The organism is Streptomyces sp. NPDC000594 (assembly GCF_040299965.1).
Lineage (GTDB): Bacteria > Actinomycetota > Actinomycetes > Streptomycetales > Streptomycetaceae > Streptomyces.
In genome coordinates, this window is sequence record NZ_JBEPCY010000001.1 from 353,288 (window position 1) to 410,958 (window position 57,671).

The 57,671-nt window shown below is 70.0% G+C and carries 40 protein-coding genes and 1 pseudogene (2 of these 41 running past the window's edge); 20 read left to right on the forward strand and 21 right to left on the reverse strand.

What is annotated here, in order from left to right:
* Both ABT354_RS01185 and ABT354_RS01190 read left to right on the forward strand, forming a co-directional pair.
* Nucleotides 1–185, forward strand: partial view of a fumarate reductase/succinate dehydrogenase flavoprotein subunit gene (locus tag ABT354_RS01185; RefSeq protein ID WP_351487238.1) — the end only. It extends 1,768 nt beyond the left edge of the window; the window shows 185 of its 1,953 coding nt (coding positions 1,769–1,953); its start codon lies off the left edge, out of view; the stop codon is at nucleotides 183–185.
* A complete protein-coding gene (locus ABT354_RS01190; protein ID WP_351487241.1) occupies nucleotides 182–928 on the forward strand; it encodes a succinate dehydrogenase/fumarate reductase iron-sulfur subunit in 747 nt (248 codons plus the stop codon). The genes ABT354_RS01185 and ABT354_RS01190 overlap by 4 nt, the downstream gene beginning before the upstream one ends.
* Here the strand turns inward: ABT354_RS01190 and ABT354_RS01195 are convergent.
* Nucleotides 925–3,456, reverse strand: coding sequence for an ATP-binding cassette domain-containing protein (locus ABT354_RS01195; protein ID WP_351487244.1), 2,532 nt, complete (start codon nucleotides 3,454–3,456; stop codon nucleotides 925–927). The two genes, ABT354_RS01190 and ABT354_RS01195, sit on opposite strands and share 4 nt — an antisense overlap.
* A gap of 509 nt (nucleotides 3,457–3,965) precedes the next feature.
* Nucleotides 3,966–4,181, reverse strand: a complete 216-nt coding sequence (locus tag ABT354_RS01200) for a dodecin (protein WP_351487247.1) — start codon at nucleotides 4,179–4,181, stop codon at nucleotides 3,966–3,968.
* Nucleotides 4,182–4,373: 192 nt separating this feature from the next.
* Here ABT354_RS01200 and ABT354_RS01205 point away from each other — a divergent pair, with 192 nt between their 5' ends.
* Nucleotides 4,374–5,636 carry an extracellular solute-binding protein gene (locus ABT354_RS01205; protein ID WP_351487249.1) on the forward strand — a complete coding sequence of 421 codons (1,263 nt, stop codon included), beginning with the start codon at nucleotides 4,374–4,376 and terminating at the stop codon, nucleotides 5,634–5,636.
* 158 nt (nucleotides 5,637–5,794) lie between these two features.
* Here ABT354_RS01205 and egtD read toward each other — a convergent pair whose 3' ends face one another.
* The 4 genes from egtD to egtA are packed head-to-tail and all read right to left on the reverse strand — an operon-like array spanning nucleotide 5,795 to nucleotide 10,120.
* Complete coding sequence (gene egtD / locus ABT354_RS01210; RefSeq protein WP_351487252.1) at nucleotides 5,795–6,757, reverse strand: L-histidine N(alpha)-methyltransferase; 963 nt, start codon at nucleotides 6,755–6,757, stop codon at nucleotides 5,795–5,797.
* The gene (egtC, locus tag ABT354_RS01215; protein ID WP_351487255.1) at nucleotides 6,754–7,509 is read right to left on the reverse strand and encodes an ergothioneine biosynthesis protein EgtC; all 756 of its coding nucleotides are present in this window, start codon (nucleotides 7,507–7,509) and stop codon (nucleotides 6,754–6,756) included. Before egtC ends, egtD begins: the two co-directional genes overlap by 4 nt.
* Nucleotides 7,509–8,819 (reverse strand): ergothioneine biosynthesis protein EgtB, encoded by a 1,311-nt coding sequence (gene egtB / locus ABT354_RS01220; protein ID WP_351487258.1) that lies wholly within the window; start codon nucleotides 8,817–8,819, stop codon nucleotides 7,509–7,511. The genes egtC and egtB overlap by 1 nt, the downstream gene beginning before the upstream one ends.
* The gene (egtA, locus tag ABT354_RS01225; protein WP_351487260.1) at nucleotides 8,816–10,120 is read right to left on the reverse strand and encodes an ergothioneine biosynthesis glutamate--cysteine ligase EgtA; all 1,305 of its coding nucleotides are present in this window, start codon (nucleotides 10,118–10,120) and stop codon (nucleotides 8,816–8,818) included. Before egtA ends, egtB begins: the two co-directional genes overlap by 4 nt.
* A gap of 182 nt (nucleotides 10,121–10,302) precedes the next feature.
* Here egtA and ABT354_RS01230 point away from each other — a divergent pair, with 182 nt between their 5' ends.
* Nucleotides 10,303–11,214 (forward strand): TIGR02452 family protein, encoded by a 912-nt coding sequence (locus ABT354_RS01230; protein ID WP_351487262.1) that lies wholly within the window; start codon nucleotides 10,303–10,305, stop codon nucleotides 11,212–11,214.
* Here the strand turns inward: ABT354_RS01230 and ABT354_RS01235 are convergent.
* Nucleotides 11,199–11,675 carry a type II toxin-antitoxin system PemK/MazF family toxin gene (locus ABT354_RS01235; protein WP_351487265.1) on the reverse strand — a complete coding sequence of 159 codons (477 nt, stop codon included), beginning with the start codon at nucleotides 11,673–11,675 and terminating at the stop codon, nucleotides 11,199–11,201. The two genes, ABT354_RS01230 and ABT354_RS01235, sit on opposite strands and share 16 nt — an antisense overlap.
* A 570-nt stretch (nucleotides 11,676–12,245) precedes the next feature.
* Here ABT354_RS01235 and ABT354_RS01240 point away from each other — a divergent pair.
* Nucleotides 12,246–13,268, forward strand: coding sequence for a LacI family DNA-binding transcriptional regulator (locus ABT354_RS01240; RefSeq protein ID WP_351487268.1), 1,023 nt, complete (start codon nucleotides 12,246–12,248; stop codon nucleotides 13,266–13,268).
* A 168-nt stretch (nucleotides 13,269–13,436) separates the two neighbouring features.
* Nucleotides 13,437–13,715, forward strand: coding sequence for a hypothetical protein (locus ABT354_RS01245; protein WP_351487270.1), 279 nt, complete (start codon nucleotides 13,437–13,439; stop codon nucleotides 13,713–13,715).
* A gap of 84 nt (nucleotides 13,716–13,799) precedes the next feature.
* On the opposite strand, the gene trxA is transcribed toward ABT354_RS01245, so the two are convergent.
* Complete coding sequence (gene trxA, locus ABT354_RS01250) at nucleotides 13,800–14,216, reverse strand: thioredoxin (RefSeq protein WP_351487273.1); 417 nt, start codon at nucleotides 14,214–14,216, stop codon at nucleotides 13,800–13,802.
* A gap of 121 nt (nucleotides 14,217–14,337) precedes the next feature.
* Between trxA and ABT354_RS01255 the strand changes: the two genes are divergently transcribed.
* Nucleotides 14,338–15,768 (forward strand): dihydrolipoyl dehydrogenase family protein, encoded by a 1,431-nt coding sequence (locus tag ABT354_RS01255; protein ID WP_351487275.1) that lies wholly within the window; start codon nucleotides 14,338–14,340, stop codon nucleotides 15,766–15,768.
* Nucleotides 15,769–15,837: 69 nt separating this feature from the next.
* Here ABT354_RS01255 and ABT354_RS01260 read toward each other — a convergent pair whose 3' ends face one another.
* The gene (locus ABT354_RS01260) at nucleotides 15,838–18,972 is read right to left on the reverse strand and encodes a coiled-coil domain-containing protein (protein WP_351487277.1); all 3,135 of its coding nucleotides are present in this window, start codon (nucleotides 18,970–18,972) and stop codon (nucleotides 15,838–15,840) included.
* The gene (locus ABT354_RS01265) at nucleotides 18,969–19,238 is read right to left on the reverse strand and encodes a hypothetical protein (RefSeq protein WP_351487279.1); all 270 of its coding nucleotides are present in this window, start codon (nucleotides 19,236–19,238) and stop codon (nucleotides 18,969–18,971) included. Before ABT354_RS01265 ends, ABT354_RS01260 begins: the two co-directional genes overlap by 4 nt.
* Nucleotides 19,239–19,247: 9 nt before the next feature.
* Here ABT354_RS01265 and ABT354_RS01270 point away from each other — a divergent pair, with 9 nt between their 5' ends.
* Nucleotides 19,248–19,382, forward strand: a complete 135-nt coding sequence (locus tag ABT354_RS01270) for a hypothetical protein (protein ID WP_351487281.1) — start codon at nucleotides 19,248–19,250, stop codon at nucleotides 19,380–19,382.
* 808 nt (nucleotides 19,383–20,190) lie between these two features.
* Here the strand turns inward: ABT354_RS01270 and ABT354_RS01275 are convergent.
* The 3 genes from ABT354_RS01275 to ABT354_RS01285 all read right to left on the reverse strand — a co-directional run bounded on the left by ABT354_RS01275 (nucleotide 20,191) and on the right by ABT354_RS01285 (nucleotide 24,585).
* Nucleotides 20,191–21,471 (reverse strand): hypothetical protein, encoded by a 1,281-nt coding sequence (locus ABT354_RS01275; protein ID WP_351487284.1) that lies wholly within the window; start codon nucleotides 21,469–21,471, stop codon nucleotides 20,191–20,193.
* Complete coding sequence (locus ABT354_RS01280; RefSeq protein ID WP_351487287.1) at nucleotides 21,468–22,907, reverse strand: Wadjet anti-phage system protein JetD domain-containing protein; 1,440 nt, start codon at nucleotides 22,905–22,907, stop codon at nucleotides 21,468–21,470. The genes ABT354_RS01275 and ABT354_RS01280 overlap by 4 nt, the downstream gene beginning before the upstream one ends.
* Before the next feature lie 1,051 nt (nucleotides 22,908–23,958).
* A complete protein-coding gene (locus tag ABT354_RS01285) occupies nucleotides 23,959–24,585 on the reverse strand; it encodes an alpha/beta fold hydrolase (RefSeq protein WP_351487289.1) in 627 nt (208 codons plus the stop codon).
* Between the two features lie 490 nt (nucleotides 24,586–25,075).
* Between ABT354_RS01285 and ABT354_RS01290 the strand changes: the two genes are divergently transcribed.
* From ABT354_RS01290 to ABT354_RS01300, 3 genes are all read left to right on the forward strand, one after another.
* A complete protein-coding gene (locus ABT354_RS01290) occupies nucleotides 25,076–25,507 on the forward strand; it encodes a hypothetical protein (RefSeq protein ID WP_351487291.1) in 432 nt (143 codons plus the stop codon).
* Nucleotides 25,508–25,960: 453 nt separating this feature from the next.
* Nucleotides 25,961–28,576 (forward strand): class III lanthionine synthetase LanKC, encoded by a 2,616-nt coding sequence (gene lanKC / locus ABT354_RS01295; RefSeq protein ID WP_351487294.1) that lies wholly within the window; start codon nucleotides 25,961–25,963, stop codon nucleotides 28,574–28,576.
* Between the two features lie 46 nt (nucleotides 28,577–28,622).
* On the forward strand, nucleotides 28,623–28,790 hold the full coding sequence (locus tag ABT354_RS01300) for a SapB/AmfS family lanthipeptide (RefSeq protein WP_351487297.1): 168 nt from the start codon (nucleotides 28,623–28,625) through the stop codon (nucleotides 28,788–28,790).
* Between the two features lie 601 nt (nucleotides 28,791–29,391).
* On the opposite strand, the gene ABT354_RS01305 is transcribed toward ABT354_RS01300, so the two are convergent.
* Entirely contained in the window at nucleotides 29,392–29,754 is a 363-nt protein-coding gene (locus ABT354_RS01305) for a winged helix-turn-helix transcriptional regulator (RefSeq protein ID WP_351487300.1), read from the reverse strand.
* A gap of 102 nt (nucleotides 29,755–29,856) precedes the next feature.
* Here ABT354_RS01305 and ABT354_RS38005 point away from each other — a divergent pair.
* Nucleotides 29,857–30,773, forward strand: a pseudogene (locus ABT354_RS38005) (NAD(P)-dependent oxidoreductase).
* Between the two features lie 132 nt (nucleotides 30,774–30,905).
* On the opposite strand, the gene ABT354_RS01320 reads toward ABT354_RS38005, so the two are convergent.
* Together ABT354_RS01320 and ABT354_RS01325 are read right to left on the reverse strand one after the other, a co-directional pair.
* Complete coding sequence (locus tag ABT354_RS01320) at nucleotides 30,906–31,913, reverse strand: glycoside hydrolase family 18 protein (protein WP_351487306.1); 1,008 nt, start codon at nucleotides 31,911–31,913, stop codon at nucleotides 30,906–30,908.
* A 453-nt stretch (nucleotides 31,914–32,366) separates the two neighbouring features.
* Nucleotides 32,367–32,585, reverse strand: coding sequence for a hypothetical protein (locus tag ABT354_RS01325; protein ID WP_351487309.1), 219 nt, complete (start codon nucleotides 32,583–32,585; stop codon nucleotides 32,367–32,369).
* A gap of 460 nt (nucleotides 32,586–33,045) precedes the next feature.
* On the opposite strand from ABT354_RS01325, the gene ABT354_RS01330 reads away from it, so the two are divergent.
* Nucleotides 33,046–37,752 carry a putative T7SS-secreted protein gene (locus ABT354_RS01330; protein ID WP_351487311.1) on the forward strand — a complete coding sequence of 1,569 codons (4,707 nt, stop codon included), beginning with the start codon at nucleotides 33,046–33,048 and terminating at the stop codon, nucleotides 37,750–37,752.
* The gene (locus ABT354_RS01335) at nucleotides 37,752–38,015 is read left to right on the forward strand and encodes a hypothetical protein (protein WP_351487314.1); all 264 of its coding nucleotides are present in this window, start codon (nucleotides 37,752–37,754) and stop codon (nucleotides 38,013–38,015) included. The genes ABT354_RS01330 and ABT354_RS01335 overlap by 1 nt, the downstream gene beginning before the upstream one ends.
* A gap of 479 nt (nucleotides 38,016–38,494) precedes the next feature.
* Here ABT354_RS01335 and ABT354_RS01340 read toward each other — a convergent pair whose 3' ends face one another.
* A complete protein-coding gene (locus tag ABT354_RS01340; RefSeq protein ID WP_351488021.1) occupies nucleotides 38,495–40,927 on the reverse strand; it encodes an MMPL family transporter in 2,433 nt (810 codons plus the stop codon).
* A 297-nt stretch (nucleotides 40,928–41,224) separates the two neighbouring features.
* On the opposite strand from ABT354_RS01340, the gene ABT354_RS01345 reads away from it, so the two are divergent.
* The 3 genes from ABT354_RS01345 (at nucleotide 41,225) to rutA (ending at nucleotide 44,698) form a co-directional block, all read left to right on the forward strand.
* The gene (locus tag ABT354_RS01345; RefSeq protein WP_351487317.1) at nucleotides 41,225–41,938 is read left to right on the forward strand and encodes a response regulator transcription factor; all 714 of its coding nucleotides are present in this window, start codon (nucleotides 41,225–41,227) and stop codon (nucleotides 41,936–41,938) included.
* A gap of 10 nt (nucleotides 41,939–41,948) precedes the next feature.
* Nucleotides 41,949–43,535, forward strand: coding sequence for a sensor histidine kinase (locus ABT354_RS01350; protein ID WP_502983296.1), 1,587 nt, complete (start codon nucleotides 41,949–41,951; stop codon nucleotides 43,533–43,535).
* An 80-nt stretch (nucleotides 43,536–43,615) separates the two neighbouring features.
* Complete coding sequence (gene rutA, locus ABT354_RS01355; protein WP_351487320.1) at nucleotides 43,616–44,698, forward strand: pyrimidine utilization protein A; 1,083 nt, start codon at nucleotides 43,616–43,618, stop codon at nucleotides 44,696–44,698.
* Nucleotides 44,699–44,748: 50 nt separating this feature from the next.
* Here rutA and ABT354_RS01360 read toward each other — a convergent pair whose 3' ends face one another.
* On the reverse strand, nucleotides 44,749–45,720 hold the full coding sequence (locus ABT354_RS01360) for an alpha/beta fold hydrolase (RefSeq protein ID WP_351487323.1): 972 nt from the start codon (nucleotides 45,718–45,720) through the stop codon (nucleotides 44,749–44,751).
* An 83-nt stretch (nucleotides 45,721–45,803) separates the two neighbouring features.
* Here ABT354_RS01360 and ABT354_RS01365 point away from each other — a divergent pair, with 83 nt between their 5' ends.
* The 3 genes from ABT354_RS01365 (at nucleotide 45,804) to ABT354_RS01375 (ending at nucleotide 55,224) form a co-directional block, all read left to right on the forward strand.
* Nucleotides 45,804–46,415: a TetR/AcrR family transcriptional regulator gene (locus tag ABT354_RS01365; RefSeq protein ID WP_351487326.1), complete on the forward strand. Its 612-nt coding sequence runs from the start codon at nucleotides 45,804–45,806 to the stop codon at nucleotides 46,413–46,415.
* Between the two features lie 534 nt (nucleotides 46,416–46,949).
* The gene (locus ABT354_RS01370; RefSeq protein WP_351487329.1) at nucleotides 46,950–54,401 is read left to right on the forward strand and encodes a LamG-like jellyroll fold domain-containing protein; all 7,452 of its coding nucleotides are present in this window, start codon (nucleotides 46,950–46,952) and stop codon (nucleotides 54,399–54,401) included.
* Between the two features lie 523 nt (nucleotides 54,402–54,924).
* Nucleotides 54,925–55,224 (forward strand): hypothetical protein, encoded by a 300-nt coding sequence (locus tag ABT354_RS01375; protein ID WP_351487332.1) that lies wholly within the window; start codon nucleotides 54,925–54,927, stop codon nucleotides 55,222–55,224.
* Between the two features lie 119 nt (nucleotides 55,225–55,343).
* On the opposite strand, the gene ABT354_RS01380 is transcribed toward ABT354_RS01375, so the two are convergent.
* The 3 genes from ABT354_RS01380 to ABT354_RS01390 all read right to left on the reverse strand — a co-directional run.
* Entirely contained in the window at nucleotides 55,344–55,736 is a 393-nt protein-coding gene (locus tag ABT354_RS01380) for a hypothetical protein (protein ID WP_351487335.1), read from the reverse strand.
* Nucleotides 55,737–55,975: 239 nt separating this feature from the next.
* Complete coding sequence (locus tag ABT354_RS01385) at nucleotides 55,976–56,542, reverse strand: hypothetical protein (protein WP_351487337.1); 567 nt, start codon at nucleotides 56,540–56,542, stop codon at nucleotides 55,976–55,978.
* Between the two features lie 172 nt (nucleotides 56,543–56,714).
* Nucleotides 56,715–57,671, reverse strand: the 3' portion of a protein-coding gene (locus ABT354_RS01390) for a beta-propeller fold lactonase family protein (protein ID WP_351487340.1). It continues 462 nt past the right edge of the window; only the last 957 of its 1,419 coding nucleotides appear in the window; the start codon falls outside the window, past its right edge; the stop codon is at nucleotides 56,715–56,717.

Below are 57,671 nucleotides of genomic sequence, written 5' to 3' on the forward strand. Positions count from 1 at the left end.
CCGAGTCCTGCGGCGGCCACTTCCGCGAGGAGTCCCAGACACCCGACGGCGAGGCGGCCCGCCGGGACGAGGAGTTCGGCTACGCCGCCGCCTGGGAGTTCACCGCGACCGGTGAACCTCCCGTCCTGCACCGGGAAGACCTGGTCTTCGAGTACGTCCACCCCACCCAGCGGAGCTACGCATGAGGCTCACCCTGCGCGTCTGGCGTCAGCGCGACGCGGGCGCCCCCGGCGCGATGGCCACCTACGAGGTCGACGGGATCTCCCCGGACATGTCCTTCCTGGAGATGCTGGACACCCTCAACGAGGAGCTGATCCTGCGGGGCGACGACCCCGTGGCCTTCGACCACGACTGCCGTGAGGGCATCTGCGGCGCGTGCAGCCTGGTCATCAACGGAGACGCGCACGGCCCCGAGCGCACCACCACCTGCCAGCTCCATATGCGCTCCTTCCGGGACGGGGACACCATCGACGTGGAGCCCTGGCGGGCCGCCGCCTTCCCGGTGATCAGGGATCTGGTGGTCGACCGCACCGCCTTCGACCGGATCATCCAGGCGGGCGGCTACATCACCGCACCGACCGGCGCCGCGCCCGAGGCGCATGCCGCGCCGGTACCCAAACCGGACGCCGACTTCGCCTTCGAGCACGCCGAGTGCATCGGCTGCGGAGCCTGTGTGGCCGCCTGCCCCAATGGCTCGGCGATGCTGTTCACCTCGGCGAAGGTCAACCATCTCGGGGTACTGCCGCAGGGCGCGCCGGAGCGGGAGTCCCGGGTGCTCGACATGGTGGCGACCATGGACGACGAGGGGTTCGGCGGCTGCACCCTGACCGGGGAGTGCGCCACCGCCTGCCCGAAGGGGATTCCGCTGCCGTCGATCGCCGCGATGAACCGCGAGTGGCTGCGCGCCCAGCGCAGGGCGAGGAGCTAGCCCGCCCGATTCTGGTCCTGTTGCCCCTGGGCCGCCGGTCCCTGGTCCTCCTGCCCCCGCTCCGCCGGGCGGTGGCCCGCGAGGGCGGACGCCAGGAACCGCGCGGTCCGGCCGCGCCCCGCCGAGGCCACCTCGGCGGGGGTGCCCTCCGCGACGACCCTGCCGCCCTCGCCGCCGCCGCCCGGCCCCATGTCGACCACCCAGTCCGCGCCCGCCACCACATCCATGTCGTGCTCCACGACCAGCACCGTGTGCCCGGCGTCGACCAGGGCGTTCAACCGCCGCATCAGGACCTCCACATCGGCCGGGTGCAGCCCCGTCGTCGGCTCGTCCAGCACATACAGGGTGTGCTCCCGGACCGTCCGCTGCACCTCCGACGCCAGCTTGATCCGCTGGGCCTCACCGCCGGACAGCTCCGTCGCGGGCTGCCCGAGCCGCAGATGGCCGAGGCCCACATCGAGCAGCGCCCCCAGGCTGCGCGCCGCCGCCGGGACATCCGCGAAGAACTCCGCCGCCGCCTCCACCGACAGCTCCAGCACCTGGGCGATGTCCAGCCCCCGGTAGCGGACCTCCAGGGTCTCGGGCCGGTAGCGGCTGCCCCGGCAGTCCGGACAGGGCGCGTAGCTCCGGGGCAGGAACAGCAGCTCCACGGAGACAAAGCCCTCGCCCTGGCAGGTCTCGCACCGCCCGCCCGTCACATTGAACGAGAACCTGCCCGCGCGGTAGCCGCGCCGCCGGGCCTCCTCCGTCGCGGCGAAGAGCTTCCGTACGGTGTCGAAGAGCCCGGTGTAGGTCGCCAGATTCGAGCGCGGGGTACGGCCGATGGGCCGCTGGTCGACCGTGATCAGCCGGCCGACGCCCGGGGTCTCCGGGGTCACCGCACCCACCAGCGTCGACTTGCCGGAACCGGAGACCCCGGTGACGGCGGTCAGCGCGCCCAGCGGCACCGACACCTCGACATCGCGCAGATTGTGCCGGGTCACCGGGCCGATCCTCAGCCGGCCCGACGGCTGCCGCTCCCTCCGTGCGGGGGCGGGGGAGCGGTCGAAGAGAAAACGCCGGGTGACCGATTCGGTCACCGGGGCCAGCTCCTCGACCGGGCCGCTGTGCAGCACCCGTCCGCCGTGCTCGCCCGCCCCCGGACCGACATCGACGAGCCAGTCCGCGCCGCGCACCACCTCCAGATGGTGTTCCACCACGAAGACCGAGTTGCCCGCGGCCCGCAGCCGCCGCACCACCCGGATCAGCGCCTCGGTGTCCGCCGGATGGAGCCCGGCGGAGGGCTCGTCCAGGACATAGACCACGCCGAAGAGGCCCGCCCGCAGCTGGGTGGCGAGCCGCAGCCGCTGGAGTTCCCCGCTGGAGAGGGTGGGGGTGGGGCGGTCGACGCTGAGATAGCCGAGGCCCAGCTCGGTGACGGTGCCGATGCGTGCCAGCAGATCGGCCGTCAGGACCCGCGCGCTCGCCCCGCCGTCCGGGACCCCGCCGTCCGGGACCCCGCCGTGGTGGTCCCGGCCCGGTGCGCCCCCGGTGCCTCCTGAGGCCTCCGTGCCCCCGGTGCTTTCGGCGCCTTCCGTGCCGTCCGTGGTCTCCGCGGCCAGCACCTCGGCCAGCGCGGTCAGGGGCAGGGCCGCCAGCTCCGCGATGGACCGCCCGGCGAAGGTGACCGCCAGCGCCTCCGCGCGCAGCCGCCGCCCACCACAGACGGAACAGGGCGTACTGGTCAGAAAGCGCTCGGCCCGCGCCCGCAGCGCCGGGCTCCTGGAGTCGGCGAAGGTGTGCAGCACCAGCCGCCGGGCGCTGCTGTAGGTCCCCTGGTACGGGCGCTGGATCCGCCCCGCCTCCCGGACCGGGTCCACCGTGACCACCGGCTGTTCGTCGGTGAAGAGGATCCACTCACGGTCCCGGGCGGACAGCTCCCGCCAGGGCCGGTCGATGTCGTACCCCAGCGCGTCCAGCACATCGCGCAGGTTCTTCCCCTGCCAGGCGCCCGGCCAGGAGGCGACCGCACCTTCACGGATCGACAGTGCGGGGTCGGGGACGAGCAGTTCCTCGGTGGTGTGGTGGACCCGCCCCAGACCGTGGCAGTCCGGGCAGGCCCCGGCGGCGGTGTTCGGTGAGAAGGCGTCCGAGTCCAGCCGGGGCGCCCCCGGCGGATAGTCGCCCGCGCGGGAGAAGAGCATGCGCAGCGAGTTGGAGAGGGTGGTGACGGTGCCGACCGAGGAGCGCGATGAGGGGGTCGAGCGCCGCTGCTCCAGTGAGACGGCGGGCGGCAGCCCGGTGATCTCGCCGACGGCGGGCGCGCCCACCTGGTGGATCAGGCGCCGGGCGTACGGTGCCACCGACTCGACGAAGCGCCGCTGGGCCTCGGCGTAGACGGTGCCGAAGGCGAGTGAGGACTTTCCCGACCCGGAGACCCCGGTGAAGACGACCAGGGCGTCCCGGGGGATGTCCACGTCGACATCGCGCAGATTGTGTTCCCGGGCGCCCCGGACACGGATATAGGGATCAGGGGTACCGCTGTGCATAACGGACAATCCTAGGATCGAGGGCCGGGCGGCCGGCGGCCGGGCCGGTGCCGGGGGACCGGAGCGGCCCTGCGATGATGTTCGATACGGCGCTCTGGGCCGGGCGGGGGCCGGGTATGGGCCGGGGGAGTGACCGGCGGGCCGCCAGGGCCCGTTGTCGGGTTGGCCATTTCTTGTCTTGACGCCACCCTGTGAGACCGCTGTGGCCCACCCGCGAACCGGTCATAACCGGAGAAATCCCTTGCTCCCCGGGTTTGCGCCCCCTGTCGGCCCGTACGGGTCGGTCCGGACGTGCGCCCTTCTTCCGCCCCCGGGGCCCCCGATGCGCCGTCAGGGGTCGCACCCATCGGTACGGGCGGTTTCACCGCATCTGTTCCCGCGCCGGTCCCGAGTCGATATCTGGCTGAAGATGTTCGGTCCCATGCGGAAGTGGATGGTCCGGATTCAGCGGTTGCCCACCCTCGCGGCGGCGGGGCCCCGGGGCCTCGCCGTACCGCGCCCGGTGCAGGTCAGCCGGTGTCCTCCAGCCGGAATCCCACTTTCAGGCCCACCTGGACATGGGCGACCCGGCCCTCCGAGAGATGGCCCCGGATCTCCGTGACCTCGAACCAGTCGAGCCCGCGCAGGGTTTGACCGGCTCGCTCGATGGCCTGGCGAATGGCCTGATCCACTCCCTCAGGAGATGTGCCCACAATCTCAGTCACGCGATACGTGTGATGGGACATACCTTCGCACTCCTCTCGCTACACTCTCTTCACACGCTCTCCACCGTGCCCCATCGAAAGGTGGTGCGCGAGGCGTCGATTTAGGGCTTGACCGGCACTTTGGTACATACCAAAATCCAGCCACACCCGTGCGAGCCTGGAGTGCGCTCCCCCAACGGGCTCACGTCTCCATGCCCCCTGAAGGTGAACGCTGTGAATATCCGACCCCTCCCGTCGTCCCTCGCCCTCGTCGGCGCGCTCGCCCTCACCGCCGGCTGCGGACTCATACCGGGCACCGGCTCGGACCAGCGCACTGTGGAAATATGGCTGATGCAGGACAGCGTCTCCGACGAGTTCCTGGACCGGTTCGTCAGCGAGTACGAGAAGGAACATCCCTCGATCCAGCTGAAGGTCACCTTCCAGCCCTGGACCGGCATCGGCAAGAAGGTGAACGCCGCCCTGGAGGGCGAGAACACCCCCGATGTCATCGAGGTCGGCAACACCCAGGTCCCGCAGTACGCCGAGAGCGACGCCCTGATGGACCTCACCCTGGAGTCGGTCCGGGACCTCGGCAGCGAGGACTGGCTGCCCGGTCTGAAGGACCCCGGGAATGTCAACGGCTCGCAGTTCGGCGTCCCCTGGTACGCCGCCAACCGCGTCGTCATCTACAACAAGGACCACTTCGCCAAGGCCGGCATCAAGAAGCCGCCGATGACCCGCGAGGAGTGGCTGACGATCTCCGAGCAGCTCAACACCGACGGCAACCAGGGCATCTACCTCGCCGGACAGGACTGGTACACGCTGGCCGGGTTCATCTGGGACGAGGGCGGCGACCTCGCCGTCGAGGCGGGCGGCGCCTGGGACGGATCCCTCCACACCGAGGAAGCGCTGCGCGGCATGGAGTTCTACAAGGAGCTCCAGGGCCATGGCAGGGGCCCGAAGAACGCGGACGAGCAGAAGCCGTCGCAGGCCGAGGTCTTCGCCAAGGGCGACGTCGCCCAGCTGATCGCCACCCCCAGCGCGACCAACGTCATCCTGGAGGCCAACCCCAAGCTGAAGGAGAAGCTCGGCTACTTCAGCATCCCCGGCAAGACGGAGGACAAGCCCGGCGCGGTCTTCACCGGCGGCTCCGACCTGATCATCCCGGAGAAGTCGGGCGAGCGCGCCGCCGCCGTCGAGGTCGTCAAGGCGCTGGCGAGCGAGCGCTGGCAGACCGACCTCGCCCGCACCATGAACTACGTGCCCAACAAGGAGGCGCTCGCCAGCGTCATCCAGGGCCAGGAGAGCACCGCCGCGATGGCGGCGGGCGCGGCCTCCGAGAAGAGCAAGGCCACCCCGACCTCGCCCAAGTGGGCCGATGTCGAGGTCGACAACCCCATCAAGCCCTATATGACGAAGGTGCTGGAGGGGGCCGACGCCAAGCGTTCGGCGCGCGAGGCTTCGGAGAAGATCACCTCGCTGCTCGCGCCGGGCTGATCCCGCGCACCCGGTGCCCCGGAGGCGTACAGGACGCCTCCGGGGCACCGGTGCATCCGGCCGCGCCCGGGGTCCCGCGCGGTGCGTGCGGTCGCCCCGGGCCGCCCGGCGCTATCACCCGGGGATGGGGCCGCGCCCCCGCCCGGACGCCGGAGCGCTCACACCGCCCTCGCCAGCGAGAGGGCGAAGCGTCCCTCCGTGTCCGTCCACCACTCGGCCGGTTCCCAGCCCGCCCCGGCCAGCTCCCGGCGTACCCCCTCCCGGCGGAACTTCGCCGACACCTCCGTCCGCAGCTCCTCGCCCGCCTCGAAGGGCACCACCAGATTCAGCTCCGGGATCTTCACGGTCACCGCCGTCCGGGCGCGCAGCCGCATCTCGATCCACTCGTTCTCCCGGTCCCAGAGCGCCACATGGTCGAAGTCGGCGAGATCGGCGTCGGCGCCCAGCTCCCGGGCCAGGACCCGCAGGACATTACGGTTGAAATCCGCCGTGACCCCCGCCGCGTCGTCATAGGCGCGGACCAGCGTCTCCTCGTCCTTCACCAGATCGGTGCCGAGCAGCAGCGCGTCCCCCGGGTCCACCAGCCTCCGTACCCCCCGCAGGAAGCGGGCGCGCTCGGCGGGGAGCAGATTGCCGATCGTCCCGCCGAGAAAGACCAGCAGCCGGGGCCCGGGGCTGTCGGGCAGCTCGGTCAGTGCCGTGAAGTCCGCGATCAGTGCGTGGATCCGCAGTCCGGGGCGTTCCTCCAGCAGGGCCCCGGCGGCGCCCCGCAGCGCGCTCTCGCTCACATCGACCGGGACATAGCTCTCCAGGCCGGGCAGGGCGTCCAGCAGATGCCGGGTCTTCTCCGAGGAGCCCGAGCCCAGCTCCACCAGGGTCCGCGCCCCGGTCAGCGCCGCGATCCCGGGCGCCTCGCGGATCAGGATCTCCCGCTCCGCCCGGGTCGGGTAGTACTCCGGCAGCCGGGTGATCTCCTCGAACAGCTCACTGCCCCGGGCGTCGTAGAACCAGCGCGGCGGCAGCTCCTTCGGTACACGTGTCAGCCCGGTGAGCACATCGGCGCGGAGCGCGGCCCCGGTGGTGTCCTCGGGCAGGGTACGGGTCAGCAGAAACGGGCTCACGGCGAGGGCTCCTTGAGCGGGGAGAGCAGAACGTCGGTACGCGAGGCGACCAGCAGGGTCCGGTCGGGTACCTCGCGCCAGCGGGGGTCGTCGTCGTACGGCTCGGAGGCCACCACGACCGTCCCCTCCGTGTCGGAGAGCGACCACAGACTGTCCCCCCAGGCGGTCGCGGTGATGGTCGCCCCATCGGTGAGCAGCAGATTCAGCCGGGAGCCCGGAGCCGCCGCGGCCACCTCCTGCACGGTGTCCGCCAGTGCCTGCCCCGCCGGATCGCCGTCCCGCAGCTTCCGCAGCACCAGTGCCCAGAGCAGGGCGGCGTCGCAGCGGGCGGCCAGCCGCAGCAGATCCGTCACCGGCAGGGACCGGGCCAGTGGCGCCAGTGATCCGGGCCAGCCGGTCACCGCGCCGTTGTGGCTGAAGAGCCAGGGCCCGTCGGCGAAGGGCGCGCAGGCCGCCTCCCCGTCGGCGCCGGGTTCGGTGGCGTCCCGTACGGCGGCGAGCAGGCTTCCGCTGCGGACCACCCGGGCCAGATCCGCGAAGGTCGGATCACCCCATATGGGGCCGGTGCGGCGATAGCGGGCGGGTATCGGATCGCCGTCCGCGTGCCAGCCGACACCGAACCCGTCCGCGTTGACGGTGCCATGGCGCTGCCGGCGCGGTGCCCAGGACTGGCGCAGCAGCCCGTGCGGCGGAGCGGTCAGTACCTTCCCGAGCGCCTGCGGCGGCCCGATCCGGGCGATATGGCGGCACATCAGCGGGCCTCCTTCGTCGTCTCGGCGTCCCGCGCGGTCCGGAAGCCGGCGAAGATCTGCCGTCGCACCGGCAGGTCCCAGTTGCGGAAGGTGCCCCGGCAGGCCACCGGATCCACCCCGAAGGAGCCACCGCGCAGGACCTTGTGGGCGCCGCCGAAGAAGACCTCCGAGTACTCGCGGTAGGGAAAGGCGGCGAACCCGGGATAGGGCAGGAAGTCGCTGGCCGTCCACTCCCACACATCGCCGATCAGCTGCCGCACCCCCAGCGGCGAGGCACCGCCCGGATAGCTCCCGGCACCGGCGGGCCGCAGATGGCGCTGACCGAGATTGGCCCGGTCGGGGGTGGGGTCGTCGTCCCCCCAGGGATAGCGGCGCGAGCGGCCCGACACGGGGTCGAAACGGGCGGCCTTCTCCCACTCCTCCTCGGTCGGCAGCCGCCGCCCCGCCCAGCGCGCGTAGGCGTCCGCCTCGTACCAGCTGATGTGCAGGACCGGCTCGGTCAGCGGCACCGGCTCGGTCACCCCGAAGCGGCGGCGCAGCCACTGCCCGCCCTCGCGCCGCCAGAACAGCGGCGCGGTGATGGCATGGCGCCGGATCTGCTCGAAGCCCTCCGGCGCCCACCAGCGCTCGTCCCCGTAACCGCCGTCCGCCATGAACGCCAGATAGGCGCCGCAGGTCACCGGGGTGGTGTCCAGATGGAAGGCGGCGACGGTACGGCGGTGCGCGGGCCGCTCGTTGTCCAGGGCCCAGGGCTCGGTGGAGGTGCCCATGGTGAACGGGCCGCCCGGCACCAGGACCTCCGGGGGCAGCCCCGCCGTACCGTCCCGGGGCGGCTCGGGGGCGGTCAGTGCCACCGGGCCCCGGCGCAGCTGATGGGTGATCAGCATGGTCTCGTCGTGCTGCTGCTCATGCTGGGCGACCATCCCGAACGCGAACGCCGCGTCGGTGAGCCGCCCGCCCCCGGGTTCGGCGCGGTCCAGCACATCGAGCACCCGGTCCCGTACCTCCAGGGCGTACGCACGGGCCTCGGCCGGGGGCAGCAGCGGCAGCGACGGCCGGGTCGCCCGGGGATGCTCGAAGGCGTCGTACACCGAGTCGATCTCGGGCCGGAGCGCCCGCTGCCCGCCGACCGTGCGCAGCAGCCACTGCTCCTCCTGGTTGCCGATGTGCGCCAGGTCCCAGACCAGCGGTGACATCAGCGGGGAGTGCTGGGCGGTCAGATCGCCGTCGTCCACGGAGTCGGTGAGCAGCGCGGTGCGCGCCCGGGCCGCCGTCAGCGCGGCCAGCGCGCGTGCGCGGTGATCGGTCATCGGCCCGTCTCCGTCCCGGTCGTCGTCCTCCGCGCCCGCCCCAGCTCCGGTGTGCCGCTCAGCAGGTCGTCGGCGGGGCACCGGCCGCGCATCACCTGGCGTTCCTGGAAGGCGGCGACCGCGTCCTGGACGGCGGTGGAGGCGCCGATCCTCGGCAGGGCGTCGCGCGCCGCGGCGAAGCAGGTCCGTGCGGCGGACCGCAGCTCGGGATGGGAGAGCCCGTACCGGGCGGCGCTCACCCAGAGCGGGTTGCGCGGCGCGGGCAGCGGGCCCGCCCACTCCGCCAGCGGTTTGACGGCCCGGTAGACCGTCTCCGCCGCCTCCGGGTCGTCGAAGAGGGCGGCGGTCACCGCGAGCGGAACCGTCCAGCCGTCGTCCCCGGGCTGTGCGTCGATCATGCGGAGTTCGAGATGGCCGCGCGGCCGTACGGGAGGGAAGAGCGTGGACAGATGCTGCTCCAGGTCCCGCCGGGTCGGCCGGCGGTGGACTCCGGTACGGAGCCAGTCGCGGAAGCTCAGCCCCCGGGGGTGCACCCAGGGTCCGTCGGACATCCGGACGAACATCACCGGGATATCCAGGGCATGGGCCGCCCAGGCGCTCCTCGGCTCCCCGTCGAGCGGCGGCGACACGGTGCGCGCCCCGTCGAGACCGGCCCAGATCGCCTGACGGGTGGAGCGCCAGCCGGTGCGCCGGCCGGTCCGCGCGGGGGAGTTGGCGAACGTGGCGGCCAGCACCGCGCCCAGCAGATGGGCGAGCTGCCAGCGGCGGCCGTGCCCCAGCGGCCCCGGCTCGTCCTCGCCCGCGTCCACACAGACCTGTATGGAGGCGGAGGTGCACATCATGGCCCTGCCCCCGGGACCGGTGCGGTCCATGTACGCCTCCATGGCGTCGTAGCGGGGCTCGTGGCACATCCGGCGGGGGCGCTGCCAGGGGTCGATGCCTATGCCCGCCAGCACCAGGTCGTCGGCGTCGAGGGCGGTGCGTACGGCGGCCAGATCGGCGGCGACGGAGTCCACGCACGCCATCAGGGAGGCGGCGGGCCGGGAGCTCAGCTCCAGCTGGCCGCCGGGTTCGAAGGTCAGGGCCGAGTCCAGGGCCAGCGCGCGCACCCGGTCATGGGCGGCGACCAGCCGGTCGGCGGGGACCTGGCGCATCGGCGAGGTCCGCTGGTGGATCAGCCATTCCAGTTCCACACCCACGGTGGCGGGCGGGCCGTTCTTGAAGCAGATACATCGCAGCAGATGCTCCGCTTCCTCCTCGGTCAGCGGCCGGTCGTGGTCACCGGCGTCGGCAGGACACATGATCCGCTCCTTGGTTCACAGGACCTCGGGCAGGCACACAGTCAACCTAAAGCCAGGTCCGCCGCTCCGCACAAGACCGCCGCTGACCCCGCTGTTCCGGTTGCGCGGTGACCTGATACGCGGTGGCGCCGCGCGGGAAAAGCGTTTGCCGGGCGGTACGCGGGTCGCGCAGGCTCTGCCCCATGAGTGCGCGACTGCGGGGAATCGCCCGGCAGACCCAGGAAATAGTTGAATCAGGACAGTATGTGGCCCCCAATGGACGCACGGTGACCATCGCCGCCGAGGTGGCGGCTGCCCGTGCGGCGGTCCGGCTGTACGGGCCGGAGCCACTGTCCGTCACCCCGGACACCGGCCGTGTCACCTCCTTCGAGGTCACCGGGGAGTCCAGCACGGCCGCCGCGCGCCGGCTGGCGGAGCGGGACCCGGGCCCGGTCGCGGTGCTCGCCTTCGCCTCCGCCCGTAACCCCGGCGGCGGCTTCCTCAACGGCGCCCAGGCCCAGGAGGAGGCGCTGTGCCGGGCCTCCGCGCTCCACACCACGCTGCTGCGGGTCCCCGAGTACTACGCCCACCACCGGGCCGACCGTGATCCCTGCTACTCGGACCGGGTCATCCACTCACCCGGGGTGCCGGTCTTCCGCGACGACCGGGGCGGGCTGCTGGACACCCCGTACACGGTGGGTTTCCTGACCTCGCCCGCGCCGAACGCCGGGGTGATCGCCGGCCGGACGCCGGAGCGGGTGGCGCTGATCCCCCGGCTGCTCGCCGCCCGTGCCGAGCGGGTCCTCCAGGCGGCCGTCGCGGGCGGCTACCGCAGGCTGGTGCTCGGCGCCTGGGGGTGCGGGGTCTTCCGCAACGACCCGGCCCAGGTGGCGGAGGCGTTCCGGGCGCCGCTCACCGGGGACGGGAGTTTCGCGGGCCACTTCGACGAGGTTGCTTTCGCGATCCTGGACCGTACGGGGGGACAGCGCACCCTGGAGGCGTTCCGCCGGGTGTTCGGTCCCATGCCCGTGCCCGTACCCGCCGCTGGTGCCGTCCCGGTCCCGGTCCCGGTTTCTGGTTCGGTTTCGGGTCCGGGGGCTCAGCCCCAGCCGTAGCGCTCGCGCAGCCGGGCCGCCACCGTGTCGAAGCGGGGCCGGTCCAGGGCGCACGCCTCCCGTCGCATGCCCCGCTCATGGACCCGTAGCACCCGGTCGAGGTCGACCCAGGACTCCCGTCCCTCCCGGTCCCATGGCCCCACCCCGATCGCGACCCACTCACGGTCCCGGTCATGACGCTTGCTGGACAGCTGTACGGCCAGCAGGGTCCCCGCCCGCTCCCGCGCCACGATCAGCACCGGGCGGTCCTTGCCCCGGCCGTCCTGCTCCTCGTACGGCACCCAGGTCCAGACGATCTCGCCGGGATCGGGGTCGCCGTCGCGGTCGGGGGCGTACGAGGTGAGGACCGGGCCCACGGCGGCGGGATCGGCCTCGGCGGTGGCCGTCGCACCGGCCCGGCCGGGGGAGTCGGAGGCGCCCCCGGGGTCGAAGGCGCCCGCGGCGCCGGGGAAGTCGCTCACCCTCCCACCGTACGCAGCGTCGCCGCGTTCGCACCGTGGTGCCCCTCGGGGCCGGGGCCCTCGCTCAGGTGAGCAGTTCCGGACGGAACCCGTCCGGCCCGTCCGGCGGCCCCCGTGCCGGATCGACGCGACACCGCGCGCCGGCGCGCGGGCGCGGCAACCGCCCGTGACAGGGCGAGCGCGCCCAGTGAATATCCGGCCGTCGGCTCCGCTCCGGACGGCGGCCTCCGCACCCGATCCGCGACACGGCCGCCGAGGGACCATACGCGGGCAGGTCCGCTCGCGCCCCGTCCGCGCAGGTCGACCGCGATCACGCGGTGGTCGCACGCGGCCCGCGCCGGGGCCGCCCGGTGTCGGACGCGATGGTCGGCCATGATGCCGTGGACCGGCGGTGCCGATCGCCCGCTCCCGTCCCGGGCGGCCGGGCGCGGTCGCCCGCGGCTGTGGCCTTTCGGTGTGGTGGACGTCGTGGGCCGGCGGGCGGGAGGTCCGATCACGGGGACAAGGCGCCCGTATTTCGCCAACCTCCTTACGGGCGGGGGCGGATGTTCTGGAAGGATGCCCAGGGCGATGAGCCAGACACCCAAGCAGTTCGCCGAACGCTCGGTTCCCACGAGCGCCGATGTCGCCCGCTTAGCGGGGGTTTCCCGGGCCACCGTCAGCTATGTCCTCAACAACACGGCGTCGGTACGCATCAGCGAGCCCACCCGCCGCCGGGTCCGGGAAGCCGCCGAGGAACTGGGGTACGTACCCCACGCCGCGGCACGCAGCCTGCGTGCCGGACACACCAGGATGGTCCTGCTGCCCGCGACGGCCTTCCCGCACGGCCCGCAGTTCCACCGGTTCTTCCATGAACTCCAGTGGGCCCTGCGCCGTCTCGACTACACCGTGGTGCAGTACGGGAGTCTCGGCCTCGACGGCGACGACGCGGCCCGCGCCTGGGCCGAACTCCGCCCCGTGGCCGTGGTCTCGCTCGGCGATGTCGGCCTCACCGCCCATGGCGTCGACATCCTCAAACGCTCCGGAGCCAAGGCGGTCATCTCCCTCGCCCCCCGCCCGGTGGAGGGCGCCCACTCGCTCGTCATGGACCAGCGGGGGGTGGGCGGCTGCGCCGTCACCCACCTGGTGCAGCGGGGCAAGCGCTCGATCGGGGTGGTCATGCCCCGTGAACCAGGGCTGGAACACTTCGCCGAGTCACGGTTCGAGGGTGCGGCGGGGGCCGCCACGGCCGCGGGGGCACGGGTGGAGCCGCTGCCTCTCTCGTACGACGAGGAGTCCGCGGCGGGCCTCGCCCACCGCTGGCGGGATCTCGGGCTGGACGCCGTCTACGCGTACAACGACGACTACGCCATGCTGCTGATGCGGGCCCTCCAGGACGAGGACATCGACATCCCGGGGCGGACGGCGGTGATCGGTGCGGAGGACCTGCTGCTGGGCAGGCTGCTGCGGCCCCGGCTCTCCACCGTCCATATCGACCTGGTCACCGGCCGTTTCCTCGCCGAACTGGTCGACCAGGCGGTCCGTGACCCGGACGACCGGCCCAGGACGCGCGATCTCATGGGGGTACGGGCCGTGCACCGGGAGTCGTCCTGACCGGTGCGCGCGGCAGCGCCGCGAGGCGTCCCCGGGGCCGCCGGGAGGCCGCTTCGGGCCGCCGGGATGCGGAGCGGGTCCGGAGTGCCTAGCGTCACTGTCAGGAACCACTCCGACGGCCGTACCGGGACCGCGGGTCCCGGCGCCGCCCGGCGGAAGGACACTGCGATGACGAACGACTATCCGCGCCGCTTGGAGATCCTGCTGGTGCCCGAGCATCTGGAGGGCCGCCCGGACCACGACGGGGCCGCCCATGCCTCGGCGGTGCTGCGTTCCGCGACCGTCATCGCCACCGGGGACGTCGGAGCCTCCGGCTATCCCCGGTACGAGGGTGAGGGCATGGTCGCCGACATCGATCCCGCGACGCGGACCGTGGAGGCCCTGCTGGTGGACGGCGCGGAGATCGACTACGGCCTTTCGGTACGGGTGGCCGACCCGGAGAGCTGAGCGTGCCGAAAGGCTCCCGCCCGGTTACTTCTCCCGCCCGGGTGGCTGCCCCGGTTACTTCTCCTGTCCGGGTGTCTGCGCGGCTTACTTCTCCTGTCCGGGTGTCTGCGCGGCGGACTGCCCCTGGGCCGCCTTCGCGGCCTCCTCGGCCGACCGGACCGAGGCGCGGACCTCGTCCATGTCCAGCCCCCGGGCCTGTCCGATCAGATCGTCCAGCACGCTCTCGGGAAGCGCGCCCGGCTGCGCGAAGACGGCCACGTTCTCCCGCACGATCATCAGCGTCGGGATGGACTGGATGTCGAAGGCCGCCGCCAGCTCCTGCTCGGCCTCGGTGTTCACCTTCGCGAAGACGAGATCGGGGTGCCGCTCCGAGGCCGCCTCGTACACCGGCGCGAACTGTCGGCACGGACCGCACCATGACGCCCAGAAATCGATCAGGACAAAGTCGTTGTCCGAAACAATCTGATCGAAATTGTCCTTGGTCAGCTCAACCGTGGCCATGATGCGGAAACCTTCCTCAATGTCGTCACTCGGACCATTCGCCCCTCACAACCTCCGCCGGAGCGGCCCTATTCCCCCTGCCCATGTGGCCGGGAGCCACACCCCGGACCAGACTGTCCCTATGACCGATGCTGTGGAGTACGACGTGGTGGTCCTGGGCGCGGGCCCCACCGGGGAGAACGTGGCCGACCGGGTACGGGCCGCCGGACTGAGCGCGGCCGTGGTGGAGAGCGAACTCGTCGGCGGCGAATGCTCGTACTGGGCCTGCATGCCCAGCAAGGCCCTGCTGCGCCCGGCGATCACCCGCGCCGACGCCCGCCACACCCCCGGGCTGAGCCACGCGGTCGGGGGTCCCCTGGAGACCGAGGCCGTCCTGGCCCACCGCGACGCGTTCGTCTCCCACTGGAAGGACGACGGCCAGGTCGCCTGGCTGGACACCACCGGCGCCCGCCTCTACCGGGGCCGGGGCCGGCTCGACGGCCCCCGCCGCGTCGTGGTCGACGGCCCCGGGGGTGAGCGGCACACCCTGACCGCCCGGCACGCCGTCGCCGTCTGCACCGGCAGCCGTGCCCTCCTGCCCGACCTCCCGGGCCTCGCCGGGGCCGGCGCCTGGACCAGCCGCGAGGCCACCAGCGCCCGCGCGGTGCCCGGCCGGCTCGCCGTCATCGGCGGGGGAGTGGTCGGCGTCGAGATGGCCACCGCCTGGCAGGCCCTCGGCTCCCGTGTCACCCTGCTGGTCCGCTCCGGCGGGCTGCTCCCCCGGATGGAACCCTTCGTCGGCGAGCACATCGCCGACTCCCTCACCGAGGCGGGCGCCGACATCCGCTGGAACACCTCCGTGACCGCCGTGGAACGCCCCGGCGGCACCGGCCCCGTCACCCTCGTCCTCGGCGACGGCGAACGGCTGGAGGCCGACGAGGTCCTCTTCGCCACCGGCCGCGCCCCGCGCACCGACGCCATCGGCCTGGAGACCGTGGGCCGGGAGCCCGGCTCCTGGCTGCCCGTGGACGACAGCTGCCGGGTCGAGGGCAGCACCTGGCTCTACGGCGTGGGCGACGTCAACCACCGCGCGCTCCTCACCCACCAGGGCAAGTACCAGGCCCGCATCGCCGCCGCCGCGATCGTCGCCCGCGCCCAGGGCGTCCCCCTCCTGGAGACCGACCGCTGGGGAGCCCACGCGGCCACCGCCGACCACGCCGCCGTCCCCCAGGTCGTCTTCACCGACCCCGAGGCCGCCGCCGTCGGCCTCTCCCTCACCGAGGCCGAATCCGCCGGCCACCGCGTCCGCGCCGTCGACTACGACCTCGCCTCCGTCGCGGGCGCCTCCCTCTACCGCGACGCCTACCGCGGCCACGCCCGCATCGTCGTCGACCTCGACCGCCAGATCCTCCTCGGCGCCACCTTCGTCGGCCCCGGCGTCGGCGAACTCCTCCACTCCGCCACCATCGCCATCGCGGGCGAGGTCCCGATCGACCGCCTCTGGCACGCGGTCCCGGCGTACCCGACGATCAGCGAGGTGTGGTTGCGGCTGCTGGAGTCGTTTCGAGGGTAGGAACTGCCGTTAAAGCCATACTGCCGTCGTCGGGTGGTGTGACACGGGACTGGTGAGCGTGATGGTGGATCACCTGCTGCTCCGCAGGAGATCTGCGGCAGTGAGCTCGACCCGCTGGGTGTCAGCGTCGAATCCGAACATTCGAGTAGGGAGGTTGAGGTACTCGGATTTCGAGGGATAGTGGAAGTAGAGGATCTCTCCGCATACCGGCGCCACATCCCTCATGATCGTGTCTTGGCAGGTGCCCAGTACGGTGATGCCGTGTTCCGCAGCGACGCTACTGATCGCGGTGAGGACCTCACGTCGGTGCTCCTGGCCCAGCGAGTCCCCAAGCTCGTCGAGGATGAGGACTCTGCCTTGGGCGTTTGGCGCTGCGAGTAGTGCCGCGAGGACGAGGTTGATTGAGAAGAGTTTCTCCTGGGCGGTATTGGTGACGGTGTCGTAGGGCAGAAGGGGCCCGTTCGGGTTGCGCTGCCAACGCGGTGTCACAGAGCAGCGCCAGGTGTGGTCGGTGTCTGAGGGTGGGTCAATCTGGTATAGCAAGTCGGCGCCGAAGCCCCGGGCGGCCTGATCGAGGCGGTTGAGTGCTTTGGCGATGCTGTCGAGGGCACTGCTCACCCGCTGGCTGATCGCGGCCTGGGTGGTGTGGAGCTGCTGGGCGAGCTTCTCGACGGAGGCAGCGATGAAGGAATGCTCGTCTTCCCGTCCCTTGCGCACAGCGGTTACTTCGGCTTCGGCGTCAGCGTCGATCGCTTCGTTGTCGGTGAGCCAGTCGACGAGTGCCCGGAGAGTTGTGTCGACCCACAGTTCAGGAGCAGCGTCGCCAGCCTCAACCGCTCGGGCGAGCGCACTGGTCGGATAGCCATGCGCACGGTGCTGCAGCCGCAGGACAGTTCGGCAGCCATCGACGACACTGACGTACGCCGCACGCAGATCAGCAGCGCTGCGACGCTCGGCTGGTTGGCCGTCCACGCCTACGGCGGGTGGCACGGGTGCCTCGGTCAGCAGTCTGTCAGGGTTTTGAGGCATCCATTCGGATGGCCAGTTGATGAGGAGACGTGCCGCTTCCTCATCACCACTGTAGTCAGATCGGGCCTTTCTCAATGCTTCGTTGGAAGTCGCCGCAGTAACGTCGGCATGCTGTACGTCGAGTTCCTTGATCTCCTTGGCTGCGCGCGCGATCTCCTCGGTGAGGACCTTTATTCGCTCCAAACGGCCAGCGACAGCCGCTTTGGCATCGGACCATGCTTCACCGGCCAGTTCGGTTTCCTTCGCCAGCTCCACAATCACCTCGCGGAGATCTGCCAAGTGTTGCGTTCTGGAACGGCATTCCTCCTCAAGGTCCGGGAGGTGCTCCGCTGCCTTGGCGCAAGCGAGCTGGTCCTCAGCGAGCTCAGTTCGGAGGGTGATCTCTTCGATCTTCGCGGTCTGCCGCTCGGCCTCGGCACGTGCCTCGTCCCTGCATGCGCGCAGGTGGGCGCAGATGGCTTCGCGGCCGACCACGGGTGAGGGGAACGCCCCGACGATGTGAGTGCTGAGCAGGTCGAGCGCGGCATGAGGTGGCGCTCCGGTCCACGTGCTGTGGATCGACAGGGCGTGCAGGAAGCCGCGGACGGCTGAGGGCGCGGCCTTGATACCAGCAGGAAGCGCGCCTACCTCTGACGTATCGTTACGGAAACTCTCCACGCTGGCAGGCGAGGCGATCACCATCGCGCCGGGGATGTCCCTTAGAGCTTCCAGCGCGTCAGCGAGGCGAGTTACGGGCACGCAAACAGCTTCCTGCCATGGCTGGAGGGCTGCCTCCCATCTGTCCCGTGTGTTGACGTCGAGTTCGATCCGGTCGTGCACGCCTGCGGCTTCAATACCGACGGCGTCGAGGACCGCGAGGATCTCGCCGACTCGCCCCGCCTGTCCCTGTTCGGCCTTGCCGAGTTCTTCGAGGAAGTGCTTGACCTCACGGTTGGCGAGAACCCGATGAGCCTGGGCTTCCTCCTTTCGTCCTGTCAGATCAATGATCCGCGCCACAAGCTCGGCGCAGGACTCACCCGCGTGACGGCCGGCCAACCTCCGTTCAACTTCCAGCTTGCCTTCGGCCTCCATGAGGTCGGTTTCCGCGGTCTTCGCTTTGGAGCTCTGTTCGATCAACTGGGTGTTGAGGGCCTTATGCTTGTCTCTGGCATGATTCTCGGCCTCCTTGAGTTCCTTAGCGTTTTTATTGGCGTCGAGTTGCTCGCGCAGCCTTTGGTCGGCGGCGCGGGCTTCTGTGAGTCGCGACTCCAGGTCGGGGAGCAGCGTGCGAGCGCTAAGCACCCGAGCGGCAGCATCCAAAACAGCACGGGCACGAGACGCCTGTAGATACCTCTGAGCTTCCTTCACCTCGCGCCGCAGATCGTTGCGTATGGCGACTGCTTCGAGGACCGTGTCCTCACGGGCCAGGTCGGAGGTGTGTTTCTCCAGAGCCCGGTGGTACTCCACCCGCCTCTCATCCAGTTCGCGGCGCTGTTTCGTGTCGTGCTCCAGCAGGGTGGACCGGCCGGAGAGAGCAATGAGGGCATCGCCGATGCGGTCAGGGGAGTAGGTCGCTGCCTCAAGCTTGAGCAGGGACGGACGTGATCGGACCTGGCCCCTGGAGGCGACATATGCCAGCACCTTCGGGGAACGCCCGTAGAGCTGCTGCGCGTAGTCGCTCGACCCCAGTTGCTGGCTCCCCACCTTCCGGTAGAAATCCGTTGCGGCATCGTGGCGCTCGGTGTCGGTGCCCTCTGTCAGGAGGTGCATGCCGGATTGGTGTCGGACCTGGACGTGCGGCTGGTCGTTGCTGATCTGCAACCAGACCGTGTGAGGACGCTGGCCGTGTAGGTCTGTGAACAGGCCCACGACGTATCCACGTTCCGCGGCATCGACCAGGTGGGCAGAGGCGCCTGCAATGACGGGCTCGAAGAGCATGTTGGTGGCGTTGGCCGTGCCGTTGCCAGTGATCTGCCACTCGGGATCCCCCAAGAGCAGGGCGACCGACGCCAGGAAACTCGTCTTCCCTGACTCGTTGGAGTCCTTTGGTCCGCGGCCGGTGACGGCGACAAACGTGCTGGGAATGAGCACCACTGGGTCGCTGGTAAGCCTGGCGATGCCGAAGGTCTGCACCACAGTGAGCTGGCGGGTGCCGATGATCCCGGTTGGTGTGTCGCTCTCGGTGTCTGCGGTCACTGGTCATCCTCCCGGGGCGCGGGGTCGGTGCGCTCGGCAGCGCGACGTTCGGCGATGGCACGGGCGAGATGGCCCCCGGGTCTGCCTGCAAGGATCAGGTCCTCCCAGAGGGCGCTGGTGCGGGCGGGGCTGAGGCGCTGCAGAGCAGGGCCGGGGATGTAGTTACCCTTGCCCATGGTGTCCACCATTCCGGCGGCACGCAGAGTGCGAAGCGCCTGGCGGATCGCAGTCTGGGTTAGCGCGCGGTTTCGGGCCAGTTCGTTCACGGTCACTGGATGCTGGTCTGTGACCCACTGCTGGTGGGTGTGGCGGCCTTGGGCGCGTGGCAGAGCGACGGTGTGGACGAGCACCAGCGCGAGCACGGCGCGCTCAGTCTGGTCGAGCGTTCCGATGTCGGCGGCGCGGAGTGACGCCGCGATGCGGTCAGGGTAGCCGGTGGTCCAAGTGCCGTTTGGCGTCGTGACCAAGCATCGTCCCAGCCCAGAGAGAATGTCCTCGACCCTGGACCTGGTCTGCGGATCGGCAAGAGCCCGAACCTCACGCTGGGTCAGCGGACCCCGGGCGGCCTCCAGCGCAGTCACGGTACTCCGCGCGATCTGCTCGCTGCTGGAGACCGTGGGCAGGCTGGGCTCGGTCAGGTCGAGCGGGGGCGTCGGCTGGGCCTCGGGGGCCGCTTGTCCTGGTGATGCGCCGCTGGGAAGCTCGGGCAGGCGATGGTGCCCACGGCGCAAGGCCGCGACCACCGTACTGGGAAGGCAGGCTACGGCCGGTCCAAGATATAGCAACGGGCCATGTGAGGTGATCAGGTCATGTGCGGGAAGGATGCGCTCGAGTGCGGCGGACACCCGCTCGGCATGGGCTCCTAGCTGCCGACACGCCGTGGTGATCCTTTCCGCGCTGAAGGGCAGTCCGGGATAGAGGGGAACAGTCGGGTCCGGCCATGCCGCCTTCACGCACATCGCGAACACCAGTGTCACCAACCGCGGTAGTGGGGAAGGGGCTTGTTTACCCAAATGCTCCTCATTGGGGGCGTTGCCCACCGGCCAGCCCAACTGCAGGGTGGATCGTGTCTCCCCGGCTGCGCGCAATTCCAACAGTGCGCGTCCCGCCAGGGCCGCTGCCTGCGCGGACTGTGCCGTGATGGAGGCGTCGCCTGGAGCGACGACCCGGCCGGCGGCGCGGATGGCAGCGAGTAGGAGCCCTGCCTTGTACGAGGGCTCATCCGGCATTTTCGCCCTCTCCGGTGGGCAGATCTTGGCGGACAGTCACTTGGTGGAGGTAGGTGACCGACGCGGTGGAGTCCACGCGCACGGGGACGGCGATGTCCACCCAGTAGGGGAGGGCTGGGTCGGCATGGCAGTCCAGGATGTCCACCAAGAGACGTGCCGCCCCAGGCCAGCCACGCTCTTCGAGTGTGGCTGTGACGTCCGCCCCTTCGGAGTCGTCGATGAGGTCATCCATCAGGATTCTGCGGCGCTTCCTCTCGACCACGTCGGCGTCTTCCAAGGCGGAAAAGGGATCCGAGGGAGTGCCAGGGCGGGGGGTCGGCGGCACGGGACGGCCCTTCTCAGCGCGTGCGGGTGTATAGGAGGCCGCAGTGTCCACCACGGCTTGACCGTCCCACCATGGCAGCGGCGCATCCGCGATCAACAGCTCACCGAAATGTCCGAGCCGGTTGAGGCCAGCGGTCCGTGCCAGATGGAGGTACTCGCCGCTGCTGAGGACATCCAGGTTCAGACTGCTGCCGCCCTGCTCGAGTACTTTGCGGACTGCGGCGAGCAGTTCCTGGCGGTAGATCTGCGCCGCTTCGAGCAGCGCGGCGGCAGCGTCCTCCAGAACCATGCGCCCGGAGAACGCCCGTGTGACCAGTTCGTTGAGCTGGATCACCTGGCCGTCGAAGTCTGTGTGATCGTGACGGCGTTGGGTGAGGACCAGTTCCGCAGGGGTAGCGGTGGCCACCTGCCGCTGCAGGTCGAGTGCGAACACCATCAGGCCGTGCCGACAGGTGCGCAGTGCCTTGAGCGCCTCGTCCGGATCAGGATCTTCACGCCGCAGCAGGTCGCGAGTTCGGTCCAATAGCCCGATGAGCTCGTCCACGCCGCCATGGAGCGACAGCCGCTCGGCAGCGATCGCTCCGGCCAGTCCGGCCGGACGCATGACGTACCTGTCCTGGTGTGCCTTGAGCACGTAAGGTTCCAGGAAGCTCATATCAATCAGCAGACCGAGACGCGACTCGACTACAGCCTCCGGCCAGCCCCGCCCGGACGGGCCCAGAAGCTCGCGCAGCTGGGCGCGGGTAAGCCCGCTCAGCGCGGCGTGCTCTGCGAACACGGCCACAACATCGGCTGCCAGCTTAACCATTTCCGGGTCTTTGACCACGACCTCCCGGTTCGCTGCCAAAGGTGCCAAGAACGCACGCCAGTTGGTCATCCGCTCGGTCGGTGCCAGCAGCGCCACCTCGTCTTCGGCGTCGTCCCAGGACAACTGGGTGCCGCTCATGTCGTTGTCCTCTCCACGTCGGTCGGGCGGGCAGGTATCGAGGGCAGCAGCGGTGCCAACAGCTTGGGAAGGTGGGGGAGAACCGAGGTGTACTGGTTCTCCTGCTCGAACGACTCCCCAGTCCCCGCAACTGCTAGGGCAAGGTCCCGGAGGTCGTCGGCGACTCGGCCGGCGAGATCGGCTGCAAGCTCCCTGTCCCGGGCCTTCTCCTGCTCGGGGTCCTTCACACGTTTGCGATACGGACCTCTGTGCCACTCGGCCACACCCATTCCCACCGCTTGTACCGGGCGGCCCAGCTTGCGTGTCAGGCCATCGACGATGGCGATGCCATCGGCATCGAGGTCGCACCAGGCGGCTACGGGACGCGGTGCCAGCCAGTCCAGCAGCGCGACGAGTTGATCGGACACGTAGCCGCGGCCCCACACGCACAACCAGCGCGAGGTCAGTTCAGGCAGACGTCTGCACACGGCACCGAAGGTGTCGGAGTTCTCAATCACGAGGATGCCCTCTGCCCAGCATGCGGCCTGACCAAGCAGATGCAGACTTCGAGCGGGCAGCCCGACCCAGGGTTGAACGATGGAGGCGTCGGCTGCGACCTCGCCAATGCACCATGACAGCGGGCCCTTGACCCGCAGGTCGGTTTCCTCCTCGTGCACCGCGTCCTCGAACTCCACCCCCAGCAGGTTCGCGAAGGCAGCCTGCTGCTGAGGTGTCCACCGCTTGGAGCCTCCGAGCGCAGATGCCGCGAGTTGCTTGAGCGTCACCTCCTTCTCGCCTTGCGCGCGCAGTTCCCACCAGTCGGCGGCAGCTCGGACCGCCGCCTCGTATGCCGTCCAAGCGCGGGTTCCGCTTCGGCTCGCCTCGGGAACCACCAGCCCGGCATCGGCCGGCACCTGTTCCAGCAGTCCGCGCTCCACTGACAGCTCCGCCACCGACTGCATGCGGGCGAGTAGCTCAGCGCGGGCGCGCTGAGGCTCGCGTGCTCCAAGGAGGTCAACAATGCGCTCGGGTGCCTGCTGTGCCCACGACTCCGTCAACCGCCAGTGAAGGGACTTACCGAGGGCGAGTAGTTCGTTGACCTCGCGGCGCAGCACCACGCCTCCGCTGCGTACGAGCTCTGTCGCCACCTGGTCGGCCGCGGCACCGAACCGCCGCACCACGACATTCCATGACCGTCGCTCCGCTCGGAGCACCCACAGCAAGTCCTTGTCTGTCAGGACGGGAGGTGGTTCGAAGAGACCGACGGGCTCCGCTGATACCAAGTCGACCTCGCGCACACGCAAGCGCCTGCGCCGATCTCGCGGCAGCCGGTCCTCGCCTGTTCTGCGGACCGGAACCGTGACCGCGCGCAACCCGGCTGGCATGCCGTCGACGCCAACCGTCAACCGACCGTACGCCTCTCCGAACAGAAGGTTTCCGGTCGTTCGCTCTCCCATGCATCCCTCCTCAGTATCCGAGAACGGCCCTCGGACTGGCTCGCATTGCCTCGCAGCCCGTAGCGTTAAGGTGTAGATCTTAGGGAATGCCTGTCGCATGTTTCATGGGAATCGTTCTTTACGTCCGCCACCCGGAAACAACTTGGCAGCTCCTCGGCCTGCGTACGGGGAGGATCGTCGTCGCGGACATTAGCCGCAGGTCCCTAGCAGCCGTGCTGTGCACGGTGACCGTGGTACGGCACAGGGCACGGGTCTGGCGATGGCCACCTCCGACAATGATCCAGGCCTCGGGGCTGACGATCAGGCTGAGTGAGACAACCGACGCTGTCACTCGGCTGGGAAGAAGATCGGCGACCTGATCCGACAGGCTCCCCCTTGCTGGATTCCACAGGGCCACCCATTTGTTTCAAAGTGATCGACTTGCCTTCACTGATTAGGACGTGGAGGGCGTGTCGGATTAGCCAAACGTGTGGTGGGCGCCGAACTCGCGCCGGTTGCTCGTGCTCAGCGCGTACGGCAGCAGTAGCGCCCAAGGGCATCAGTATCTTGCTGATGCTTGTGGTGCGGCGGCTATGGTGTGTCATTTACGGCGGTTGCCGGAGGCGTACCAGGGTTGAGTACACATGGAGGGGCCACAGGCTCAGAGCACGATCGAGCGTGAGACTGAGAGACCGCAAGGAGGCCCGTCCGCAGGGGGAACTCCCGTGGGTGCAAGCACCGGTTGAAAGCAAGTCAGATGGTCGTGATTTGCTACGGGCTGCCGTGATGCGCCCAGCCGGGTACGAGTGTGGATCTCAGTCGGTCCGTGCACGCATGCTGGAGCGGGATCCGGGCCGCAGGGCCGTTGAGTTACGGGTTACTGATGCTGTGCATATGGCCAGGAACTGGCGGACGCATGCGGTGAAGGCGTCGGGCTGGTCGTGGTGAACGATGTGCCCGGCCGATAGTTCGATCAGGTTGATCGATCGCTTCGCCGCCATGTCGCGGGCGTGAGGGCGGGACAGTTCGTTGCTGAGTGTGCCGCGAATCAGTAGGGTCGGGCATCGCATGCTCAGCCAGTCCTGCCAGTGGTTACCGGAGAGTGCCTGCTGGGACCGGACCGTGTCGCCCGCGTCGAAGGAGAAGCCCAGCCTTCTGCACGCCTTCTGAACGTCCGCTCCAGATACGGCGCGGCCGTGCCCAGGGCCTCGACGAGCCCGTCCCGGGTCGCGACCAGGTCGGGCAGATTCCGTGCGAAGGTCAGGTCGATGTCGCAGACCGCTCCGATGTCCTCGACGACGATCGCGGTGACACGGTTGGGATTCCGGCCGGCGAACTGGTAGGCGCTCACGCCGCCCAGGAAATGACCGAGTATCGCAGCCTCCGCCAGCCCGAGATGGTCCAGAAGGGCCGTGACATCGTCGACGTAGCCGCCGCGCTCGTAGTCGGTCGCCCGATCGGACTCGCCGTGCCCCCGCTTGTCGAGCGCCATCACACGCCATGGACAACCCAGCCGCTCGGCCAGCGGAGCGAAGTCCGCTCCCTCGCTGAAGTGCCCGTGCAGAGCGATCAGAGCCGGGCCCGGCCCGCCGAAGTCGAGGTAGGAGAGCACACGCCCGTCCACCCCGAAGCTGCGCCGCACATATCCGTCCATGGTCGGCGAGTCCACCTCGTGCTCACTTCCCGTAGTTCGATTCATCCCCTCTCTTGCCGTCCAAAGCCACCGAGCTGATCACCGTGGGCCCCGGCATGTTTTTGGCGGGCCACGACCCTGCAGCCTGAGCAGAACGGGAAGCAGGGTTTGGCGAGCCTACCGAGTTGGGCGAGGAGGTAGAGCCTGCCCAACTCGGTCGCGAGAAACGCATGACCTCTCGCGACCGAGTTGGGCAGGCTCTACGGAGCCCTCTCGCTCAGATCTCCTGGGTGAGGCCGACCCCTCGCTGGAAGCAGACATGAGGCCGATGACCTCTCGTGGAGAAGGAACCCCGCCTGTGCGGGGACGGATGACGGCTCAGTACAGCCTGCGCACCTGGGTCGAGGACGATCCCCGCTCGGGCGGGGTCCATTTCCTCCGCTTGCTGGGACGGATGCTACTCAGGGCATTCCCCGCGACAACCGACACCCCTCTGCCGAACCAGGAACCAGCCACGCTGACTTCTCGCCCGAGCGAGAGAGGCGGCCCAACCGCCGTGATCGATGTCGAGGCTGGAGAGGAGGAGAAGCACCATGGACCAGAGTTTGAAGTCGAGGTCGACGAGCGCCCTGTGCGTGGACTCTCGACATGCCGCTGTGGACCTGAGGAACCGCGAATGATGCGATCCGAAGTGACCTCTCTCTGCCAGCGAATCTTGGGGGTGAACGACTCTGTCGCTGGTTCGGACAACGACCCGGCCGACACGGCGCTCCTCGCCCTCGAGGAGTTGGCCGCTGAAGAGAAGGGGCGGAAGGGTTTGGACCAAGCCCTGGGCGAGTTGCAGATTCAGTACATCCGGCAAGTGCATGCGTACGACCTGCTGATTGCGATCCGCTTGGAAGGTGTTCCGCCCGAGGATGCGGAGAGGATTCGGCGCGCTGCCGACATCCTCAGCGGGGTCCGGACAGAACCTAGGCGTCCCGGGTGATGTTCCACTGTCAGTCATGTGTGTCCGCCAGGGCAGCTGCCCTGGCGGAGTGTGCAGGACAACCCCGATCTTCGAAAGCTGCCGATCGGTCAAGCTATGGTGTGTGCTTTGCGGCGGCTGCTGGAGACCCTCCGGGGGTGAGCACATGCCGGGAGCTGTGGAACAGGTACGGCAGAGGCATGAGCACGGAGACCGTCCACGACTCGGGTGACGGCACGCCCGAACGCGTCGCGGAGGTCGAAGCCCGCCCGCTGACGCCTCCTCCCCGGCCGGAGCCGAAACCACCCGCCGTCCGCACGGTAGCCATATCTGCGTAGAGAAGTTAAGACGCTGTGTGTATTGCCGCCGACGGTAGTCGGATCGAATCTTGGATCGACATGTCGTCCGACGGGGCAGCAGGGCTTGCCGCGACCTTTCCGTGGTGCCGGTCATGACGAGGGGCGTGTACCGATCATGGATATGCTGTACGAGAGGTTCTGTCTGGTCGACCCGGTCTTCTACGACACCCCCTCCCGGAACCGGGGCGCGACCACCCCCTTCGACTCCCGTCCCCTCCCCGAGGGCTGGCGACGCTTCACCAAGGACGTCTGGACCGTTCTGGTGCCACACCGAGCCAGAACCCCGCTCCAGGGGTGGAAAATCCATGCGTCGGCGACGCCGGACCATGCGGCGGGGGTTCTGTCGGCCGTGACAGAATATTGCGTTCCGCGGGGCATAGCCTTCAAATACCTCACCGATCCGCTGACCCTGCTGCTGCAGAACTCCAAATACGCGGGCCGGAGCGGCAGCGGAAAATTCATCACGATCTATCCGGCCGACGACACGGAACTGGGCCGTATCCTCCGGGAACTGGGCGCCATGCTGGAGGGCCGGAAAGGGCCGTACATCCTCAGTGACGCACGCTGGGGCGAAGGGCCGCTCCATGTGCGGTACGGCGGATTCGTCGAGCGGCACTGCGCGCTGCCGGACGGCACCCTCGTCCCGGCGATCGCCGACCCCGCCGGCCGGCTCGTACCCGATCTGCGGACACCCGGGTTCGCCCCTCCCTCATGGGCGGAGGTACCCGAAGTCCTTCGCTCCTGCGTCGCGCAGCGGCGCACTCCGAGCACGCCGCACACCTTCCCGTACCAGATCGAGCGTCCCCTGCACTACTCCAACGGTGGCGGGGTCTATCTGGCCAAGGAACAGACCACCGGTCGGCGGGTGGTTCTCAAAGAGGCCCGTCCGTACGCGGGGCTGGACGCGCTGGGACGCGACGCCGTACAGCGGCTGCGACACGAGCGGCACTTCCTCGAACTGGCCGCGTCAACCGGATACGTACCCCGTGTCCACGACTATCTCATCGTCTGGGAACACCACTTCCTGGTGGAGGAGTACATCGAAGGTGCCACCCTGGGCCGCCACTTGGTCCGACGTTCACCCCTGCTCCACGCCGAACCCTCCCAGCAGAAGATCGCGGACTACACGCGCTGGGCGCTGACGACGCTCGACGCGGTGGAACAGGCGCTGGAAGCCCTGCACCACAACGGTGTGGTCTTCGGCGATCTCCACCCCCACAACGTCATCGTGCAGGCCGACGGCGACGTGCGCTTCATCGACCTCGAACTCGCCTCCACACCCGCCGACAACAGACCACCCGCGCTCGGCGCCCCCGGCTACCACCCGCCGGACGGACGCACGGGCACGGATGCCGACCGCTACGCCCTGGCCTCACTGCACCTGGCCCTCTTTCTGCCACTGACCACCCTGCTGCCACTCGACCCGGACAAGGCACAACAACTCGCCGAGGCGGCCGGGGCCCGTTTCGGCATCCCCGGTCAACGCCTCCGCCCGGTCGTGGACGAACTGCGCGACCGGCGCCCCCGCCCCCCGCACAGAGCCGGACCGGCAGCCGCGCTCACCGCCTCGCTCGGTGCGGGCCGACCCGACTGGGCCGCCCTGCGCGATTCGATACGGGCCGCCATCACCACCGCCGCGACCCCGGAACGCACCGACCGGCTCTTCCCGGGCGGCATCGAGCAGTTCACCACCGGCGGCATCGGCCTCGCCCATGGCGCAGCCGGGGTGTTGTACGCCCTGGCCCTGTCCGGTGCCGGACACCAGAGGCGACACGAGGTGTGGCTGCTCGACGCCGTCCACTCGAACCGGCACGAGAACCGAACCGGCTTCTACGACGGGCTGCACGGCATCGCCTATGCCCTGGAGCACCTGGGCCGACGGGAGGCGGCACTCGAAATCCTGGACCGGGCCGTCCGGTCACCCGCCCCCAGGCTGGGTATCGATCTGTTCGGCGGCCTCGCCGGGATCGGCCTCAATCTGTTGTACTTCGCCGCCCGTACCGGAGACCACGGCTGGACCGACGCAGCCCTGTCGATGGCCGACCGGATGCCGCCCGCAACCGGAACCGGACCGCACCGCCGGGGCGCACAGGCACCGGCCGGAAGCCGGCCATCCGCCGGGCTGATGCACGGCCCCTCCGGTCCAGCCCTGTTCTTCCTACGGCTGTTCGAAGCAACCAGGGAACGCGATTTCCTCGACCTCGCCGAGTCATACCTGCGGCTGGATCTGGACAACTGTGTCACCCGGGACGACGGCACGGTCCAAACGGACGACGGCTGGCGCACCCTGCCCTATCTGGCCGGCGGAAGCGCCGGCATAGGACTGGTCGTCCAAGAGCTGCTGCGGCACCGGCCGAATGAGGAGTTCGCCGCCGTGCTGCCCGGCGTCCGCCGAGCCGCCGCCACCGAGATGGTCGTGGGCTCCGGCCTCTTCAACGGCCGGGCCGGGCTGGTCGCCACGCTACTCGCCCTCCGGGAGGACGACCCGGACGCGGCCGTGCACACCGACCGCTGGATCGAACGCCATCTCCGCCGACTGAGCTGGCACATCGTCCCGTTCCACGGCCAGGTCGCCTTCCCGGGCGACCAGCTCAGACGGCTGTCCATGGATCTTGCGACCGGCTCGGCCGGGGTGCTGCTGACACTCCACGCCGCTCTCACTCCGGACGAAACCCCCATGCCACTGCCCTTTCTGCGCCCCGACCCGGCGATGACCGGGCACAGGCCATGACACACCCCGACACCTCCGAAACCTCCGGAGAGAACAGGAGCAGGTAATGACACACATACTGGACCTACAGGTCCTCGAAGCGCCCGCAGGAGAGAACACGGCGGAGGAGCCCCTTGGCAGTGCGATGAGCATCAAGTTGTGCGAGGGCAACAGCGCCGTCAGCGTGATGTTGTGTCCCGGCGTGGTGGCGTCCTTCGACGACCGACTTCACTGACCCCGCCCCCGGGTTCGCCCCGCCGCCGGACCAGCCGGGAGGAGTACGGCGGCCGTCCCGTAGGCGCCGGTGACACCGGCGGGCGGGGCGCGGAGGCATCCTCGCTCACCGTTTCGCGCTGCTCCCGCATCGTGCTCACCGCCGCTGGCCACCTCCTGGAGCGTGGCGGTGAGCACCGCGTCGGGCCCTGTCCTGTCGCAGCGGCGCCCGCAGTGCAGGCGAAGGCGCGACTGCATGGGAGGGCACCTTGACGGAGATCGGCGAGCCGAGGCGAAGAACGCGGTCAAGTCGTCCGGTCGCTACGGTGTGTCCTTTACGGCGGCTGCTGGAGACGTTTCGAGGTGAGGAACCGCCGTCAAAGCCGCACCTGATGGTGAGAGTGGTGCGGCAGGGGTGCGATGGATCGACCGAGGCGTCCATGACGGTCGCACCGCATCGCTGCGTGACATGCATCATCGCCGGCATTCGGCGGCGGAGTACCGGAATGTCACCGGACCCTGCTTGTGTGTGCTCCACGGCGGTTCTGGTGTGCTCCGGCGAACCATCCCGCCTGCGAGGTGAGCACCATCGGAGGCACGCCCGCAGACTCAATGCCCGCTGCTCAGGGTGCGTCCTCGTATCGCGGCGGCTTTCCGAGAACATGGACCCGCCCCCACTGCCCCAGCGGCAGCAGCGCCGCTCCGAGGTCCGCGCCGGGGCCGGTCAGCGCGTACTCCACGCGGGGCGGGATCTCGTCGAACGCCCTGCGTGTGACGACACCGTCCGCCTCCAGTTCGCGGAGCTGCGCCGTGAGGACCTTCTCGGTGACTCCGGGGAGCATGCGGCGCAGCTCACCGAACCTGCGGGGGCTCTCCTCCAGTGCCCACAGGATCAGAACCTTCCATTTCCCCCCGATCACGTCCATGGCGGCATCGATCCCGCAGTGGTACGCGTCGGGCCCTCCCGGCCTGCTGGTGGTCGCCATCCTGGTCCGCCCCCTCTCCGAGCTGGTCACATACCTGGGGGAACGTGCCCACTTCGAAGTACGTACTTGTCGTCCGCCGTCCCCGCGACCAGCCTGATCATCATGCCTCACACCAACTCCCACCCCTTTTCCGCTGCCCCCGCCCCTTCCCTCTCCCTCCTGGGTCTGGGCGGTATGGGTACCGCCTTCGCCCGCGCCTGGCTCGCCGCCGGCTGCTCCGTGACCGTCTGGAACCGCACCGCGAGCAAGGCGGAGGCCCTGGTGGCCGAGGGCGCCGAGGCCGTACGGAGCCCTGCGGAAGCCGTGGCGGCGAGCACTCTGGTGATCACCTGTCTGCTGGACGACGAATCGGTCGGCCAGACCCTGGAAGACACCGATCTGACCGGCAGGGACGTGGTCGACCTGACCACCGGTACCCCGGCCGAAGCACGTGCGCGCGGCAACTGGGCCGAGGCACGCGGAGCGCGCTTCCTCAGCGGCGAATCATGGCGGTACCGCCGATGGTCGGAATCCCGGAGGCCGGCGGCTATGTCCTCGCGAGCGGCTCACGCGCACTCTTCGAAACACACCGGGCGACCCTGGACATCCCCCTCACCATGGAGTTCGTCGGCACGGACGCCGGACACGCGGCTCTCCAGGACGTCGCTCTGCTGAGCGGTATGTACGGCACCCTCGCGGGCGTCACCCACGCTCTCGCCTTGGTGCGAGGGGAGACAGGGATCGCCTTCCAGGACTTCACCCCGCGCCTGGTGGATTGGCTGATGTCGATGGCCTCCACCATGGAGCAGATCTCCGACCAGGTGGCGAGCGGCAACTTCCCCACCGACACCGTCGCTTCCCTGTCCATGCAGTCGGCGGGGGTCAAGACCTTCGTCGACACGGCGCACGAGCAGGGCATCAGTCCTGAACTGCTCACGCCCTACTTCGCCCTCATGAAGCGACGCGTGGAGCAGGGCCACGGGAACGAGGGCGTGGCGGGGCTGGTCGAACTGCTGGCCATCCCCGGAACGGTTCGGTGATCGGTCCGGCCTGGGGCGCGCAGATGGAGCCGCGCGCCGTCCAGCGCCGTAACCGTGAGGAGTCTGCGCATTCGGCCGCCGCACCCGGTGGCGGCCGGGTCGCCCCGCCCGACACCGGGTCGCAACCGCAGGTCAGCGCCGCAGACCGCGGTCCAGCGCAGCGATCAGCGAGCCCTGGGCGTCATCCCCGTCCAGGGACCAGACCATCACGCCACCGAGACCGTTCCGCTGGGTGTAGCGGGCCTTCTGGGCGGCGGTGGCCGGGGTGTCGTACGTCCAGAACTCGGTGCCGTCGTACTTCCAGGCCGCGCCGTGCTCGCGGTCGGTGTGCACGGTGCCCGGCAGGTCCTTGATGGCCTTGTAGGGCAGCTGGCCGCCGCCGCGCGGGGACATGCCGGTGGCGGGCTGGTAGAGGCCGTTCTTCGCCCCGGCGGGCACTCCCGTCCAGCCGTAGCCCCAGGATGGCACCCCGAGCACCGCCTTGCGGGCCGGCAGGCCGCCGGCCAGGTAGTGGCGCACCACCCGGTCGGCGCTGTAGCTGTAGTCGATGCCGGAGGGGTCGGCCGGGTCGGTGTAGAGGTTCGCCTGGTGGTTGGTCGGGCCCTGGGGCTCCCAGGAGCCGTGCATGGTGTAGGTCATCAGGTTGAGGTAGTCCACCTGGCGGGCGACCTTCCGCAGCTCCAGCCGGTCCGCGACGTCGGTGTTGGCGGCGACGGCCGCCGTCAGCAGATGGCGACCCCGTTCGCCGTCGCCCAGTGCGTCCAGCTGCCGCCGGAACTCGGCCAGCAGCAAGGTGAAGTTGCGGCCGTCCTCGGGGCGCACCGAGTTGTCCGGCAGACCGTCGCCGCCCGGGTGCTCCCAGTCGAGGTCGATGCCGTCGAAGACGCCCGCGCCGCTGCCCGGGCCGCCCTCCAGCGAGCCCAGCCGCGGCAGGTTGCCCTTGATGTAGAGGTCGACGCAGGAGGCCACGAACTTCTTGCGCGCGGCATCGGTGGCGGCCACGTCCGAGAAGTACTTGGACCAGCCCCAGCCGCCGATCGAGATGACGGCCTTCAGGTGGGGGTTCCTCGCCTTCAGCTTCCGCAGCTGGTTGAAGCTGCCTTTCAGCGGCTGGTCCCAGGTGTCGGCGACGCCGTCCACCGAGTCGGCCGCGCCGATGGGGCGCTGGTAGTCGGCCCAGGCGTCGGCCTGGTCGGCCAGGTTGTCCTCGAAGCAGGTGCCCTCGGGGGAGATGTTGCCGAAAGGCGTAGTTGATCACGGTCAGCTTCGCCGCCTGGCCCGAGTCCTGGACCTTCTTGGCGGAGAAGCCGCCGTAGACGCTCCACCCGGTGAAGTAGGCCACACGGTGGCCGGGCAGCCGGCGGCTGTCGTCGTCATCGGCATGAGCGGTCGCGGGGGCCGTGGCGAGCGAGGCGAGCAGAGCCGTCGCCAGGAGCGCGGAGGCGCGTCTGAACATATTGGTGGCCTTGTCTGAGCGGGGTCAGATGGTCTGTACCAATCGCGAGAAGAGATCTAGTCCACGCCGGGGGGTGTACACAAGAGGTCGAACCACACGAAGTAGCCTGAGTTTCCTGGAAACCGATTGAGCGTCAGTCATTCAATCGGCCCGCGCAGCGCGTACTGCAGAATGCCGCCGTTGCGGAAGCGGTCCGCCTCGCCGGAGGTGTCGATGCGGACCACCGCGTCGAAACTCGACCGAGCCCGCGGTGACGGGTGACACCGGCCATCATGGCAAGGATCTCTGATGTGATGGAGACGTTTGGCCTCACCGCACGGAGGTGCCTGCGCCACCAGGTCCGGCTGACTGTTCACGGCGGCGGATTTTGGCCGAACAGAATACGGCGGGGCATCCCGTCGCGCAGAAGGCCTTCCTCGGCTCTTACCGGCGCTTGTGGTGTGGCGGCCATGGCGTGTCCTTTACGGTGGTTGCTGGAGGCCTACCGCGGTCAAGGGCAAACGGTTGGGCCACAGGTGCATGGACGATCTCGGCTCTGAGCAGGCGTCTTCCCCTGTTGACCAGCGCCCGTAGTGCCACGACCGGATTGCGAATGGTGATGGGGAACGGCGAGGGCTGCCCAACTCCCGGTGACGGTGGCGCGTCACGGTCCGAGTGAGGACCGGCTGAGACATCTGCCGACGTTCGCCGGCCGACCAACCGCGTTGTCAGGTCTGGCTGGACTCTACTTGGTCGAGGGGCCGGTTCTGCGTGGTGGGTTGTCAGTGTGACGCCGTAGGGTGACCGGACGATCAGCAGTTGGTGGGGGGGCGATCGGTGGACTGGCGGGATTTCGTTCCGGACAAGGTGGAGGAAGGCGCCGAGAAGGCGGCGGAGTGGACCGGTGACCGGGTCGAGGACGCGGGTGACTGGACGGCCGACCGGCTGGACGATGTGGGGTGGGAGTCGGGTTCGGACTGGGTCCGGGACAAGTCCCGTTCGCTGGCGAACCGGATGGGCGCCCAGGTCGACGAACTCGACCTCGGGCAGAGCGAGGACAAGAGCAAGCTGGTCCACGGGTCCCCGTCGAAGATCCGTTCCACGGCCTCGCATCTGAAGGATCTGCGGAAGGCGTTCGACGGTGTCGGCAAGGGGCTCGGCGGGCTGGACTCCTCCGCGCTGAAGGGGCAGGCCGCCGATGCGTTCCGGGACACGGTACGGATCGAGCCGCCGAAGTGGTTCAAGGGCGCGGACGCCTTCGGGAAGGCCGCGGGCGCGCTGGAGGCGTTCGCGGACACGGTGGAATGGGCCCAGGGCCAGGCACAGAAGGCCATCGACCTGTGGAAGGCGGGAACGAAGGCCTCGGCGGACGCGCTCGACGCGCACAAGGGCAAGGTCGACGCGTACAACAAGGCGGCCGACGCCTACAACGCCCTGCCCGCCTCGGAGCGCGAGCCGTCCTGTCTGCCGCAGAGGCCGGGCGAGTTCACCGACCCGGGCCGGGCCCGGATGGAAGAGGCACAGGAACTCCTCGCGGAGGCCCGCAAACAGCGCAACACCGCAGCCGACACCGCCCGCACGGCAGTGGCCGCCGCACGGGACACCGCCCCGCCCAAACCCTCCTACTCGGAGCAGCTGGGGGACGGCCTGGAGGGCATGCAGATCACCGCCACCCACTTCACCGGCGGCGTGATCAAGGGCACCGCGGGACTGCTCACCTTCGTCCGCAGCATCAACCCCCTCGACCCGTACAACATCACCCACCCCGCCGAGTACGGCCTGGCGCTGAACAACACCGCCGCAGGGCTGCTCCAGGCGGCGAACAACCCGGTCGCGACCGGGAAGCAGATGGTGGACGGGTTCATGAAGGACCCCGCCGAGGGCATCGGGCGTCTGATCCCGGATCTGGCGCTGACGGTCGCCACCGGCGGCGCGGGGGCGGGAGTGAAGGGTGCCCGGGTGGCGAAGGAGGCCGCGGACCTGGCGAACGCCCGCAAAGTGGTGGACGATGCCCCGCCGGGGACGAGCGACCGCGGGGACGGGCAGAAGACGACCTCGGGGACCGATCCCGTCGACCTCGCCACGGGCCGGATGTTTCTCCCGCAGGCCGATGTGGTCCTGCCTGGCACGCTGCCGCTCGTCTTCACCCGCCGTGTCGAGTCCGGCTACCGGCTGGGCCGGTTCTTCGGCCCGTCGTGGTCCTCCACGGTGGACGAACGCCTGGAGATCGACCCCGCCGGGGTCGTCCATGTCACCGACGACGGGCGCCTGCTGACGTATCCGCATCCCGTGCCGGGGGTGGTGACGCTGCCGGATTCGGGTACCTCGCGCGCCGCCCTCGGGCGGGAGGGGAACGGTGACTACACGCTCACCGACCCTGACTCCGGTCTGATATCTCACTTCGCCGCCCCGGACGGCGCGGAGCCGGGGGACGACGGTACGGCGTGGCTCGTCCAGATATCCGACCGCAACGACAACACCATCACCGTCGACCGCGCCGACGACGGTACCCCGCTGGCCCTGGTCCACTCCGGCGGCTACCACCTGCGGCTCTCCACCGCCGATGGCCGGGTGACGGCGCTGGCCCTCGTCGGCGCGGACGCCGTCCACCCGGTCCGGACCTACGGTTACGGTCCCGGAGGTGACCTCACCACCGTCACCAAACCCTCCGGCGCGGCCCTGACGTTCGTGTACGACGAGCATCACCGGGTCACCGCGTGGATCGACTCCAACGACAGTCGCTACGACTACACCTACGACGACCGCCACCGGGTGATCGCCGAGGGCGGCGAGGCCGGTCATTACACCCTGACGCTCGCCTACAGTGATGCCGATCCCGCCACAGGTCACCGCACCACCACCCTCACCACCGCCGAAGGCCACACCACCCGCCATCTCATCGACGGCCACTGCCGCGTCCTGGCCACCACCGACGCCCTCGGGCACACCACCGCGTTCACCTATGACGAGCGGGGCAACCTCCTGACCCGTACCGACCCGCTCGGCCGGGCCACGACGTTCGCCTACGACGAGGACGGGCACGTCCTATCAGTGCTGCGGGCAGATGGGTCCGAGGCCCGCACCGCACGGGACGGGGACGGCAGGGCCACCGGGGTCACCGACCCCTCCGGGGCCCACTGGTCACAGGAGTTCGACGGGCACGGGAACCGCGTTTCCGTAACCGATCCGGCCGGCCACACCACCCGCTATACCTACGACGACCACGGCCGCCTCGCCTCCGTCACCGACCCCCTCGGCGCGACAACCTCAGTCTCCTGCGACCCATCGGGCCTGCCGTTGGAGATCACCGACCCTCTCGGCGGCACCACCCGGTACGAACGGGATGCCTTCGGCCGCCCGGTCCATGTCACCGACCCCCTGGGCGCCGTGACCCGGCTGGCGTGGACCACGGACGGGCAGCTGGCCACGCGAACGGGGCCCGACGGAGCCATGGAGTCATGGATCTACGACGGCGAGGGCAACCCGACCCGCCATACCGACCCCGTCGGAGGGGTCACCCACTTCGAGTACACCCACTTCGACCTGCTCACCGCGCGGACCGGGCCCGACGGGGCCCGGTACGAGTTCGCCCACGACGCGGAACTACGCCTCACCGGTGTCACCAACCCCGCCGGAAAGATATGGAGTTACGGCTACGATCCAGCCGGCCGGCTGGTCTCCGAGACCGACTTCGACGGCCGCACCCTCGCCTACGCGCTGGACGCGTCCGGCCGGATCACCACCCGTACCGACGCCCTGGGCCAGAAAATCGCCTTCACCCGGGACACTCTCGGCCGCGTGACCGGGAGGACCGTCGCCCACACAGTCACGTCGTACACCTACGACCCGGCCGGACGGCTGATTCACGCGGCCGGTCCCGGCAGCGAGCTGATCCGGCAGTACGACCGGCGCGGACTGCTCAAGACCGAGATGGTCGACGGCCGGGCAACGACATACGGCTACGACGCGCTGGGCCGCCGTGTCCACCGCACCACCCCCACCGGCCACCGGACCACCTACGGCTACGACGCAGCGGGCCGGCGCAGCCGGGTGACCACCGGCGAGCGGTCCATCGCCTTCACCCATGACGCGGCCGGAAACGAACGCGAGCGGGTCTTCGGGGACGCCATCACGGTCGCTTCCTCATGGGACGGGGCCGGCCGTCTCACGGCCCAGCAGCTGACCGCGGGGGACCGCACCCTCAACCACCGCGCCTACACCTACCGGCCCGACGGCCATGTCACCGGTGTGGACGACGCCCTGCGCGGTCCTGCCCGCTTCGGCCTCGACCCGGCCGGCCGGGTCACCACCGTGAGCGCCACCGGCTGGACCGAGTCCTACGCCTACGACGAGACCGGCAACCAGACCACCGCCCAGTGGCCCGAGAGTCACCCCGGCCACGAGGCCACCGGCCCCCGCACCTACCAGGGCACCAGCCTCACCCGCGCGGGCTCCGTCCGCTACGAACACGACGCACTCGGCCGGATCACCCTGCGCCGGAGGACCCGCCTCTCCCGCAAACCCGACACCTGGCGCTACACCTGGGACACCGAGGACCGCCTCACCGCCGTCACCACCCCCGACGGCACCCACTGGCAGTACTCCTACGACCCCCTCGGCCGCCGCACCGCCAAACAACGACTCGCCGACGACGGCGTCACCGTGGTGGAGGAGACCCGGTTCACCTGGGACGGCACCACCCTCTCCGAGCAGACCACCCACGCCCCGGGCCTGCCCGACCCCGTCACCCTCACCTGGGACCACCAAGGCCTGCGCCCCCTCGCCCAGACCGAACGCATCCACCCCGCGGACGCCCCGCAGTCGGTGATCGACCAGCGCTTCTTCGCCATCACCACCGACCTCATCGGCACCCCCACCGAACTCATCGACGAACACGGTGACATCGCCTGGCACACCCGCACCACACTCTGGGGCACCACCACCTGGAACCGCGACGCCACCGCCCACACCCCCCTCCGCTTCCCCGGCCAGTACCACGACCCCGAAACCGGCCTCCACTACAACTACTTCCGCCACTACGACCCCGAAACCGCCCGCTACACCACCCCCGACCCCCTCGGCCTCGCACCGGCCCCCAACCCACTCACCTACGTCCACAACCCCAACACCTGGACCGACCACCTCGGCCTCGCGCCGGACTACGAGCATGCGTTTTCGGTTTATCGTGCCCCTAAGGGGGCGCATGCCCAATATGAGCTCGACCACGGACCCAATCCCGCTAACCATCAGCCAGGGGTGGACATCGGAGGGGGAATCCTCTCCGATGGAAATATCTACTTCGGCGAGCGTGGCGTGGCTTCAGAGTACGCTGGACCCACCGGTGTTAACTTTGCCAGAGGGATAGTTCGATACGACATGGAAGAGCAATTCCTGAGCGAGTTCGCCGATTTCGCAAAGGTGCATGACAGAAACGGACCCGACGGAGCCGTAAGGATCGAATTCGCCATCCCTGTCGACATGCTTGGTCGATTCAATGAGCTGACCAAGAATAGATCTTGGATATCCATATTTGGAGGACCTTGATGAAGCTGATAAATAATCAGGAACTCGATGTGACGGTCACTGCCGTCGCCCCCGTTGGCTCCATGGTCGATGTGGAGGGCGTGGAAGGGTTCATTGATCAGGTGAAGCACCCTTCTTGGTGGTCCGATGAGACGCCTCCACCGCAGGTCGGGGATCGACTGCATGCCGTTGTTCTGGATGATTCAAGAAACCCTCCCCGATTGAGTGGACTCCAGGTCGACATCGATATCGCCCGTCGACTTCGGGGTGACACCGTTTCCTGACAGGTATATCCACTGGAGAATGCTTACCGGCCCGCCGTGAGGGTGCAAGGAAATTGCTACTCATGGCCTACTTTATGGATCTCATTTCATGCGAGTGCTCGGAGGGTCGGGAGTCCATGCTCAACGTGGGCTGGCTCGAATGAGAACACGACTACCCGAAAATGCCCTGCTCCGGAAGAAATGATCGAGACGCTGGTGGAACTGGCGAAAGATGCCGCTCCATCAACCCGGCTCGGGTGTGTCCTTTACGGCGGCTGCTGGAGTCGTTTCGGGGTGAGGAACCGCCGTTGAATACATACCTTGTGGTCGGCTGCTTTCGGTAGGTGGACCCGTGGTCGATGTGGAGTTGCGGCACGCCCGCCAGCGGCAAGGCCCCGTGGTCGATGGGCACCTGACCGGACGTACCGGCGGGGCGGGCGGAGGTCGACGGGGCGGCGGGGGTAACCCCGCCGCCCCGTCGATCGTCCGGCAGTGTGCGGTCAGTGCACCTCCACGCCGTCCTCCGCCAGTTCCACGTCCTGGACGAGCGGACCGTCAACGGTCGTCACCCGCCGGGTGTGCTCCGCACCGCCCTTCTCGGCCACGCCGAGCAGGTACGCACCGGGCGCCGGCGCGGCGAGCAGGTAGGAGCCGTCCGCCAGGGACCGCACCCGGTCGAGCGTGCCGCCGTCGACCGACCGCAGGGTCACCACCGCGCCGGCCACCGGGCCGCCCTCCACCGTACGGATGAAGCCGTGCACCGCGCTGCCGCCGGTCGCCGGGCCGTCTGCGCCGGGCTTCGGAGCGGCGCCCGGCGGTACCTCGGAGCCTTCCACCGCCAGGTGCGGCAGCCGCCGGTCCAGCCAGCCGGGGAGCCACCAGTTGGAGCGGCCCAGCAGGTGCATCAAGGCGGGTACCAGGGCTGTGCGCAGGATGAACGCGTCGACGGCCACGGCCACCGCGAGCCCGGCGCCCGCCACCACCGCCTCCATGTCGCCGCTCAGCACGAACGCGAGGAAGACGCAGATCATGATGAGCGCGGCGGAGTTGATGACCCGGCTGGTCTCGGCGAGCCCGACCCGTACCGCCCGTGCGTTGTCCCGGGTGTGCATCCACTCCTCGTGCATCCGGCTGACCAGGAACACCTGGTAGTCCATCGACAGCCCGAACAGCAGCGAGAGCATGATGACCGGCAGGAACGCCGAGATGGGTCCCGAGCGGTCGAGCCCGATGAGTTCCAGGCCCCAGCCCCACTGGAAGACGGCGACCACCACCCCGAAGGAGGCCGCCGCCGCGACCAGGTTCATCACCGCGGCGGTGAGCGGGACGAGCACGGACCGGAAGGCGATCAGCAGCAGGACGAAGCCGAGGCCGACGATCGCGGCGACGAAGTACGGCAGTCGCTCTCCCGTCTGCTCGGCGAAGTCCTTGAACACGGCCGTCACCCCGCCGACGTGGCCGTCCACCCCGGCCCGCGGCAGGTGGTCGTCCCGCAGCCGGTCGATCAGCCGGTCCGTGTCCTCGGATTGCGGTGAGGTGGTGGGCACGATCTGGACGACGGACACGCCGCCCGCGGGAGGGAGGGCGGCGACCCGCGCCACGCCCTCGTCGCCCTCGATCCGCGCCGTCAACCGTCGCACCGCGTCCGGTCCCGCGCCCTCGGCGACGACGACGAGCGGACCGTTGAAGCCCGGCCCGAACCCGTCCGCCAGCAGGTCGTACGCCTGACGCGTGGTCTGGCCCTCCGGGTGGTTGCCCTGGTCGGTGGCGCCGAGCCGCAGGGAGAGCACCGGCAGCGCCAGCACGGTCAGCGCCACCAGGGCGAGCGCCACCAGGGACTTCGGCCGCCGTTGGACCTGCCCCGACCAGCGCACGGCGAGCCCGCTGGTCGCCCCCCGCTCGGGTCCCTCCTCGGCGAGGCGGCGGCGCTGACGGCGGCTGAGCACCCGGGGCCCGAGGAACCCGAGCAGCGCGGGAAGCAGGGTGACGGCGGCCAGCACGCTCAGCACCACGGTCAGGGTCGTCGCGATGACGACCCCGTCCAGGAAGCGCAGATTCATCACGAGCATGCCCGCGAGCGCGATGCAGACCGTCGCACCCGCGAAGACGACCGCGCGCCCGGCGGTGTTGAGCGCCACCCCCACCGAGGTCACCGGGTCCTCGCCGTGCAGCAGTGCGCGCCGGTGCCGGGTCACGATGAACAGGGCGTAGTCAATACCGACGCCGAGTCCGACGAGGGAGCCCAGCAGCGGGGCGAGGTCGGGTATCCCCGTACCGTGGCTGAGGAGCATCGTGCTGAACAGGCCGATGCCGACGCCGAACACGGCGACCACGATCGGCAGCAGCATCGCGAAGAACGAGCCGAAGGCGAGGAACAGGACGACCGCGGCGGCGGCGATGCCGACGAGTTCGGAGGTCCCACCCGTGGCCTGCTGGATGCGGGCGATGGCCTGTCCGCCCACTTCGACCCGGAGACCGTCGCCCGCGGCTGCCCGTGCGGTGTCGACGACGGCCTCGGCCAGTTCCGTCGGCACCGCGTTCGCCCGTTGCGCGAACGCCACCTCGGCGTAGGCGGTGCGGCCGTCCTCGCTGATCCGGGCGGCGGCACCCGGTTCGTCCGCGTAGGGTCCGCTGACCACCCCGATGCCGTTCATACCGGCGATCTCGCGGAGCGCCGGTTCGATCCGGGACCGTATGCCGGCGTCGCGCACCGAGCCGTCGGCGACCCGCCACACCACCGTGCCGGCGTCCCCCGCGCCGCCCGGACGGGCCTTCTCCAACAGTTCGTTCGCCCGGGTGGAGTCCGTCCCGGGGAGGGCGAAGTCGTTGGAGTAGTCGCTCCCCGCGGAGGTGCCGACCGCCCCCACGCCGAACAACACCCCCACCCACAGCACCAGAACCACCAACCGGTGCCGGTAGCACCAGCGCGCCAATGCCGTCACGTCGTCCGCTCTCCTTCTGTTGTCCGGGCGGCAGTCGCGGGGTGCTCGTACGGCGCCCCGACCGTCGCCCGGAAGTCGTTCGTTCCCCCGGGTCAGGGGCCCAGCATCGAGCGGGCGGCACCCCGGCGGGGAGGTCCGGGCGGTGATCCCCAGCCAACTCCCAGGGCTCCCAGGCAACGCACAGGGCTCCCAGCCGATCCTCAGGACTCCCAGGCGATTGCCAAGGTTCACAAGGAACTCCCAGCTTCGAGCCGCCCGCGCGGCGCCGCGCCGACCGATACTGAGGGAATGACCGATTCAAGCCAGCCGCCCCGTGGGGACGTTCGAGGGGCGCGGGTCCTCGTCGTGGAGGACGAGCCGAGCATCGCCGACGTCCTCTCCATCACCCTGCGCTTCCACGGCTTCGACGTGTCGACCGCCGCGACCGTCCGCCAGGCACGCCACCTGGCCGACCACGTACGCCCGGACGCCGTCCTGCTCGACGTGATGCTGCCGGACGGCGACGGCCGCGACCTGGGGCGCGAACTGCGGTCGGCGCTGCCCGAGGCGGGCATCGTCTTCGTCACCGCGCGGGACGCACCCGCCGAGGTCGTCGGTGCGCTCGGCTTCGGCGACGACTACATCACCAAACCGTTCCACATCGACGAGGTCGTCGCCCGGATCACCGCCGTGCTGCGCCGCACCCGCCCCGCGGACGTCCTGCCCCGGCGTGCGCCGCTGCGCCACGGCGACCTGGAACTGGACGAGACGACGTACACGGTGCGCCGGGGCGCCCGCAGTACCCAGCTCACCCCGACCGAGTACGCCCTGCTGCGCTTCCTGGTCCGCAACGCCGGGCAGATCGTGCCGAAGGAGGAACTGCTGCGCCACGTCTGGCAGTACCAGCACCCGGCCGAGTCGACCGTCGTGGAGACGTACATCAGCTATCTGCGGCGCAAGCTCGGGACCCTGGGGCCGCCGCTGATCACGACCCGGCGCGGCGTCGGCTACGGGCTCACCTGAGGGCCCGGCGGTGACCTGTCGTGCGTCCCGGCGCCGCTTCCCGCGCCGTTTCCCGTACCGCTTCCCGCGCCGTTTCCCGTACCGGGGGGCGCGCTCGCTGCGGGCGAAACTCACCCTGATCAACGTCGCACTGCTGATGTGCGCCATCGTCGTGGCGTGCACGGTGAGCCTGATGGGGATGCGCCACTTCTTCCTCGACACCATCGACGAACAACTGACGTCGACGCGCGACTCGATCACGGAGTCCAACCTCACCCTGCGACAGATCGAGGCGCTGAGCACCCTGGGCATCGCCCTCGACGCCTTGTCGCCCGGCAGCGGCGAACGGGGGCTGCTGCCGCACTCGGACTTCCGGTTCGTCGCCGTCGACGCGTCCGGCACGGCGATCCGGGTCGCCGGACTGGAGCCGACCGGGCGGCAACGGGATCTCGCGGCGGCCGTGGCCGACGCGGGGCGGCTGGCCCGGTCCGACCGGCCGGTGGACGTCACCTTGGACGACGAGCCGTTCCGTGTGACGGCGGCGACCCTGGACGACGGGACGACCGTGGTGCTGGCCGGGTCCACGGATTTCGTCCACACCAACATCCGCAAGGCGGTGAAGTTCGACCTCGGGCTGAGCACGCTCCTGTTGGGGCTGCTCGCGGTGCTGACGATGATCGGTGCGCACCACCGGCTGCGGCCTCTGGAGGACATGGTCGAGACGGCGTCCGCGATCGCCGACGGGGACCTGACCCGGCGGGTGCCGTCCAGCCGCCATCCGGCCACCGAGGTGGAGCAGTTGCGGATCGCGCTGAACTCGATGCTCCAGCAGGTGGAGACGGCCTACATCACCCGGGAGCGCAGCGCCGAACAGTTGCGGCAGTTCGTCGCGGATGCCAGCCACGAGCTGCGCACCCCGCTGTCGGCGATCCGCGGTTACCTCCAGTTGTTCGACCGGGGGATGCTGAACGCGCCCGAGGACCGGGACCGGGCCTGGTCGCGGATCAACTCCGAGGTGGACCGCATGCACCGGCTGGTGGACGAGTTGCTGACGCTCGCCCGGCTGGACCAACGCGCCGAACTGCGGCTGCGGAACACCGATGTGTGCGCCCTGGTGCGGGACGCGGCGGCCGACCTCCGGGCCCAGCAGCCGGAACGGCCCGTGACGGTACGGGCCGACGGGGTGCTGTTGGTGCACGCGGACGAGTGCGGGCTGCGCCAGGTGCTGGGGAACCTGGTGGGCAATGTACGGGTGCACACTCCGCGGGACGCACCCGTCGAACTGTCGGTCCGGCGCAGGGACGAGACGGTGACGGTGGTGGTGGCGGACCGGGGTCCGGGGCTCGCCGAGGAGGACGCCGTACGGGTCTTCGACCGTTTCTTCCGGGCGGGTGGCGGAGCGGGCAGCGGGCTGGGGCTGGCGATCGTCCGGGGGGTGGTCGACGCGCACGGGGGACGGGTCACGGTGCGCCGACGGTCCGGGGGCGGGCTCGCGGTCGTGGTCGCCCTGCCCGCGGGGCCCGGCGGCCGGGACGGTCCGGGCGGCTCCTCGGTGGCCGGTTCGGCTCCCGCCCCGGATGCCGGGCCCGGGCCCGGAACCCCCACGCGGCCCGCCTAAGCCCTTCCGGGATCGCCGTGGTGTACCGCCGCGCACCAGGGGCAGGATTGACCGCACGGGCACGGTGGCAGAGGAGCGGTATGGAGATCGGGGTCTTCCTTCCCATAGGCAACAACGGCTGGCTCATCTCGAAAAGCTCTCCGCAGTACATGCCGACCTTCGAGCTGAACAGGACCGTCGTGCGGCGGGCCGAGGAGTACGGACTGGACTTCGCGCTGTCGATGATCAAGCTCAGGGGTTTCGGCGGGGAGACGGAGTTCTGGGACCACTGCCTCGAATCCTTCACCCTCACGGCTGCCCTGGCCGCCGTGACGGAGCGGATCAGGCTGTACGCCTCCGTACCCATCCTCGCCCTGCCCCCGGCGATTGCCGCGCGGATGGCCGTCACCGTCGACGCGATCGCCCCCGGCCGGGCCGGCGTCAATATCGTCACCGGCTGGGCGCCCGCTGAGTATGCGCAGATGGGCGTGTGGCCCGGGGACGAGCACTTCGCCAACCGGTATGCGCGGGCGGCCGAGTACGTCACCGTGCTGCGGCAGCTGTGGGGCGAGGGCCGGAGCGACTTCACGGGCGAGTTCTACCGTATGGACGACTGTGTCCTGTCGCCGCGACCCGCGGGCGGGCATGTCGACATCCTGGCCGCCGGGCAGAGCGGTACGGGGATGAGGTTCGCCGCCGAGTACGCCGACGGGAACTTCATCCTGGGCACCGGGGTCAATACTCCGCTCGCCCTCTCCGACGCCGTGGCCACGCTCGCCGGAGAGGCGCGCACGGCCGGCCGCGATGTCGGGGCGTTCGCGCTGTTCATGGTGATCGCGGACGAGACCGACGCGGCCGCCCGGGCGAAGTGGAAGGACTATCACGACAACGCGGATCTCGCGGCGCTCGGATACCTCGTGGCTCAGACCGCCGAGGACACGGACGCCGACGACGCGTCGACCGCGCGGACCGTGGCGCTCCCCGAGGGCGCTGTGAACCTCAACATGGGCACGCTGGTCGGATCGTACGAGAACGTCGCGCGGATGCTCGACCAGCTCGGCGAGGTGCGCGGCGTCAAGGGAGTCATTCTCGTCTTCGACGATTTCCTCGAAGGCATGGAGAACTTCGGTACGCGGATCCAGCCGCTCATGAAGTCCCGTACGGCGGCTTCCGGGGTGTCGTGACAGACGGCCTCCGTGCGGGGACTCGCCCGTGGGCCTGTTCCGGAACGGGCTCACGTCAGTTTCGGACGAGTCAGGGGGACGCCCTGCTGATGGACCGGACGGCCGATCGGCGGGTGGGCACAGGTTGATGCCTGGGTGCCGGTGCCGGTGCCGGTGTCAGCGTCGGTGTCGGCCGGGGCCGTGTCGCCTGCCGTGGTGGTACGGATGAACTCCCTGATCAGGTGGGCGGTCAGCGCGGGCTGGTCGAGCATGACCCAGGTACGGCTGTCGGGGACGGGCTCCAGCCGGGCGCCGGGGATCAGGGCCGCGAGCCGCTCACCGTGGGCGAAGGGGAAGATCCGGTCCTCGCGGGCGAAGGCCAGCAGGGTGGGCCGGTCGAATGCGGCGAGTCGCTCGGTCGCGTCGAGCAGCGCGGCCGGGCGGAAGTTCCGGGTGAACTCGGCGCAGTCGCGCCGGACGCCGGGGTCGCGGAAGAAGGCCCCCATCCAGTCGTCGATCAGATGGTGGGGCAGCGCACCCGTGGTGAGCTGTCCGTAGGCGAAGGGCAGCCGGCGCGCGGCGCGCAGACGGAGCGCCTGAAAGGCCAGGGTGAGCAGCCCGGGCACCCGGGCGGCGGGGACGAGTGACCGGAACCAGGGGGCCGGGCAGTTGTCGAAGCATTCGCCGCTGGTGAGGACGAGCCGGCCGATCCGTTCGGGATGGCGGGCGGCGACGATCTGGGCGACGGCGGTGCCGAGATCGTTGCCGACAAGGGTCACCCGGCGCAGGTCGAGCGCGGTCAGGAGACGGGCGACCAGCCGGGCGATGCCCGGCAGGCTGAGATCGGTGCCGGGGTTCAGCGGGGTGTGATGGGCGCCGAGGGGCAGGTCGGGGATGACGCAGCGGAAGTCCGGGGCCAGCCGCTCGGCCACCGGCTCCCAGAGCCCGCCACCCATGAGGTAACCGTGCAGCAGGAGTACCGGTTCGCCCTCGCCGGTGTCCCGGTAGTGGACGGTTCCCTGGTCGAGCGTGATCTGCGGCATGGTGAACGCCTCTCGCGTCAAATTGCATACAGACTGTATGTACGTAGAGTGCTTGCAGACTGTACGAAACTCAAGGGGGCAGGATGGAATCGAGCGGAACCAAGCACACCCGGCGTTCCCGGGCGACCAGGGAGGCCCTTGTCGCCGCCGCCCGGGGGCTGTTCGCCGAGCGCGGCTACGCGGGGGTGGGCACCGAGGAGATCGTCCGGGCCGCCGGGGTGACCCGCGGGGCGCTGTACCACCAGTTCCGGGACAAGACCGATCTCTTCGACGCCACGGTTCAGGCGGTCGAGGCCGAGCTGACCGAGCGGATCGCCGACGAGGTCATGGGGGCCGCCGCCGATCCTGTCCAGGCGCTCAAGGCGGGTGCCCGCGCCTTTCTGGACGCCTTCGCCGAGCCGGACGCGGAACGTATCCTGCTGCTCGACGCCCCGGGTGTGCTGGGCTGGCGGCGCTGGCGGGAGATCGGCCAGGAGCACGGCCTCGGGGTGATCTCGAAGGCCCTGGAGGCGGCGATGGCGAGCGGAGCGCTGACCACCCGCCCGGTGGCCCCCCTGGCCCATGTCCTCCTCGGCGCCCTCGACGAGGCGGCGCTGATGGTCGCCCACTCCGACGATCCCGAGGCGACCCGTGCGCAGATGACCGACACGCTGGAGCACCTGCTGGACGGACTTCTCACCCGCGACGGGCGCTGAGAACCGGGGGTGTCCGTCACGCGTACGGGGAGTCGCCCGGCTCCGAGAGGACGGATCAGGTCGTTCTCCCCGCTACCTGCCGGTAAGCGGCGTGGTGGTGAGCCTGCGCATTTCTCGTGCTGTTTCCCGTCGGGGCGGCACGGTGTGGTGGGTCCGAGATGTCGCCGGCCGGCGGTGGCCCGGCTGGTGGGCCCGGCTCGGCGAGAGGTGTGCGGCCGGGCCGGGTGGGAGGGCGCCGTGCCGGAGGCGGCAGGGTCGCGGTCGTATTCGGCCAGGGGGAAATGAGGCGACTCATTTGATAAGTCGCTTATATGAGCCATTCTGCTTCTGTACGACCCTGGCGGGCCTTCTGTTCGATTTTCGGTGAGGTCGGGGTGTGGTCTGCTGTGCCCGGCTCGTTCTCCCGTTCCCTGACGCGCTCCCTTCGGGACGGGTCGAGCCGTCATGCCCGCGCTCTGATCCACCCATTGACCCGTGCCCCGCTCCGCCGCCTCCGGGCGGAGGAGGCGGCGGCCGTTCAAGGACGGAAGGCCCATGACCCCGGCTGACCAGAGTCTCCAGAAGGTCTACAGCGACCGCCGCTACACCAACACCACGATGACACGCCACCAGGGAACGGCCCTCGCCTTCGCCCTGGACGAGCAGCGCCGCATCGTCTACACGGTGCTCGACCTCTCCGTCCACGACGACGCGAAGGGGGAACTGGACGCCGCCTACTGGTCCGAGAACCCCGTCGAACTGCCCTTCCCGCGCGAGATCGTCAAAGTGGGCTACGCGGTGGCGGGCGCGACCGCCCTGCCCGTGGTCAAACGCGGCGGGCGGAGCGAGGCGGGCGCGGATGAGCTGCTCGCCGACGACGAGACCGACCTGTTCCTCTCCTCGACCGCCCGGCTGACCGCGCCCGCCGTGCCGTTCCAGGTGCTGTCGGACGGCACCCATGTGGTGGTGCTCCGGCAGGCGATCGACGGCGGACACGCGGACGCCGTCCACCTCCTCACCGGGGGCGGCAGCTCCGGCAGCGCCTCCCGTACCGACTATGTGAAGGACACCGCCGGGACCAAGGTGCCGGTGGCCGCCGCGACCCTGCTCTGCGACCGCTTCCTCCTCGTCGGCGGCGCCCTGAAACCGGTCAGCGAGGTCCGCTTCCGGCGCAGCCGCCACCGGACCAGCCCCGAGTCGGCCAAGGACAGCCTGGGCGCCACCGACATGGACGGCAGGCCGTTCCATGAACCCACCCAGGAGCTGGCGTTCATCCGGAACCTGACCGGAGGCCGCTTCACCGCCGTCCTCACCCCGACCGCCGTACAGGGCCGGCAGCGCTGGCAGTTCTTCGCCCATAACTCCACGACCAAACGGATCGACTCGTTCAGTGTGGAGCAGGGCGTCGAGGGCCTGTTCAACACCCAGGGCACCCGCTACTGGACCAGCCCCGACCCCCAGTACCGGACATCGGTCTACGAGCGGGCCCCCGGCTTCTGCCCCTTCACCGGCCGCCCGCTGGTCCCCGTCCTGCCGGAGGCCCTCCACGCGGAGAGCGCGGTCGCCTTCCCCGACGCCACCGGCAACAACTGGATCGACTGCGGCACCCCCGCCCTGGGCCTCGGCTCGGGCCCGTACACGATCGAGGCATGGGTCAAACCGGGCACCCGCAGCGGCTCGGTGGTGTCCCAGGCGGACTACTCGTTCCAGAAGGGCTTCCGGCTGAAGGTCTACACCGACCAGGTCGGCCCGTACGCCAATCCCACCGATGACCGCCACCTGGAACTCAGCCACCCCAACGGCAGTGTGTGGATCTACAACGTCCTGAAGGTCGGGGTGTACGCCCATATCGCGGCCTCCTACGACGGGACCACCGCCTCCCTGTACGTCAACGGCTCCCTCGTGAAACAGGGCACCCTGGCCAGGACATCGGGCGGTACGTCGAGCCTCTGCATCAACGCCGCCTCCGCCGTCGGCGGCACCTACTCCGGCGTCATCGACGAGGTACGGATCTGGAACCGGGCCCGGACCCAGAGCGAGCTGGCGGAGGAGCGCTCGTACCGGCTGATCGGCAACGAACCGGGACTGGTGGCCTACTACCGTCTCGACGAGGCGACCGGCAGCACCGCCTACGACCAGAGCGACACCGGCGCCCATGGCACCTTCACCGGCAGCTGCTCCTGGGTGGCCTCCGAGGCGCCCATCGGGGACCACCCCGGGGTGCGCCGGGACAGCTTCACCCTGAGCGGGCGCGATGTCGTCACCGGACTGACCGCCTCCGTCTACTACCAGCAGGAGAATCTGGCCGCCGGTCACAGCGGCACCGTCCAGCCCGCCAAGCGGCAGGCCCGGGTGCTGCTGGCCTGCGGCACCCGGCCCACGGGCACCACCACGGGCGATCCCGCCGTCGCCACCGTCGACTTCGGCGTTGGCCTGGACGGGCGGCTCTCCCAGATCCCCGATGTGGTCACCCTCACCGCCCTCCCCCAACCGCCCCCCTCCTCCACCACCGCCGACACCCTCAACCAGCGCATCACCACCCTCCAGAACGAGACCGCCCAGCTGGGCACGGAGATCACCGGACTGCGGAACCAGCGGACCGCCCTCGGGCCGGACCGCGCCCTCCCCTCCGACCCCTGGGTGACCGACATCCTGCGGCGGGAGGTCGGCCTCGCCCTCTCCGGTACGGAGATACGCATCCTGGGCGCCGACGGCGGCACCGCCGACGGCGCACGGGTCAGCCTGCTCAACCGGATGTACCGCTGGCAGCTGCTGCCCCTCCCCAGCAGCTCCGCCTGGGACGTCCGGGTGGCCATCGTCGACCTGGAGGCCGGCGGCTACCGGGTCGTGGAGACCGAGAACGGCAGCACCGCCGCCGGGGCCCGCCTCGTGCTGAAGCGGCGCTCCTTCGCCCAGCCGCTGCCGGACTCCGCCCAGTGGGTTCTCAGCAGCTCGTACGACACGAACCGCTACCGCCAGACCCTCAAGCACGTCGCGAGCGGGAAGTACCTGAGCGGGAACACCATCCAGGAACAGGGCCAGGCATCCCAGATCAGCATCCAGCCCCTGCTCGGCTACGCGCCCGATGTGCTCAACCACGAGAAACGGGAACAGGAGGCGACGCTGGACAACTCCATCGCGGACAAGGAGAACCAGCGCACCGTCAAGGGCCTGGAGCTGGACAGCGCCCGCGATGAGCTGGCCCGGCTCACCGGCGGGGCGCAGGGGGCCGCCGACACCACGCTCGCCGTGCCGCTGATCGGCACCGACGCCGGCGGCCTCAGCACCTCCGGGGCCCTGCTCACCTTCGCCAAGGCCGACACCACGCCGTTCCTGCTGGACAGCGCCACCGGCCGGGTCGCCCTCTACTACCGGGGCAGCGGCGACGGCCAGTTCTCCGCCGCCTATCTGGACACCGCCACCGTACGGTCCACCCAGCGGCTCTCCGGGACCGAGGGAACGATCCTCTTCACCGCCCGCGACCCCGGTGTCGACATCGGCAAGGACACCACGATCACCGTCACGGCCGGCGCCGCGACCACCCTGTGCACGCTGACCATCACCCGGGCCACCGAGACCGAGACCTTCCAGAACGTCCCGCGCCGCGCCCGGGACCTGGCCGGAGTGATCAACGGTCTCCCGGACGAACCCGTCAGGATCGGCACCGTCGCCAGTGCGACGGGCCGCAGCCTCACCCTCGCTGCCGGCAGCCCCCTCGAACTCACCGACGCCAGCTTTGTGCAGATCGGCAGCCGCCGCTACCGCGTCACCTCCGCCGTGCAGAGCGGCGCCACCGCCGTGACCGTCGCCAGCGACCTCGCGACCGGTCTGACCAACGCCGTGGTCTCCCTGGTGCGCTACGACACTGCCCAGGCCACCGCGTCCCGCCCGGGAGCCTCCCTCGCACGGGGTTCCCGCTGGATCGCCGTCGGCGCGGAGAGCGCCGACACCCTGATCCCCAACGGCACCGCCACCGGAGCCACCCCCGGCCACGGCACCCGCTGGCGCGGCGACTCACCCGGCCGGGCCCTCTCCTTCGACGGCACCACCCAGCGGCTCTCGCTGCCCACCGCCCAACTGCCCCAGCTCGCCGCCCCCGCCGGCGACCTCACCGTGGAGGCCTGGGCCAAACCCGACCCCGTCACCACGCCCCCGACCCGCCAGCGGCTCGTCCAACTGGAGTCCGGCGACACCAAGAGCTCCCTGATGCTGCTCCCCGCCGCCCGCGCCATGGCGCTCAACGGCATCAGCGCCATGCAGATCAACAACGCCAGCCCGACCGGGACGGACTTCACCATCGAGTGCTGGCTCAAGCGCTCCGCCAACCGCACCAGCGCGGACACCGTCGTCGCCTGCGGCACCAACGGACTCACCATGGGCTTCACCGCGAGCGGCGCCTTCAGCTTCGGCTTCGGCACCGGCAGCTCCGTGGAGACGCTCACCACCACGACCACCTGGAGCGACACCGACTGGCACCACTGGGCGGTCACCTTCAACCGCACCACCAAGGCGCAGGTCATCTACCGGGACGGCGCCGAGGTCGCCCGCCGCACCGCCGCCACCCTCCCCGCGAACGCCACCTACATCATCGTCGGCCGGTCCGACACCGGCACCTATGTCATGTTCAACGGACACCTCGCCGAACTGCGGACCTGGAGCACCGCCCGCTCCGACGCGGAGGTCACCGCCTTCAGGGACCGGCCCGTCACCGGCGACGAATCCGGACTGACCGGTGCGTGGAGCTACCAGAAGAGCACCTCCTACAGTGACGGGGCCCTGCTCTTCACCGACCGCTCCACCGCGGTGCGCCACGGCGGGGTCTGGGGCAACGCGGACAACGCCGACTCCCCCCTCGGCTACCAGGTCATCGCCAAGGTCGCCGACCAGATCCGGATCAGCGACCGGACCTGCCCGACCGGGGAATGGTCCCATCTGGCCGCCGTGTACGAGCAGTCCTGGGGGCTCCGTCTCGACGGCTCCTCCTGGGCGGAGACACCGGACTCCGACCAGCTCGACCTCACCGAGGATCTGACCATCGAGGTCTCCGCCACGATCGACGCGGTCGGCACCCGGCAGGGGCTGGTCTCCAAGGGGCAGCTCGGTGACAGCTCGGGCAGCGTCCCCTACCAGTTCTCCGTACTCCCCGGCGGACGGCTGGAGTTCGCCTTCGAGGAACCCGGCCCCTCGGTCCGGCGCTACACCTCCAACGGGACCATCACCCCGGGCTTCCACCGGCTCGCCGTGGTCCGCCGGGGCGGAAAGTCCATGGAGCAGATCAAGGGCACAAAGGACTTCACCTACAAGGACGCGGACGGCAAGGAGAAGACCCAGACGGTCGAGGTGATCGACCGGGTCGACACCAAGACCTGGGACGACATCGTCTTCGTCGCCGACGGCCAGGAGATCGGCACCGGCCGCTACACCGGCCCCGGCCCGCGCGGCAACGACGGACCGCTGGAGATCGGCCGCGCCCGGACCGCTTCCGCCGTCCACCCGCTGACCGGCACCCTCGGCGAGGTCCGGATCTGGAGCAAGGCCCGGGACACCACCCAGATCGGCACCCCGCTCCAGCCCCGTGACGAAGGACTGGTGTCCCGCTGGTCCTTCGAGGAGAACGAGGGCAGCACCACCCAGGACCCGGCCGGCGGCCACACCCTCCGGCTGCGCGGCGCCCGCTGGACCACCGACCCCGACCCCACCGCCAGCACCTTCCGGATCTACCGCAACGGCCAGCCGCTCCCGTCCACCGCCGTCAACACCGTCACCCTCCGTGGCTGGAGCGGGAGTCAGCTCACCCTCGGCGCCATCAACACCGGCGGCACCACCCATGCCGACTTCTTCCGGGGCACCCTGGAGGAGGTGCGGATCTGGCAGACCGCCCGCACCCGGGAACAACTCCTCGACAATCTCTTCACCCGCCTCAAGGGCGACAAGAAGGACCTCCTCGGCTACTGGCCCTTCGACAGCGCCTCCACCACCACCAGCGCCGCCACCGTCGCCGACCACTCCCTGCGCGGCAACAACCTCGACCTGGGAACCGGCACCAGCCGCCCCACCGTCGTCCAGTCCACCGCACCCGTCTCCACCGACACCGCCGCCGTCCGCTCGGCCCTCGCCCCCGTCGCCACCCCCTTCCACCGTACGATCTCCACACCCCCCGCCGCCGCCGAGTACGCCGACCTCCAGTACACCGCCTCCGGCGAGGCGTTCGGCGTCCTCAAGCGCTGCTACAGCCACATCAAGGACAGCGCCTGGAACCTCACCACCGGCTACAAGGTCGGCGACCTGGTCAGCGAATGGGTCAGCCAGATCCAGTTCGACCCCCAGCTCATCGGCTATATCGAAGGCGCGCCCCCCGTCCCCTCCGAGAACCTCACCAGTACGACCACCACCACCGAACCCGCCGGCTGCTCCAGCGTCACCTTCCAGCAGGCGGACAGCATCACCTCGACGCTCTCCTCCGACCGTGAGCGGAGCGTCAACGCCTCCTTCAACCTCGCCGCGGGCGCCGAGATCGACGAGAACATCCTGATGATCACGGCCCCCCTCGGTATCGGTACCGCCCAGCCACTCGCCTCCGTGGCCCTCCGCGCCCGGATCGGCGGCGGTATGGAGTACGTCAACACCTGGACCGACGAGACCAGCGTCTCCCAGGGCACCACCACCGACTACGCCACCACGGCCACCCTCACCGGACACTGGGAGGACAGGACGGCGCCGCTCAACAGCGCCATCGGCCAGCGCTATGTCCCCGCCAACCAGGGGTACGCCCTCGTCCAGTCCGAGACCGCCGACGTCTACGCCCTGCGGCTCGCCCACTCGGGAACCCTGGTGGCCTACCGGATCACCCCCAACCCGGACATCCCCCGGGACTGGAACATCATCACCTTCCCCATCAACCCCCAGTACACCAAGCAGGGCACCCTGGACGGCGCGGTCGGCTTCAACGACCAGGGCAAGGTCCTCGACCCCTCCTACCCCAACGCCTCCCAGCGCGGCGACTACAGCTACTTCAAGCCCCGCGAGGCCTATGCCCTCAAGCGCAGGATCCTGCGCGAGCGCCAGCATCTGGAGGCGTACTACAACGCCGTCTCCACCGAGACCCATGACTCCGACCCGACGCAGGAACTCGCGGCACGGGTACTGGGCTCCGCGATCGGCGCCTCACCGAGCACCCCCGCGAAGAACGCGGCCACCCGCTCCCAGGACTCCTTCGCCAACCGCAACATCGCCAACACCTATGTGTGGACGGCGGACGGCGGCTTCTTCGCCGAGACCACGAGCACGGTCGATGTCGTCACCGAGACCACCGGCGGCTCCTACAGCGTCTCCGGCTCGGTCACCACATCCCTGGAGATCGACTTCGAGATCGCCGGTATCGGCGTCGGCCTCCAGTTCGACGCGTCCATCGGGGGCGGGATGACCGTCACCCGCCACCGCTCCCGGGAGGCCACCCGCTCCCACAGCCTCAGCGTGGTGTGCAACCCCACCAACGACCTCCAGAAGTACGGCCAGGACGGCAAGGCGGTCTATCTGAACGGCAAGCCCGTCCTCGCCCCCGGCAAGGTGGACGCCTACCGCTTCATGACCTTCTACCTCGCCGAGGACACCTCCCACTTCGACGACTTCTACAACAAGGTCGCCGACCCCGTCTGGCTCGCCAACAGCAACGAGGCGAACGCCGCGGCCCTCCGGCAGGCCCGCCAGAGCGACCACAAACCCCCCTGCTGGCGCGTCCTCCACCGCGTCACCTACATCTCCCGCATCCTCCCGCCCATCCCACCGCCCAGCGCACCACCGCTGGAGAAGGCGATGAAGGACCTGGACATCGCCAGCAACTACGAACTCATCCGCCGTCTGGACCCGTATGTCCGATCCTCCGCCACGACGAGCCACGAGCTGGCGACGGCCACCCGCGCGGCCCTCACCACCCACCTTCCGCAGCTTCTTCCGCACGCGGCGGCGGTGATCGCCTTCCTCACCGACTACTACGGCATCGCGGACTGACCGCGCGAGGGTGATGGGGTACCGCCCGGGTGACGGGTCCGGATCAGACCGGAGGCAACCCGGGCGGTACGGCGTCATCCGCTGCGCGGGTGCCGGAGTTCTTGACGAGGGTGGAGTCCTGCTGCACGCTCTCGGCAGAGCCTTCGCCGTACGGCGGAGAGTCGGGTGCGCGGCATGTGCCGACTGAGCGGCATGCCCTCAATCATTCGAGGTGAGACCGGTCGAACCGGATATCGGCAATCAGTCACTTCTGGCATCGGCCCGAGGCGGACTCGCGTCGCCACAGGCCGCCACGTTCACGACGCCGACCACCAGAACAACCAGGGGAGGTGACGAACGGCCACCGTCGGATGACGGCGGCCGTTCCCGTCGGCCGCATCCCCGGTACAGCACCCCCGCGGCGCGCGGGGAGCACGAGATCCGGCACGACCGATCTCACCTGGATTGGGGAGCACCCCCGACGTCGCGGGGTACCGGCCCGCAGTCGGCAGGGACAGAATCTACGGGCAGTACCCCAGCGCCTGTGGGGCAGGTACCCGGCGTCGGCCGGCACCGTGCTCCGTCGGCCGGTCTGCTCAGGCAGTGGCCCGTCCCGAGGCTTCCGAAGCCCGCCCTGCCCGGCTTCCTCGGACGGCCGAAGAAGGGCGACCGGATCGGTCTGCTGGGGTTCGGGGTCCTCGGGGTCCTCGCACTGGCCCCTCCCTTGGAGATCGTCCTGCACGACCGCAGCGTGTCCGAGTCTGTCACCCTTGTCTTCTCTGACGAATCCCCCGCCGGCACGGGCGCCGATCTCCACCGGGATCCTGCCTCACCACCGCCCTGACCACCCGGCATCCGTCCACACCGACCACGATCGGACCGTCCATCGCGTACGTCCGTGTGTGCGGTACCACCCATGCCGTCCGCATCCAGTGCCGCCCCGTGCCGTCGTGGCACGCCGGATCAGTGGGGGAAGCCGTGCCGGGCGCGTGGTCCGGGCGGCTGTGGGGCCAGTTTCCCGGGGTCCTGGGCAGCGAGGGCGACCGACACCGGGACCCCCGTTCGAGCCGCCGCCGTCAGGCGCTCGGAGATCTCACGGGGGCGACGCGGTCGCCAGCCGGGGCCGTCGCAGCAGCCGGAGTGGAAGGTCAGCCCGGCACCGAGCACGGCGGTCAGCGCCCGCCACCCGGCGCGGTCGTTCCGCCGTGGGACGGCGAGATCCTGACCCGCGTCGATCATCGCGCGGGCGCAGCGGGGGCAGCGGACAGTGTGGTCCGCCGCGGCCCGCCTCTTGACGGCGTTGCGGCACGGGAGACAGATGTAGTGGCTGCTGCCACTGTTCCGGCGGAAACACATCCTCGGAGTATGCCGCCGAGGCCCGCGGCCCGTCCATGGGGTTCCTGCCCGCCGCGACCGCCGTCCGGCCCGGTGGACCGATCGGCTCCTTCCCTCGCGTCGATCCCGAAAAGCTGGGGACATCTGGCGTATGGGGATATCGTCCAAACCTTCCCCGGTGATGAACCGTGATGCCCGAACGGCCGGGGTGAGCCGCGGCGGGGCTCGTACGGGTGCTGCCGGTCTACGGCGTTCCGACGTCAGGTCAGTGAGGCCAGGAGCCCGATCCCCGGGGCCAGCGCTCCGGGCTGCCCGAGGGCGTGGAAGTCGGCCTCGACCGTTGCCAGGTCGAGGGCGCCGGACCGTACGGCGTGGTACCGGACGATCGACCAGAGGAAGACATCGAGGTTGTCGAACTGTGTGCCGGCCTCGATGACCTCCTCCTCGTGGAACCACACCGCGACCCTGCCGCTGGTGAGGACGACGTAGTAGTTGCCTCCTCCGTCGGCGCCGATGGACCACACATCGTCGTCGGACAGCTCCGTCTCATAGTCGGAGTCGAGGATCCGGCAGTCGTTGGCCTCAAAGCCGAAGGCGTACGACCAGTCGTATATGTCGAGGCACTGCGGCAGGGATCCCGAGCGGACCCTGCGGTCGAATTCTGCCAATGCGGTCGCGGCGTCGGGCGGGAGCCTGGCGAGGAACGGTTCGACCGGGCGGGTCGACGCCGGGATGTCGACCTGCGGCTCGTCGGGAAACCAGCGCGCCAGGTCGCCGTGCAGCTCGCGCGTCGTGTACCCGGTCAATTGATCAACGGTGAGAGGCATGGGGTGAGGTTAAAGGACTTCTGACGGTCGCTGGAGGCGTACCGGCAGGACGGGCGCCACAGCTCGTCCCGGATCCTTCACGGGCGGGCCGGTCGATCCCGGCTCGACTCCCGACCGGACGCACGGCGGCCGGTGCCCCGGCGGGATCCGCCGCCCGCCGGGGCCGGGGTGGTCAGGAGCAGGTGGCCAGGAGGATGGAGACGACGGTGCAGCTGGCGGAGGCGCTGTCGTTGGCCGGGTTGGGGTCGGCGGGTGAGGAGGCGGTCCGGGTGCCGGTGACCTTCACGGGCCCGAGGGAGAGCAGGTGCAGGGGTACGCGGAACGTCTTGCTCACGCTGGCTCCCGTCGCGATGGCGCCGTAGGCGCAGGTGACGGTTCCGGCGGTGGTGGTGCAGCCGGGCGACAGTCCGGTGGCGGTGGCGCCGGGCGGCAGGGTCGCGGTGACGGTGGCCGTGGTGACCGCGTTCGGGCCCAGGTCACGGGCGGTCAGGGTGTAGGTGAGGTAGGGGACCAGGATGCCCAGGTTCGGCCGGGCGGTGACATCGACGTCGATGTCCGCGGAGGTCGCGGCGGCCGGGGCGAATGCGACCGCGTACGGGCCACTGCCGACGGGGACGGTCGCGGTGACGGCATTGGTGGCCGTGTCGATCACCGACGCGGTGCCGCTGTTGCTGTTGGTGACATAGGCCTCGCCGCCGTCGGGGGTCACCGCGACGCCGATCGGGGTGGAGCCGACACCGACGGTCGCGACGACGGTGTCGGTGGCGGTATCGATCACGGAGGTGCTGTTGCCGCCGATGTTGGTCACATAGGCCCGGGATCCGTCGGGGGAGACCGCGGCACCGAAGGGGGTGCTCCCGACGGGGACGGTGGTGGTGACGGCGTTGGTCGCGGTGTTGATCACGGTGGCCACACCCGCATGCTGCGAGCTGACGTAGAGCCGGGTGCCGTCGGGCGTCACCGCGAGGCCATTGGGCCTGGCGACGGGGATCGTCGCGGTGACGGTGTTGGTGGCGGTGTCGATCACCGAGACCACGGCGCCACTGCTCACATAGACACGGTCCCCGCCCGGGGCGGCCGCGACGCTGTTCGGCAGATTGCCGACGGGGATGGTGGCCGTGACGGTGTT

Coding starts and splice junctions, on each gene's coding strand:
- ABT354_RS01280 (WP_351487287.1), bottom strand. CDS start 22,907: ATGGGAGAGCGAACGACCGGAAACCTTCTGTTCGGAGAGGCGTACGGT.
- rutA (WP_351487320.1), top strand. CDS start 43,616: ATGGAGATCGGGGTCTTCCTTCCCATAGGCAACAACGGCTGGCTCATC.
- ABT354_RS01190 (WP_351487241.1), top strand. CDS start 182: ATGAGGCTCACCCTGCGCGTCTGGCGTCAGCGCGACGCGGGCGCCCCC.
- ABT354_RS01305 (WP_351487300.1), bottom strand. CDS start 29,754: ATGGCGACCACCAGCAGGCCGGGAGGGCCCGACGCGTACCACTGCGGG.
- ABT354_RS01240 (WP_351487268.1), top strand. CDS start 12,246: ATGAGCCAGACACCCAAGCAGTTCGCCGAACGCTCGGTTCCCACGAGC.
- egtA (WP_351487260.1), bottom strand. CDS start 10,120: ATGTGTCCTGCCGACGCCGGTGACCACGACCGGCCGCTGACCGAGGAG.
- ABT354_RS01370 (WP_351487329.1), top strand. CDS start 46,950: ATGACCCCGGCTGACCAGAGTCTCCAGAAGGTCTACAGCGACCGCCGC.
- ABT354_RS01300 (WP_351487297.1), top strand. CDS start 28,623: ATGACACACATACTGGACCTACAGGTCCTCGAAGCGCCCGCAGGAGAG.
- ABT354_RS01385 (WP_351487337.1), bottom strand. CDS start 56,542: ATGCCTCTCACCGTTGATCAATTGACCGGGTACACGACGCGCGAGCTG.
- ABT354_RS01360 (WP_351487323.1), bottom strand. CDS start 45,720: ATGCCGCAGATCACGCTCGACCAGGGAACCGTCCACTACCGGGACACC.
- ABT354_RS01345 (WP_351487317.1), top strand. CDS start 41,225: ATGACCGATTCAAGCCAGCCGCCCCGTGGGGACGTTCGAGGGGCGCGG.
- ABT354_RS01365 (WP_351487326.1), top strand. CDS start 45,804: ATGGAATCGAGCGGAACCAAGCACACCCGGCGTTCCCGGGCGACCAGG.
- ABT354_RS01285 (WP_351487289.1), bottom strand. CDS start 24,585: ATGAATCGAACTACGGGAAGTGAGCACGAGGTGGACTCGCCGACCATG.
- ABT354_RS01230 (WP_351487262.1), top strand. CDS start 10,303: ATGAGTGCGCGACTGCGGGGAATCGCCCGGCAGACCCAGGAAATAGTT.
- egtB (WP_351487258.1), bottom strand. CDS start 8,819: ATGACCGATCACCGCGCACGCGCGCTGGCCGCGCTGACGGCGGCCCGG.
- ABT354_RS01245 (WP_351487270.1), top strand. CDS start 13,437: ATGACGAACGACTATCCGCGCCGCTTGGAGATCCTGCTGGTGCCCGAG.
- trxA (WP_351487273.1), bottom strand. CDS start 14,216: ATGGCCACGGTTGAGCTGACCAAGGACAATTTCGATCAGATTGTTTCG.
- ABT354_RS01270 (WP_351487281.1), top strand. CDS start 19,248: ATGCTGGTCTGTGACCCACTGCTGGTGGGTGTGGCGGCCTTGGGCGCG.
- lanKC (WP_351487294.1), top strand. CDS start 25,961: ATGGATATGCTGTACGAGAGGTTCTGTCTGGTCGACCCGGTCTTCTAC.
- ABT354_RS01255 (WP_351487275.1), top strand. CDS start 14,338: ATGACCGATGCTGTGGAGTACGACGTGGTGGTCCTGGGCGCGGGCCCC.
- ABT354_RS01195 (WP_351487244.1), bottom strand. CDS start 3,456: ATGCACAGCGGTACCCCTGATCCCTATATCCGTGTCCGGGGCGCCCGG.
- ABT354_RS01380 (WP_351487335.1), bottom strand. CDS start 55,736: ATGTGTTTCCGCCGGAACAGTGGCAGCAGCCACTACATCTGTCTCCCG.
- ABT354_RS01335 (WP_351487314.1), top strand. CDS start 37,752: ATGAAGCTGATAAATAATCAGGAACTCGATGTGACGGTCACTGCCGTC.
- ABT354_RS01200 (WP_351487247.1), bottom strand. CDS start 4,181: ATGTCCCATCACACGTATCGCGTGACTGAGATTGTGGGCACATCTCCT.
- ABT354_RS01275 (WP_351487284.1), bottom strand. CDS start 21,471: ATGAGCGGCACCCAGTTGTCCTGGGACGACGCCGAAGACGAGGTGGCG.
- egtC (WP_351487255.1), bottom strand. CDS start 7,509: ATGTGCCGCCATATCGCCCGGATCGGGCCGCCGCAGGCGCTCGGGAAG.